The 56,531-nt window shown below is 71.9% G+C and carries 52 protein-coding genes (1 of these 52 only partly in view); 17 read left to right on the plus strand and 35 right to left on the minus strand.

All coding sequences use genetic code 11. The features are described from left to right. The first annotated feature begins 226 nt into the window (after nt 1–226). A complete protein-coding gene (locus tag ACZ4VF_RS24605) occupies nt 227–475 on the plus strand; it encodes an SCO4226 family nickel-binding protein (protein WP_467928545.1) in 249 nt (82 codons plus the stop codon). A 50-nt stretch (nt 476–525) separates the two neighbouring features. Here the strand turns inward: ACZ4VF_RS24605 and ACZ4VF_RS24610 are convergent, their stop codons facing one another. From ACZ4VF_RS24610 to ACZ4VF_RS24625, 4 genes are all read right to left on the minus strand, one after another. After that, complete coding sequence (locus tag ACZ4VF_RS24610) at nt 526–1,371, minus strand: GAF and ANTAR domain-containing protein (RefSeq protein WP_467928546.1); 846 nt, start codon at nt 1,369–1,371, stop codon at nt 526–528. A 224-nt stretch (nt 1,372–1,595) separates the two neighbouring features. Next, nucleotides 1,596–2,858: an MDR family MFS transporter gene (locus ACZ4VF_RS24615; RefSeq protein WP_467928547.1), complete on the minus strand. Its 1,263-nt coding sequence runs from the start codon at nt 2,856–2,858 to the stop codon at nt 1,596–1,598. 77 nt (nt 2,859–2,935) lie between these two features. After that, a complete protein-coding gene (locus ACZ4VF_RS24620) occupies nt 2,936–5,311 on the minus strand; it encodes a stealth family protein (protein WP_467928548.1) in 2,376 nt (791 codons plus the stop codon). Nucleotides 5,312–5,326: 15 nt separating this feature from the next. Next, complete coding sequence (locus tag ACZ4VF_RS24625) at nt 5,327–7,021, minus strand: stealth family protein (RefSeq protein WP_467928549.1); 1,695 nt, start codon at nt 7,019–7,021, stop codon at nt 5,327–5,329. Nucleotides 7,022–7,225: 204 nt separating this feature from the next. On the opposite strand from ACZ4VF_RS24625, the gene ACZ4VF_RS24630 reads away from it, so the two are divergent. After that, nucleotides 7,226–7,987: a phosphoglyceromutase gene (locus ACZ4VF_RS24630; RefSeq protein ID WP_467928551.1), complete on the plus strand. Its 762-nt coding sequence runs from the start codon at nt 7,226–7,228 to the stop codon at nt 7,985–7,987. 130 nt (nt 7,988–8,117) lie between these two features. On the opposite strand, the gene ACZ4VF_RS24635 is transcribed toward ACZ4VF_RS24630, so the two are convergent. Beyond that, nucleotides 8,118–8,669, minus strand: a complete 552-nt coding sequence (locus ACZ4VF_RS24635; RefSeq protein WP_467928552.1) for a flavoprotein — start codon at nt 8,667–8,669, stop codon at nt 8,118–8,120. A 118-nt stretch (nt 8,670–8,787) separates the two neighbouring features. Between ACZ4VF_RS24635 and ACZ4VF_RS24640 the strand changes: the two genes are divergently transcribed. Both ACZ4VF_RS24640 and ACZ4VF_RS24645 read left to right on the plus strand, forming a co-directional pair. Beyond that, nucleotides 8,788–9,972 (plus strand): helix-turn-helix domain-containing protein, encoded by a 1,185-nt coding sequence (locus ACZ4VF_RS24640; protein ID WP_467928553.1) that lies wholly within the window; start codon nt 8,788–8,790, stop codon nt 9,970–9,972. A gap of 425 nt (nt 9,973–10,397) precedes the next feature. After that, nucleotides 10,398–10,784 (plus strand): hypothetical protein, encoded by a 387-nt coding sequence (locus ACZ4VF_RS24645; protein ID WP_467928554.1) that lies wholly within the window; start codon nt 10,398–10,400, stop codon nt 10,782–10,784. Between the two features lie 200 nt (nt 10,785–10,984). Here the strand turns inward: ACZ4VF_RS24645 and ACZ4VF_RS24650 are convergent, their stop codons facing one another. From ACZ4VF_RS24650 to ACZ4VF_RS24675, 6 genes are all read right to left on the minus strand, one after another. Next, the gene (locus ACZ4VF_RS24650; RefSeq protein WP_467928556.1) at nt 10,985–14,233 is read right to left on the minus strand and encodes an NACHT domain-containing protein; all 3,249 of its coding nucleotides are present in this window, start codon (nt 14,231–14,233) and stop codon (nt 10,985–10,987) included. Continuing rightward, nucleotides 14,226–14,585, minus strand: coding sequence for a trypco2 family protein (locus ACZ4VF_RS24655; RefSeq protein WP_467928557.1), 360 nt, complete (start codon nt 14,583–14,585; stop codon nt 14,226–14,228). Before ACZ4VF_RS24655 ends, ACZ4VF_RS24650 begins: the two co-directional genes overlap by 8 nt. Nucleotides 14,586–14,779: 194 nt before the next feature. Further along, nucleotides 14,780–14,992: a hypothetical protein gene (locus ACZ4VF_RS24660; protein WP_467928645.1), complete on the minus strand. Its 213-nt coding sequence runs from the start codon at nt 14,990–14,992 to the stop codon at nt 14,780–14,782. Nucleotides 14,993–15,249: 257 nt separating this feature from the next. Continuing rightward, complete coding sequence (locus ACZ4VF_RS24665) at nt 15,250–15,447, minus strand: hypothetical protein (protein ID WP_467928558.1); 198 nt, start codon at nt 15,445–15,447, stop codon at nt 15,250–15,252. A gap of 174 nt (nt 15,448–15,621) precedes the next feature. Further along, complete coding sequence (locus ACZ4VF_RS24670) at nt 15,622–15,897, minus strand: hypothetical protein (protein WP_467928560.1); 276 nt, start codon at nt 15,895–15,897, stop codon at nt 15,622–15,624. 140 nt (nt 15,898–16,037) lie between these two features. Continuing rightward, nucleotides 16,038–16,454: a hypothetical protein gene (locus ACZ4VF_RS24675; RefSeq protein WP_467928561.1), complete on the minus strand. Its 417-nt coding sequence runs from the start codon at nt 16,452–16,454 to the stop codon at nt 16,038–16,040. A 139-nt stretch (nt 16,455–16,593) separates the two neighbouring features. Between ACZ4VF_RS24675 and ACZ4VF_RS24680 the strand changes: the two genes are divergently transcribed. After that, entirely contained in the window at nt 16,594–18,660 is a 2,067-nt protein-coding gene (locus tag ACZ4VF_RS24680; RefSeq protein ID WP_467928562.1) for an NAD(+) synthase, read from the plus strand. Here the strand turns inward: ACZ4VF_RS24680 and ACZ4VF_RS24685 are convergent. From ACZ4VF_RS24685 to ACZ4VF_RS24695, 3 genes are read right to left on the minus strand one after another with little or no spacing between them, the layout of a single operon-like run. Next, nucleotides 18,657–19,733 (minus strand): hypothetical protein, encoded by a 1,077-nt coding sequence (locus ACZ4VF_RS24685; RefSeq protein ID WP_467928563.1) that lies wholly within the window; start codon nt 19,731–19,733, stop codon nt 18,657–18,659. The two genes, ACZ4VF_RS24680 and ACZ4VF_RS24685, sit on opposite strands and share 4 nt — an antisense overlap. A 43-nt stretch (nt 19,734–19,776) precedes the next feature. Then, nucleotides 19,777–20,487, minus strand: a complete 711-nt coding sequence (locus ACZ4VF_RS24690) for a TIGR03943 family putative permease subunit (RefSeq protein ID WP_467928565.1) — start codon at nt 20,485–20,487, stop codon at nt 19,777–19,779. Then, nucleotides 20,484–21,548, minus strand: coding sequence for a permease (locus ACZ4VF_RS24695; RefSeq protein WP_467928566.1), 1,065 nt, complete (start codon nt 21,546–21,548; stop codon nt 20,484–20,486). Before ACZ4VF_RS24695 ends, ACZ4VF_RS24690 begins: the two co-directional genes overlap by 4 nt. 160 nt (nt 21,549–21,708) lie before the next feature. On the opposite strand from ACZ4VF_RS24695, the gene ACZ4VF_RS24700 reads away from it, so the two are divergent. The 3 genes from ACZ4VF_RS24700 to ACZ4VF_RS24710 all read left to right on the plus strand — a co-directional run bounded on the left by ACZ4VF_RS24700 (nt 21,709) and on the right by ACZ4VF_RS24710 (nt 25,174). Then, nucleotides 21,709–23,568 (plus strand): NAD-binding protein, encoded by a 1,860-nt coding sequence (locus tag ACZ4VF_RS24700; protein ID WP_467928647.1) that lies wholly within the window; start codon nt 21,709–21,711, stop codon nt 23,566–23,568. Between the two features lie 274 nt (nt 23,569–23,842). Then, nucleotides 23,843–24,595, plus strand: a complete 753-nt coding sequence (locus ACZ4VF_RS24705) for a GNAT family N-acetyltransferase (RefSeq protein ID WP_467928567.1) — start codon at nt 23,843–23,845, stop codon at nt 24,593–24,595. Between the two features lie 195 nt (nt 24,596–24,790). Further along, a complete protein-coding gene (locus ACZ4VF_RS24710) occupies nt 24,791–25,174 on the plus strand; it encodes a VOC family protein (RefSeq protein WP_467928569.1) in 384 nt (127 codons plus the stop codon). A 76-nt stretch (nt 25,175–25,250) separates the two neighbouring features. On the opposite strand, the gene ACZ4VF_RS24715 is transcribed toward ACZ4VF_RS24710, so the two are convergent. Further along, nucleotides 25,251–27,068, minus strand: a complete 1,818-nt coding sequence (locus tag ACZ4VF_RS24715; protein ID WP_467928648.1) for a S9 family peptidase — start codon at nt 27,066–27,068, stop codon at nt 25,251–25,253. Nucleotides 27,069–27,152: 84 nt separating this feature from the next. Between ACZ4VF_RS24715 and ACZ4VF_RS24720 the strand changes: the two genes are divergently transcribed. Both ACZ4VF_RS24720 and ACZ4VF_RS24725 read left to right on the plus strand, forming a co-directional pair. Then, a complete protein-coding gene (locus tag ACZ4VF_RS24720; protein WP_467928570.1) occupies nt 27,153–27,992 on the plus strand; it encodes a class I SAM-dependent methyltransferase in 840 nt (279 codons plus the stop codon). A 43-nt stretch (nt 27,993–28,035) separates the two neighbouring features. After that, nucleotides 28,036–28,827 carry an SURF1 family protein gene (locus tag ACZ4VF_RS24725; protein WP_467928571.1) on the plus strand — a complete coding sequence of 264 codons (792 nt, stop codon included), beginning with the start codon at nt 28,036–28,038 and terminating at the stop codon, nt 28,825–28,827. 97 nt (nt 28,828–28,924) lie between these two features. Here ACZ4VF_RS24725 and ACZ4VF_RS24730 read toward each other — a convergent pair whose 3' ends face one another. The 7 genes from ACZ4VF_RS24730 to ACZ4VF_RS24760 all read right to left on the minus strand — a co-directional run bounded on the left by ACZ4VF_RS24730 (nt 28,925) and on the right by ACZ4VF_RS24760 (nt 35,339). Next, nucleotides 28,925–30,001 carry a hypothetical protein gene (locus ACZ4VF_RS24730; protein ID WP_467928573.1) on the minus strand — a complete coding sequence of 359 codons (1,077 nt, stop codon included), beginning with the start codon at nt 29,999–30,001 and terminating at the stop codon, nt 28,925–28,927. Nucleotides 30,002–30,144: 143 nt separating this feature from the next. Continuing rightward, nucleotides 30,145–30,822, minus strand: coding sequence for a SigE family RNA polymerase sigma factor (locus ACZ4VF_RS24735; RefSeq protein ID WP_467928574.1), 678 nt, complete (start codon nt 30,820–30,822; stop codon nt 30,145–30,147). A 327-nt stretch (nt 30,823–31,149) separates the two neighbouring features. Beyond that, the gene (locus tag ACZ4VF_RS24740) at nt 31,150–32,217 is read right to left on the minus strand and encodes an aspartate-semialdehyde dehydrogenase (RefSeq protein WP_467928575.1); all 1,068 of its coding nucleotides are present in this window, start codon (nt 32,215–32,217) and stop codon (nt 31,150–31,152) included. Then, nucleotides 32,217–33,488: an aspartate kinase gene (locus tag ACZ4VF_RS24745; protein ID WP_467928577.1), complete on the minus strand. Its 1,272-nt coding sequence runs from the start codon at nt 33,486–33,488 to the stop codon at nt 32,217–32,219. The genes ACZ4VF_RS24740 and ACZ4VF_RS24745 overlap by 1 nt, the downstream gene beginning before the upstream one ends. A 163-nt stretch (nt 33,489–33,651) precedes the next feature. Beyond that, on the minus strand, nt 33,652–34,314 hold the full coding sequence (locus ACZ4VF_RS24750) for a DUF5063 domain-containing protein (protein WP_467928578.1): 663 nt from the start codon (nt 34,312–34,314) through the stop codon (nt 33,652–33,654). After that, complete coding sequence (recR, locus tag ACZ4VF_RS24755; RefSeq protein ID WP_467901540.1) at nt 34,307–34,906, minus strand: recombination mediator RecR; 600 nt, start codon at nt 34,904–34,906, stop codon at nt 34,307–34,309. The genes ACZ4VF_RS24750 and recR overlap by 8 nt, the downstream gene beginning before the upstream one ends. 73 nt (nt 34,907–34,979) lie before the next feature. Further along, on the minus strand, nt 34,980–35,339 hold the full coding sequence (locus ACZ4VF_RS24760) for a YbaB/EbfC family nucleoid-associated protein (protein ID WP_467928579.1): 360 nt from the start codon (nt 35,337–35,339) through the stop codon (nt 34,980–34,982). A 276-nt stretch (nt 35,340–35,615) separates the two neighbouring features. Between ACZ4VF_RS24760 and ACZ4VF_RS24765 the strand changes: the two genes are divergently transcribed. Beyond that, complete coding sequence (locus tag ACZ4VF_RS24765) at nt 35,616–36,365, plus strand: SLATT domain-containing protein (RefSeq protein WP_467928581.1); 750 nt, start codon at nt 35,616–35,618, stop codon at nt 36,363–36,365. On the opposite strand, the gene ACZ4VF_RS24770 is transcribed toward ACZ4VF_RS24765, so the two are convergent. Continuing rightward, entirely contained in the window at nt 36,366–38,459 is a 2,094-nt protein-coding gene (locus ACZ4VF_RS24770; protein ID WP_467928582.1) for a serine/threonine-protein kinase, read from the minus strand. A gap of 158 nt (nt 38,460–38,617) precedes the next feature. Here ACZ4VF_RS24770 and ACZ4VF_RS24775 point away from each other — a divergent pair, with 158 nt between their 5' ends. The 4 genes from ACZ4VF_RS24775 to ACZ4VF_RS24790 all read left to right on the plus strand — a co-directional run bounded on the left by ACZ4VF_RS24775 (nt 38,618) and on the right by ACZ4VF_RS24790 (nt 41,886). Continuing rightward, the gene (locus tag ACZ4VF_RS24775) at nt 38,618–39,973 is read left to right on the plus strand and encodes an aminotransferase class III-fold pyridoxal phosphate-dependent enzyme (protein ID WP_467928583.1); all 1,356 of its coding nucleotides are present in this window, start codon (nt 38,618–38,620) and stop codon (nt 39,971–39,973) included. Between the two features lie 128 nt (nt 39,974–40,101). Further along, entirely contained in the window at nt 40,102–40,797 is a 696-nt protein-coding gene (locus ACZ4VF_RS24780; RefSeq protein WP_467928585.1) for a GntR family transcriptional regulator, read from the plus strand. A gap of 120 nt (nt 40,798–40,917) precedes the next feature. Next, a complete protein-coding gene (locus ACZ4VF_RS24785) occupies nt 40,918–41,568 on the plus strand; it encodes a hypothetical protein (RefSeq protein ID WP_467928649.1) in 651 nt (216 codons plus the stop codon). A 75-nt stretch (nt 41,569–41,643) separates the two neighbouring features. Continuing rightward, complete coding sequence (locus ACZ4VF_RS24790; RefSeq protein WP_467928586.1) at nt 41,644–41,886, plus strand: hypothetical protein; 243 nt, start codon at nt 41,644–41,646, stop codon at nt 41,884–41,886. Here ACZ4VF_RS24790 and ACZ4VF_RS24795 read toward each other — a convergent pair. Both ACZ4VF_RS24795 and ACZ4VF_RS24800 read right to left on the minus strand, forming a co-directional pair. Further along, on the minus strand, nt 41,881–42,096 hold the full coding sequence (locus tag ACZ4VF_RS24795) for a hypothetical protein (RefSeq protein ID WP_467928587.1): 216 nt from the start codon (nt 42,094–42,096) through the stop codon (nt 41,881–41,883). The genes ACZ4VF_RS24790 and ACZ4VF_RS24795 overlap by 6 nt on opposite strands. A 100-nt stretch (nt 42,097–42,196) precedes the next feature. Continuing rightward, nucleotides 42,197–43,480, minus strand: a complete 1,284-nt coding sequence (locus tag ACZ4VF_RS24800) for an adenylosuccinate synthase (RefSeq protein WP_467928588.1) — start codon at nt 43,478–43,480, stop codon at nt 42,197–42,199. Nucleotides 43,481–43,677: 197 nt separating this feature from the next. On the opposite strand from ACZ4VF_RS24800, the gene ACZ4VF_RS24805 reads away from it, so the two are divergent. Together ACZ4VF_RS24805 and ACZ4VF_RS24810 are read left to right on the plus strand one after the other, a co-directional pair. Further along, nucleotides 43,678–44,526: a diacylglycerol kinase family protein gene (locus tag ACZ4VF_RS24805; RefSeq protein WP_467928590.1), complete on the plus strand. Its 849-nt coding sequence runs from the start codon at nt 43,678–43,680 to the stop codon at nt 44,524–44,526. A gap of 137 nt (nt 44,527–44,663) precedes the next feature. After that, nucleotides 44,664–46,175: an APC family permease gene (locus ACZ4VF_RS24810; RefSeq protein ID WP_467928591.1), complete on the plus strand. Its 1,512-nt coding sequence runs from the start codon at nt 44,664–44,666 to the stop codon at nt 46,173–46,175. 17 nt (nt 46,176–46,192) lie between these two features. On the opposite strand, the gene ACZ4VF_RS24815 is transcribed toward ACZ4VF_RS24810, so the two are convergent. The 10 genes from ACZ4VF_RS24815 to kynU all read right to left on the minus strand — a co-directional run. Further along, nucleotides 46,193–47,413, minus strand: a complete 1,221-nt coding sequence (locus ACZ4VF_RS24815) for a cytochrome P450 (protein WP_467928592.1) — start codon at nt 47,411–47,413, stop codon at nt 46,193–46,195. Nucleotides 47,414–47,482: 69 nt separating this feature from the next. After that, a complete protein-coding gene (locus ACZ4VF_RS24820) occupies nt 47,483–47,950 on the minus strand; it encodes a hypothetical protein (protein ID WP_467928593.1) in 468 nt (155 codons plus the stop codon). Between the two features lie 35 nt (nt 47,951–47,985). Beyond that, nucleotides 47,986–48,651 (minus strand): response regulator, encoded by a 666-nt coding sequence (locus tag ACZ4VF_RS24825; RefSeq protein ID WP_467928595.1) that lies wholly within the window; start codon nt 48,649–48,651, stop codon nt 47,986–47,988. Then, entirely contained in the window at nt 48,648–50,015 is a 1,368-nt protein-coding gene (locus ACZ4VF_RS24830) for a sensor histidine kinase (protein WP_467928596.1), read from the minus strand. Before ACZ4VF_RS24830 ends, ACZ4VF_RS24825 begins: the two co-directional genes overlap by 4 nt. 95 nt (nt 50,016–50,110) lie before the next feature. Further along, the gene (locus ACZ4VF_RS24835) at nt 50,111–50,791 is read right to left on the minus strand and encodes a response regulator (protein ID WP_467928598.1); all 681 of its coding nucleotides are present in this window, start codon (nt 50,789–50,791) and stop codon (nt 50,111–50,113) included. Next, the gene (locus tag ACZ4VF_RS24840) at nt 50,788–52,089 is read right to left on the minus strand and encodes a sensor histidine kinase (RefSeq protein WP_467928599.1); all 1,302 of its coding nucleotides are present in this window, start codon (nt 52,087–52,089) and stop codon (nt 50,788–50,790) included. The genes ACZ4VF_RS24835 and ACZ4VF_RS24840 overlap by 4 nt, the downstream gene beginning before the upstream one ends. A gap of 133 nt (nt 52,090–52,222) precedes the next feature. After that, nucleotides 52,223–53,491, minus strand: coding sequence for an acyltransferase family protein (locus ACZ4VF_RS24845; RefSeq protein WP_467928600.1), 1,269 nt, complete (start codon nt 53,489–53,491; stop codon nt 52,223–52,225). Further along, a complete protein-coding gene (locus ACZ4VF_RS24850) occupies nt 53,484–54,563 on the minus strand; it encodes an alpha/beta hydrolase (RefSeq protein WP_467928602.1) in 1,080 nt (359 codons plus the stop codon). The genes ACZ4VF_RS24845 and ACZ4VF_RS24850 overlap by 8 nt, the downstream gene beginning before the upstream one ends. A 188-nt stretch (nt 54,564–54,751) precedes the next feature. Continuing rightward, nucleotides 54,752–55,657, minus strand: coding sequence for an alpha/beta hydrolase (locus tag ACZ4VF_RS24855; protein WP_467928603.1), 906 nt, complete (start codon nt 55,655–55,657; stop codon nt 54,752–54,754). Between the two features lie 210 nt (nt 55,658–55,867). Further along, nucleotides 55,868–56,531 carry the 3' portion of a kynureninase gene (gene kynU / locus ACZ4VF_RS24860; protein WP_467928605.1) on the minus strand. Its footprint extends 548 nt past the window's final position, so only the last 664 of its 1,212 coding nucleotides appear in the window; the start codon falls outside the window, past its right edge; it ends in the stop codon at nt 55,868–55,870.

Consider the following 56,531-nt stretch of genomic DNA (forward strand, 5'->3'; position numbering starts at 1 on the left):
GCCGCGCTCGACTCGCAGACGTTCACCGTCGGTGGCGACATGCTGCTCCGGCACGCCGAGGTGCACGGCTAGATAGGCCTGCCCCCCCCCCCCCCCACCCCCCCCCCCCACCCCTCCCCCCCCCCCCCCCCCCCCCCCCCCCCCCCCCCCGCGCCGTACCGGATGCCCCTCCCGTCCGCCGGGCGCAGCATGGACGTGAACGGCGTCGAGAGGAGGTGCGGGAGCCATGGCCAAGTTCATGGACGTACACCGCGGCATGCAGGGCATCACGGCCGAGAAGCTGATGGAGGCGCACCAGGCCGACCTCGCCATCGAAGAGGAGGAGTCCGTGCACTTCGAGCACGCCTGGGCGGACCCCGGGACCGGGACCGTCTACTGCCTCTCCGAGGCACCCTCGGCCGAGGCCGTGCAGCGCGTGCACGAACGCGCGGGGCACCGCGCGGACGAGGTGCACGCGGTGTCGCTGGAGGCCTGACCTTTCTGCCCGTTCGGCCGGGACCGGCTGCCGCCGGGCCGAACCGCGGGTCACGGACCGCCGTCGTCGTACGGCCGGGCGGGGCCGCCGCCGTGCGCCTCCGGGCGGAAGCTCAGCCGGCGGGAGAGGACGTCCCGGGACACCTGGCTGACCGTGCGGCCGTCGGCGTACGCGCGGGCCCGCAGCCGGTCCAGGGCCTGCTCCGGGTCGAGGTCGAGCTGCACCATCACCATGCCGACCGCCTGGTGGACCTCGGTGTGGTCGGCCTCCGAGGCCGCCACCCAGGAGGCCGCCTCGTCCTCCGGCTCCTCGCCGCCGGCCGCCCCGCCGGCGCCGCGGACGGCGCTCCGGAAGTTCATCAACGCGAAGGTGACCGCGTCCCGCACCCACAGCGCGACCCGGAGATCGGGCTCCGCCAGCCCGCCCACCCGGTCGCTGTACAGGTCGAGCGTGCCGACGGCGGCTCCACCGACGCCGATCGGCAGCGAGAAGACCGCGCGGACGCCGAGGATCACCGCCTCCTGCGTGAAGATCGGCCAGCGGCGCACGTCGGGGCCGCGGGTGAGGTCGGCCGCGAGGACCGGGGCCCCCAGGTCGAGAGCGGTCTGGCAGGGGGCGTCGCCGACGGTGTACTGCAACTCCGCCAGCCGGGCGGCGACCCGGTCGCTGGCGCACCAGGTCACGCGCACCCCCCTGCCACCGGAGATCGACACGGAGCAACCGGTCACCGGCAGCAGCCGCACGCACGCGGCGCACAGCGCGTGGGGCACCGCCAGCGGGTCGTCGGTGCCGCGCGCGGCGGCGGCCAGCACCTCGCTGACCCGCAGCCGCCCCTCGGCGTCCGACGGCACCCCGCCGCCGGCCCACGTTCCGGGCTCCTCGGGCGGCATCCTCATCACTCCCGCCGCGGCACGCTCTCCGTCGAACGGATCCACCGAGCGGATCCGCCGGTCCGAGGGGCCGGTCCGAGCCACCGGTCCGGCCGGATCCCGGCCTGATCCCCGGACTGCGCAGACCGGGTTCCCAGGACGGCGGAAGTAACTGCGCGTTTCCGCCGCGACGGGGCGGGCCCGCTGCCCGGTGCCGCTGCCCCGCCGTCCCCTCCACGGCGGGGCACCGCCTAGGCGGTACGCGCCCCGGTCTCTTCCCGCTCCCGCACCGCCGGGGCCGGGGTCCGGGCCGGTGGTTCCGCGGGCAGGCGGCGCATGAGGACGCCGTACCCGGCCGCCGCCACCGTGCCCACCGCCGCGCACATGCCCCACAGCCATGGCGCGCCGAGACGGTCGATGACCGCGCCCGACATCAGCGGGGCGACGAGGGCGGCCAGGGACCAGGACAGGGAGTACACACCCTGGTAGCGCCCGCGGCCGTGCACCGGGGAGAGGCGGACGACGAGGCTGGTCTGGGTCGGGGCGTTGACGATCTCGGCGAGGGTCCACACGCACACGGTGAGCATGAAGACCCCGACCGAGCCCGCGAACGCGGTCAGTCCGAAGCCGTAGCCCGCGAGGACCGAGGAGGCGACCAGCAGGGTGCGCGGATCGCGGTGTTCGATGAACCGGGTGACCGGGATCTGCAGCGCGACGATCAGGATGCCGTTGACGGCGATGGCCAGGCCGTAGTCGGCGGGCGAGAACCCGGCGCGGCCCATCGCCACCGGCAGCCCGACCGATCCCTGCTGGAAGACCAGGGCGACGAGGAAGGACAGTCCGACGACGGCCATGTACCGCCCGTCCCGCAGGACCGTGCCGAGGCCGATCCCCGCCTCCGCCTGCCGGGCCGCGGGCGCGGGCCGGGACTCGGGCAGCTTCGCGAAGACGACGGCCGCGCAGGCCAGGGTCATGCCGGCCTCGATGAGGAACCCGGCGCGATAGCTGAACTCGGCGATGAACCCGGCGGCCATGGAGGAGACGGCGAAGCCGAGGTTGAGCGCCCAGTAGTTGAGGGAGAAGGCCCGCACCCGGTCCTCGGGGCGGACGATGTCGGCCATCATCGCCTGGACGGCGGGCCGGGAGGCGTTGGAGGCCATGCCGACGAGGAAGGCGACGGCCGCGATGGCCGCCGGGTCGGTCATGAAGCCGAGCAGGGCGACGGAGGCCGCGGTGGCGGTCTGGGCGACGAGCAGGGTGGGCCGCCTGCCGAGCCGGTCGGCCATCACCCCGCCGCCCAGCGAGGAGACGACCCCGCCGAGGCCGTGCAGGGAGGCGACGAGACCCGCGTACGACGCCGAGTAGCCGCGGTCGAGGGTCAGGTAGAGGGCCATGAAGGTGGCCACGAACGCGCCCAGCCGGTTGACGAGGGTGCTGACCCACAGCCACCAGAACGCGCGGGGCAGCCCGGAGACCGATTCGCTCACGGCTCGTCTCATGCGGGCTGGTGACATCGAGGATCCCCCGGTTGTGTAAGCGGCTCAAGCGGCGAGCACACGTTACAAATGCGGTGCTGGGGGGCGCCACTCAATTAGCGGTTCAACGTCAATCGGGCAGCTGCCGGCCGGCGCCGGGACGCCCTCCGTCCCCCTCGGGCGGGAGCCGGGGACGGGTACGGCGTGGTCCGGGCGGCCCGCTCGAAGCGGCTCGGGAACGGGTACTTCCGTTCCAGGAAGGCCCGGATCGCCTCCTGGGCCGCCGCCCGGTCCGCCGGGGCGGTGTCCACGTCGTTCAGGCAGAAGAAGTCCACGTCCTCGCCCGCCGCGAGCCGCGCCAGCCTCCGGCGCATGTCCGGGGTGCCGAGCTGGACGTACCGGAAGCTGTACTCGGCCGGCACCGCCCGGCCCGTCGCGATCGCCCAGTGGTGGTGGAGCGTGGACGCCGGGGCGACGTCGGTGGTGGACCGGAAACGGGAGTACGACGTCCGCTCCAGCTCCTCGATGCCGAGGCTCTCCATCTCCCGCATCACCGACAGCAGCTGGGGGTGCGGGGTGTGCAGCGACTTGTGGGTGACGTACCTGCCGTGGAAGCGCCGGATCACCTCACGGGCGTTCTTCCCGGCGGAGTTCGGCGCCGGCTCCAGGGGGTGCGGGGCGCCGACCCCGAGCTTGAGCGGGGACAGCGGGATGCGGGCGATGCCGTTGCCGTGGAAGAAGCGCTCGGCGCCGACCGGGCGGTTGATGAAGACGTCGTCGTTGAAGTACAGGTAGTGCTCGGACAGGCCGGGGATGTGGTGCAGCCGGCTCTCGATCGCGTGCGAGTTGAAGACGGGCAGCGCGTCGGCCGGGAGGATGTCCCGGTGGTCGACCACGGTCAGCCCCTCCGCCTCCGGATCCAGCCAGGAGGGCGTCTGCGAGTCGGTCACGAGATAGACGTGCCGGACGAAACCGGCGTACATCTCCAGCGACCGCAGCGCGTACCTCAGCTCGTCATGGCTGGTGTACCGGGAGGCACCGGTCTCACGCGGCGCGATGACGTTGTCGGAGAGCGCCTGGTGCGCCCGCCGCTTCACCGCCATCACCGGATCGTCCCCGTCGACCCAGGTGTACACGGCGTCGACGGGGAAGCACACCTGATCGACACCGGGCTCGGCGAACGCGGGGAAGGTGGGCAGGGGGCGGCGGGCCGGTGCCGCGGGGAAGGGGGCGGGCGGCTGGTGGGCGGACGGCTGCCGGGCCGACGTGGCCGACGGCTGCGGGGCGGGCGTGACCGACGACTGCCCGGACGCTGTGGCCGGCGACTGCCCGGCTGCCGTGGCCGACGACTGCCCGGCTGCCGTGGCCGACGGCTGTGGGGCGGGCGTGACCGACGACTGCCGGACGGGCGGGGCCGACAGCCGTGGGGCGGGCGTGACCGACGACTGCCCGGACGCCGTGGCCGACGGCTGTGGGGCAGGCGTGACCGGCAGCCGTGAGGCGGGCGAGGCCGACGGCTGCCCGGACGCCGTGGCCGACGGCTGTGGGGCAGGCGTGACCGGCAGCCGTGAGGCGGGCGAGGCCGACGGCTGCCCGGACGCCGTGGCCGACGGCTGTGGGGCGGGCGTGACCGGCAGCCGTGAGGCGGGCGAGGCCGACGGCTGTCCGGTTGCCGCCGTCATCCCCGACGACAGGCCCGGCCCCCGCTCAAGCCCGTCGAGGGCATCCGGTACGCACTCCCGCCCCGCCACCGGCTCCCCCGCGCCTCCCCCTGTCGCCTGCCACGCCCCGGTCGGCAGTACCTCCGACACGGCGTTGGGGCGCGGGGCGACCAGGGAGGGACCGAAGTCGTCCTGCAGGCGGGCGCCGGGGACGGTGAGGTGGGCCGGGTCGCGGCCCAGATCGCGGCCGTAGCGCCAGAACTCGACGTCGCAGCCCGTCTCCAGGCCGCCGAGCACCTGCCCGCCCGGCCCCAGCCTGACCAGGCCGACCCGTAGCACCGGCGCTCCGCGCAGCGCCCGCGGCAGCCTGCCGTCGGCCCACAGCACCGCGCTCGTCACCGCGCCGTCGGCGTCCACCGCACCGACGTACGCGGCGCTGCGCGCGAAGTGCCGCCGGGCCCCGGTGAGCACCGCGGCACGGTACGACTCCTCCACCCCGACCACCGGCCGCGGCACCCCGGGCCCCTGTTCGCCGGGGACCAGGAAGTACGGCACACCGGCCGTCTCCAGCAGGGCGCACACCTGCTCCAGGTCCACGGCGGCGGCCTGCGCCGCGGTGTAGCCGGTGACCGTGTCCCCGTACAGCCGCAGCGGTCCGCACGCGACCCGGCGCAGCCCCGGCACGGCGGCGCGCAGCCGGCGGCGGGCCGGCGCCGCGCGCAGCGCCCACAGGCGGGCCGACAGCCACAGCCGCAGGCGCGTCAGCAGGTCCCGGACGGCCCGCAGGCCCGGCGCCGGCGACGCGAGACGGTGACGGAGGTCGATGGCCATGGCTGCCGCCGCCCGTCAGCTCTGCTTCTCGAAAGGGCTGGGGAAGGGGAAGTAGTTCTCCAGGAACTGGTGCATCCGCACGCTGACCTGCTCCCGCTCCTCCGGCGGCACGTCGACGTCGTTGAGGCAGAAGAAGTCGAAGCGGCGGTTGCGGCGCAGGTCGGCCAGGCGCCGGTCGGCGTCGGGCCGGCTGATGTTCACGTAGCGGAAGCTGAACTTGCCGGGCACGCCACGGCCGGTCATCAGCGCGTACTGGTAGAGCAGCGGTGCCGTCATGGCGATGTCGGCCGGCGAGCGGAAGCGGGACGCGGTGGTGCGGGCGATGTCCAGCGGGAACAGCTCCTCCAGCGCGCGGAGCGCCCCGCGCTGCTGCGGCAGCGGGGTGTGCATGAAGTTGTTCGTGGTCATCCGCCCGAACTTCTCCAGCAGCAGCCGCCGTACGTTCTTGCTGGCGGAGTTGGTCGCGGTCTCCTCGGCGTGCGGCTTGCCGACGCCGATCTTCAGCGGGGAGACCGGTATTTTCATCAGCCCGCTGCCGAAGAAGAAGTGCTCCGGGGTGACGCGGCGGCCGACGAAGACGTCGTCGTTGAAGTACAGGTAGTGCTCGGACAGGCCGGGGATGTGGTGCAGCCGCGTCTCGATGGCGTGCGAGTTGAAGACGGGGAGGACGTCCTCCGGGAAGATGTCGCGGTGGTCGACGACCGTGATCCCGGGGGCGGTGTCGTCCAGCCAGTGCGGCTTCTGGCCGTCGGTCACGATGTAGATGTGCCGGACGAAGTCGGCGTACATCGCGAGGGAGCGCAGCGAGTACTTCAGCTCGTCGTGGCTGGTGTAGCGGGAGGCGTTGGTCTCCTTGTCCAGGATCTCGGCGATGCCGTCGTCCTGGTAGCGGGCCCGCTTGGCCCGCATCGCCGGCTCCTCGCCGTCGACCCAGGTGTAGACGACGTCGACGGGGAAGGTCACCTGGTTGACGGTGGGCAGGGTGAGTGGGACGAAGCTGGGGACCTCCCGCTCGCCGACCCGGACGCCGACCGGCTTCTGCTCACCGGCGGGCAGCACATCGGTGATCCCGTTGTTACGGGGCGCGACGAGGGACTCGGCGAAGACGTCGGCGGAGGCCTGCGGCTGCACCTTGGCCAGCCGCCGGGGCCCGTCGGCGGAGGCGAGCAGCTCGCCGCCGTCCTCCCAGAACTCCACGTCACAGGCCAGCTCGGGGCCGGCGAGGAGCTGGCCGGCGGGGCCGAGGTGGTTCTCGCCGACGCGCAGCACGGGGGCGGTGCGCAGCGCCGCGGGCAGGACGCCGTCCAGGAACAGGGCGGGGTGCTTGAGCTGCCCGCCGGGCAGCGGCCGGCCGATGAACACGGCCGTGCCCGCCTGCCGCGCCTCCAGTGCGTCGAGGAATCGTTCCCGGTCGACGGCATTCACACCGAGCGTGTAACGCGTGCGGGAGGACACGAGGAAATAGGAAATGCCTTCCTGTTCCAGCGCGCCGACAACAAGATCCAAATTCGAGGCGGCGGCCTCCGCGGCGGTGAACCGGTCCACCACCCGGCCGTAGAACTGCTGCCCGCGCACCGCCACCGGGCGGAGCACCGGATCCGTGACCGCCGCCTTGCGGCGGCGCCGCATGGTACGCAGCTGCCACACGCGCTCGGCGGCCTTCCGCTCGACTCGCGGTCGCATCCGCCGCGCAAAGGAACGCACGGTCACGTTCTGTGCTCCTTTTCCTGGCCCTCTACCTTCCTGGCGATAAACAGACACGAGAATGTGGCGAATGGTTGTACGAGAGTTAACCGCGCCTTGGTGAGACGGTGAGCACACCCCCGTGAACGCTCCGTGCTCCTCCCTTGGCCGGGCGTGCTACGGCGCCCGCGCGCGTCCCGCCCCCGACCCCCCTTAGGTAGGCTCGACGCCATGGCCGACGCACCGTACAAGCTGATCCTCCTCCGCCACGGCGAGAGCGAGTGGAACGCGAAGAACCTGTTCACCGGCTGGGTGGACGTCAACCTGAACGAGAAGGGCGAGAAGGAGGCGGTCCGCGGTGGCGAGCTCCTGAAGGACGCCGATCTCCTGCCCGACGTGGTCCACACGTCCCTCCAGAAGCGCGCGATCCGCACGGCCCAGCTGGCCCTGGAGGCCGCGGACCGCCACTGGATCCCCGTCCACCGCTCCTGGCGCCTGAACGAGCGCCACTACGGCGCCCTCCAGGGCAAGGACAAGGCGGCGACGCTGGCCGAGTTCGGCGAGGAGCAGTTCATGCTCTGGCGCCGCTCGTACGACACCCCGCCCCCGCCGCTGTCGGACGACTCCGAGTTCTCCCAGGCGAACGACGCCCGCTACGCCTCCATCCCGCCGGAGCTGCGCCCGCGCACGGAGTGCCTCAAGGACGTCGTCATCCGGATGCTCCCCTACTGGTACGACGCGATCGTCCCCGACCTGCTGACCGGCCGCACGGTCCTGGTCGCCGCCCACGGCAACAGCCTGCGCGCCCTCGTCAAGCACCTCGACGGCATCTCCGACGCCGACATCGCGGGCCTGAACATCCCGACGGGCATCCCCCTCTACTACGAGCTGGACGCCGACTTCAAGCCGGTCACCCCCGGCGGCAAGTACCTCGACCCGGAGGCGGCGGCCGCCGCGATCGAGGCAGTCAAGAACCAGGGTAAGAAGAAGTAAGCGCCCAGGGCTGAGCCCTCTGCCCGCGGCTTTTGCGCAGGCAGGGGGCTCTTCTCTTGCCGCGGGCCCTCTCTGGGCCGTCATGGCCGGATCACCGCGGACGCACCCGGATGCCGGCGGCGGTCCTCGGCTACCGCGCTGCGACGCTTTGCTCGACAGCGCCGAGGAGCAGGTGCCACGGGTACTCCCCCGGCTTGCCCTGCCCCGGCTGGTTCGGGACGAAGCCACCGTCACCGTAGAGAACCCGTACCCCCATCTCGCGCAGTTCCGCGACGCTCCGCTCGAACTGCCGGTGCCGCGCGTAGGCGGCGTTCACGCAGGGCATCGCCACCGTCGGGATGCCCTTGCCGATGCCCTCGGCGACGACACCGACCACGAACTCTCGCGTGATGCCGAGGGCCCACGCGTTGACCGTGTTGAAGGTCGCCGGAGCCACCGCGATCACATCCGCCTTGGGCCACACGTCCGGCTCCCCCGGCAGCTTGTACGCGCTGCGTACGGGGTGCCCGGTGAGCCGCTCCAACTCAACCCTCCGCGGCTCCAGCCAGCGAGCCGCCGTCGAGGTCAGCCCGAGACACACGTCGAAGCCGCGGCCCTGCGCGTCCGCGATGACCGTCGCCGTGTCGAACACCGGCGGAGCGGCGGAGCCGAAGAGGTAGAGGACAGGGCGCGTCGTCGTCATGCATGTATCCGATCACACTCAACGGCCGCCTCGCGGGGGTGAGTAGACGCCGCAAAGGCATATAGCCGTACGACCACCCGGGTACGGTTCCCAGCGGGTGCTCAGAACGGAGACCGGCATGCCGACACGGGGCGAAGACCACGCGGGTGCACGCATCAAGGAACAACGCAGACTGGCCAGGCTCACCCAGCGGCAGTTCGCCGAGCGACTCCCCTATTCGTACAGCTACCTGAACCAGGTCGAGTGTGGAGCGCGCCCGGCCACCGCCGCCTTCGTCGCCGCTTGTGCAAAAGCCCTCAGCATCGACGTCACGGTCCTGACCGGGCAGCCGTATGTGACCGAACTGCAGCGCGACCGTCTCGCCGAACTGGTCCGGCCGATCCGGGAATCCCTCGACCTCTACGACCTCGGCCCCCATCCGGACCTGACCAGCCGACCGGCGCAGCAGCTCATCGCCGGAGCCCATCACCTCTGCGCCGAAGTGCGGGCGACCCACTTGCGCAACGCGGCCCGCGACCTGCCGGGGCTCATCACCGAGCTGACCCACACGGCGTGGTCGACGCCCTCCACCGAGCTGTGGCGGGCGCTCGCATCGGCGTACCGCACAGCACACGACATCAGCGTGAAGCTCGGCTATTACGACCTGTCCGCCGTCGCCCTGGACCGCATGAACTGGGCAGCTCTCCGCGCCTCCGACCCCTGCCTGGCGGCCGTACGGCAGTACATGCGGGCCCTGGTCTACTTCCGTGAGGGTGAGTACCGGATCGGACAACGCCTCGTCGCCGCCGGTCACGACGTGATCGCAGAGGCCGGTGACTCACGGGAAGCCCTGGTAGTCACCGGCCAACTGCACCTGGGCGGCTCCGTCATCGCCGCCCGCGCCGAGGAGGGGCCGGCGGTCGAGCAGCACATCACCGAGGCCCACCGGATCGCAGAGCGCGTCGGCGATGCCTCCGATGTCCACTGGCTCAGCTTCGGCCCGACCAATGTCGCCCTGCACAGGGTGTCCGCCGCCGTCGAGATGTGCCAGTACGACGACGCCCTGAAGCAGGCCCGGAACCTCAAACTTCCTCCCGGGCTCCCCACTTCCCGCCGGGCCCACTTCCTGATCGACCAGGCCCGAGCCGAGATGGAGACCGGGCACACCGACGCCGCTTTGAGGTCACTCGTGGAAGCCCGCCGCGTCGACCCCGAACAGACCCGCTACCACCCCGCCGCCCGGGAGGCGATCACCGGTCTGGTCCACCAGTCCCGCCGCACCCCGGAGACACTCCACCACATGGCGGCCTGGCTCGGCCTCTAGACGTGCTCTCCACGCTCACAATCTGTGAGCGTTGGTGGTCCCGCAGTTTGTCACGCTTCAGTCACCCGTCGTCACGGTCACGCGAAGACGACGAGGCGAGATGCGCCCCGGCGGTCGCGCGAACGGCCCCGGGGCCGGCCAACGCTGCGAAGGAGCGTCGACATGACGAACGCTACCCGCCCGCCCCAGGATGACCCGCCGACCACCAAGATGACCATCAGGGTGTACCGGGTGAACCGCCATGGAGCCATCATCCAGGAGTGCGGCACGGTGAGCGTGTCACCCCTCGAAGGCCCGCCCCCGTTCACCTCCGCCTTCCCGTCCTGCAAGTGCCCGGACTGCCGAGTCGAAGGGACGGCTGCTCGGTGACTCGGACGGCGCAGAGCGACACCCCCACTCTTCCTGACACCACGCAACGGCCGCACGTGTCACAGGCGTTGGCACGGCACGGCTACTGGTGCGAGTGCTGGACCGAGGACCTGACCGAGCAGCGGGGGCCGTCGCTGCTGGCATCGTTCGACGCGTACTCGGCACCTCAGGCAGACCGTTGGGTAGCGGTCGCACTCCGCACCATCTCACCAGCCCTGGACGCGGACGCGTCCGAAGAGGCGTGGGAGTGGCTGTACGAGGGCCGCGTCGAGACTCGACGAGCCTTGCTACGGGCCGAACCGTGCACGGTGTCGGTTACCCACGCGACGACACGCATCACCTGGACCATCCGGCCGGTGCTCTTCCTGTCATTCGCGGACCGCCGGGCGGCCGAACTACCCGCGTGTGCACACGACTTTGAGCTCCGGCCGCCGACAGACTGAGTTGCAACTTTCTCCACTGGTTCAAGGCGGCTCGCTCCGCTCCCCGCGCGCAGGCCCGGCCCCCGGCCGGGCCTGCGCTCCTGTCTCCGCCCCACTCCAGCCCGGCCGGCGCCCGTGCCGCGCTGCGAAGCAATCAGCCACCTGGCATTCAAGAGAATGTACGCAGTGGCTGGGGTGGTCGGCTTGACCCGCTCCGCCGTCTAGAAGTCGTCGTCCGATCGGGTTCGTGGAGACTTCACTTTGACATCGGGCAAAACTTCGCCAAGCTTCTCTCGGAATTCTTTACTCCAGCGCCCCGAAAGATAGCGAAGTCTAGGGAACACTTCTGCAACTCTTCGCACCAGCGGTTCGGCAGTTCGACTTGGCATCAATTCCAGGTCCAGCGTGACTATATTTTTGAAGGTATGGCCACACTGGAGGAATACTTCGAGCCCTTGAGGATCCAATCGCAGTCGACACAGTTCAGGATGTGAGTAAATCTCACTCCACTCAATGAAAATTTCACTCTTCGAGTCAACCCAGCGGATAGACAACGCCTCAAGCCCTCGCAGGCCACAGAGACCACGGAGACCAGTCGAGTCAACTGCCTCGCTGTAAAGAGCCAATGACTTCAGATTTCCGCTCTTAGGGAGCACTGAAAGATCACCTTGGGAAATAGGCTGAAGGATATTGAGGTGGACAAGGCCATCCAGGGCGTTCAGGCCTTGCAGGTCTGGAAGACCCGCCATATCATTCACGCTCAAACGCTTCAGAAACCGGAATTCCTTCAGCGGCGAAAGATCGCGGACCTGAGGACACCTAGCTAGGTACAGAGCTTTGATGCGGGAAAGCGGAATGCTCCCAAGCCTATCTATCTGGTTGTTATCGTGCAGCCCTAGCTCTGTCGGCCCATCACCAGCAATCGCGCTAGCGATACGATCGGTAGTGCAACTTCCTCGGAGAATCACACGTTCACGCCCACCGACCTCTTTCAGAAATTCTAGCTGGTCAATCGAGTCGAGCCAGAACATCATATCTTTCGGCAGATAGGCAACCACTTCTCTGCCATATTGGCGAACATCAAAGTTACGCCAAGCGTTGAGCAAGGCCTCTTGGATGCTATGGTCCGGATATTCTCGATACTGCGCAAGAACCGGCATGGCTGCGTCAGAGGGGATTGCAGCAGCCGTATTGACCACTGCGCGAGCCTGTGTCTCAGTAATTGCCTCTGGACCAGGTAGGAGATCAAGGACCATAGGCCCGGCTAATGCCAGCGATTCAGAAGATTGGTGATCGTCGGGTGGTATCAGTGTGGCAGCACGTTCCTCGACCTGCCGGCGAACACCGACGTCGAGCTCGGTCGCGTGCTCTAGACAAGCCATAGCTAGCAAGTGGAGGCGGGTACGATGCGTTTTTACCCGATCGCCACGCTTCAGTAGCTTGTGCAGAATCCGGGCTCTTTCCGCGGGATACGCATGAGCTACTGCCATACGTATTACGTCTTCCCACTGATCATGATGGGCATTGCGGACCATCAAATCGAAGTCGCGTTCTTCTACAGCGGCCTTGGCCCCTAAGTAATCCTGAAAAGTCCTATGAATGAAATCCATAACTCCTGGAACCGGTTCACGAATAATCCCGCTGCGTAGCAGCATGTAGTCGTACACCTGGTCAGGCGTCCCGAGATCAGCGACTGAAGGGATGGCAGGAAATGCCGCGTTAATTAGATCGATCGCGTCGGATCGATCCATTTCCACTTGACCGTTCTTAATTAGCCAATAGGCCAACTTTTGCAGCAACTGGATTTGTGGCTCTTCAGAGATACGGACGTCGAGGTCACGCTCACGATCGCGGCGTGCAAGCAGCATAGAAAGGGCGGCGTCGTATAGCTGTTTTCGTCCTTCGGGAAGGTACCCTCTGCGGTCGCGATGCAAAGCGCAGATCAGTCCGCACATGAGCGGATTTGTGGCTAGGCGCCCAAGGTCCTGTTTCGCTCGAACGGTTGTCAGCAGGGCGGACTTGTATGTCTTGAGGCGGTGTACTTCCTCTTCGTCCTGACACATTGATATGGCTGCAGCATGCCAGCGTTCAATGAAGGCTGCAACATCGCTGCGCCCCATAGCGCTCAAACTGAGTTCGACAAAGCCTTCGGTCGCTAGCCAGTCGTCCGTTACGGCAGAAGGGCGAGAGGTTACTAGCCACATGTTTTGCGGGAACGCCGACATGAGATCGCGGAGCCACTCTCGAACCCGTTCACGATCACGCTCGGAAATTTCGTCAATGCCGTCCACCAACAGGAGACCGCGCTTATGTGACAGAATGCTTTCTGTCCATCCCTTGGGCTGGATTCCAGCAAGGGGATTACGGACCGCCGCTAAAAAATCACTTGGCCCGGGAAGTCTTCCGAATCGAATCAGCGTTCTCAAAGGCAACACTATGGGAACGCGGTTATATAGATGGCGAAGGTTTTCCTCGAGTTGCTGTTTGGCTGCAGAGACAGCCAACCACTGTACTAACGTCGTTTTGCCAGATCCGGCAACACCGCGTAGAAGCACATGATGGTGGCCGGCCAAAGCTTGATCGGCAGGTTTTACCTGGCTCGATTTTTGAGTCGCCAGGGCATCCGTTTTGCCATGTCTAGGTTCCTCAGTGACCACCGTCTCAAGGCTTAGATACGCAGCATCAAGTGGCCATTCGGCATTCGAGCGATCCGAAAGATTGATACCGAAAATAGTCAACGTGCCATATTTAGAGACGATATATTCACGATATCGTTGCTCAAATATCGAAGATTCCGAATTGCACTTATCACTCGACTCAAAAAGTCGAATCTGCACGCCTTCTCTATCCAGGCATTTTCTGAATTCCAAATCTGCTTCCAGTACGCCGACCGAGGTTACCTCAAGGCGACCGTGCTGCCACCCCGAAGGATCGTGCGCCACGACCCCGATTACCGTGTCTTGCGTAAATACAGCTGCACCGGAAAAACCAGCCCACGGGGAACTGCCGTCCGCAGTTTTAACTGGAGGGTGATAGGAGCTGTCCAGAACATATCGTGCGCTCAGCATCTTGGCACCGGGTTTCAGCGTGCCGATGAATTGCTCCGTATCTAACTCATCCCTGTTGTCACGCTGCACGCTGGGGTAGCCAATAGCTTGACAGTTCATTATAGGCTCTAGTGAGTCGCGGACGATGGTGAAGGACACTGACTCGAGAATAGCTCCGTGATTGAATGAGCCCTCATGCGGTGCAAGTAGTGCGGCGTCGCATCGTTCATCGTGACGCAACCACACGACTCTGCAGAGAATTTGCGCTGGCTGGCCGGGAAAGATGACGCGCACATCATCAATATCTTTCAATACGTGAGCTGCAGTCAGAACCAAACCAGAGGAAATAGCATAACCGCTTCCTTGCCGACCAGCAGAGAAGACTGCAGCGATTCGACTACGTTCCAGGGCTTGTTTACTCATTTGACGCACCTCCGCTTGCACCGAAACGGTCGGTACGCCCCTCCTGGTCATTTGAGATGTCCCAGCCTCGACCAGTAAGTGCGTTCCTTGGCTTCAGAGTGAAAGCTACCCGCTGGGTGTGTGTCGCACCGTGGCCGCGCTCCGCCGACGCATCGACGACCCAGGCCTTCACACCGCCCTTGGCGCGAGTGTCTCGCCGAAGCTCAACAGTGAACTCCATCTGCATCTCTCCGAGCTCAAAACGCAAGGGGGAGCCGGTGCTTCGCTGCGTTGCGGCAAGGATGTCATCACGGATCGCGGAGATAGCATCTGCGAGACCGATCTCGTCAAAGGGTGCGTCCACGCTGGACACGGTACGGTCTGTAAGTCGCCCGGCGCCATGGGTTCTTGATTTTTGGGCGTGTAACGAGAAGTCAGTGCAGGTGATCGAGCGCAGGAGCCGAGGGCTCCGCTCTCAGCCAGGTTGCTTCTCATTTTCACAGCTCGCGCGCGAGCGCCCCGCGGCGCGTGGCCGTGGGGCGCCCTGGGGGTTCGGACCGGTGGGGCTCAGTCGACCTTCTGTCCGTCGTACGTACCGCCCTTGCAGTAGTTGCCCGCCTCGTTGATCGCGGGCGTTCCGCCGCCCTGCTTGCACTGGGAAGGCGTGACGTAGGAGGGGGCGGCCTGCGGGGCGGCGATGGCCGTCGCGGCGCCTGTGAGGCCGAGTCCGGCGAGGGCTGCCGTGGCGATGGCGGCGGCGAGGGTTCGTCGAATGCGTATGTGCTTCCCTTTCACGGATTGCCTCGGTTGGGGCACTAGCCAGCCTGATCTTCACCCATGTGGGGGGCACGTCTTGTTCCGCCATTCGGGTGATAGTGCCGTCTGGTGCGGGGGCGGTGACGCGCCCCGTCGGACGGAGCCGTGAGCCGCTTGACCGGCGGAAACGGCCGCCCGGCGGTGGGCCGGGTGCCGTCGTTCCGTGCCCGCTCCAGCCGGGTGCGGAGGTCGGAGCGGTTGACACGCCGGGCGCGGGCCGGTCAGGTGATCGGCGGTGTGGTGCCGTCGGGCAGCGCGCAGGCCTCGCCGGCGTAGGGGCGGGAAACGATGTGTCCGCCGGCGGCCGTGCAGTCGTCTCTGGAGATGGTCGGAGACGAGGCGGCCCCGGCGCCGACGGCGCTCACGCCGGCAAGGGTCGCCGTGGCCAGGATCAGGCCCAGGATTCTTCGCAGGCGCATGACGTCCTCCTCCTCTCAGGCGCCCTCGCTCGGCCTTCGGGAAGGACACGTCTCCAGACGACGGCGCCCTCTTCTTCAGCATGGGCGCAGCGCACGAGGCCCGCGAGGCAGGCGGGGGGCGAGGAGGGAGACGGGCCGCACCCGGCTCCGGCCGGTGCCGGCCCGCGTGGTGCTCTAACGCGGTTCGTGGGCCGCCGCCCGGCACGCACCGGTCGCGGCGCCGCTCGCCACCCCGGCCCCGGTCAGCCCGGTCACGCAGCCCTGCAGGTCTCCGACCACGCCGCGGCCACAGGCCGCTGTGACCGAGTCGGAGGCGGTGGCGCCGGCCAGTTGGGCCATCTGCGTACAGGCGGGGATGTCCGCCCGGGCCGCCGGAGCGGCGAGGACCGCACCACCCAGGGTGAGGGTCAGGCCGGTGAGGGCACCGGCGACACGGGTCGACGTGCGCATGGGACGCACCTGCCTTCCAGGTTGGCCGCGCGGTCGTGTTCCCGGCGGGCCGGATCCGCCCCTCCCTCCAGCGTCGCACCCTCTCCGGCGCCCGTCCTGGGCACCCGGGATGGCGTGACACCCGGGTACCGGCGTCCGGCTCAGCGGCCGACCTCCCGCGTCGTCAGCGCGATCATGCCGGAGACCGCGGCCGTCGCGGCCAGGGTGCCGGTCATGACCAGGGCCACGCCGATCGCGAAGAGGCCGCTGGAGTCGTCCGACCAGTCGTAGGAGGCCGCGGCGGTCAGGCCCGCCGTGGTGCCGAGGACCGCGCTCGCGGTGTGGCGCCGGTACGCGGTCCAGCACACCGGCACCAGCAGGGTCAGGACCAGCCCGATCACCTGCCAGGCCTCGTAGGGTCCGGTCGTCGAGCCGTCCGGCCGCACGTCGGGCCGCTGGTCCCAGCCCAGCCAGGCGGCCCACGCCAGCGGGGCGGCCAGGGCCGGCGCCAGGGCCGTGAGGAGCGGCGAGAGGGCCGGCAGGATTCGGAGAGCGGGTTTCGGGAGACCTGTACGCATGTCTCCAGGCTCCTGCCACGGGCCGCCGGCGGACAGGGCGGACGTACTCAGGTCCCGTCCGAGTACCTCCTCAGGGCCGGGATCTAGGCTTTCTCCCGGAGGAGATTCGCTCGTCAGCTCGCCCGTGAGTCGTTGAAACATGAAGGAACTCCCGTTGAACTTCTGGTCGCTCTATCAGCACGGCTTCGCGCGCGTCGCCGCGTGCACGGGCCACACCGTCATCGCCGACCCGCACGCCAACGCGGAAGCGGTCCTGCGCCAGGCCCGCCGGTGCGCGGACGAGGGCGTCGCCGTCGCCGTCTACCCCGAGCTGGGGCTCACCGGCTACTCCATCGAGGACCTGCTGCTCCAGGACGCCCTGCTGGACCGGGTCGAGGAGGCGCTGGAGACGGTCGTGGCCGGGTCGGCGGAGCTGCTGCCCGTGCTGGTCGTCGGCGCCCCGCTGCGCCACCGCCACCGGATCTACAACTGCGCGGTGGTCGTCCACCGCGGCCGGGTGCTCGGTGTCGTACCGAAGTCGTACCCGCCGAACTACCGCGAGTTCTACGAGCGCCGGCAGATCGCCGACGGGCACGACGAGCGGGGCGGGACCATCCGGGTCGCGGGCTCCGACGTGCCGTTCGGGGTGGACCTGCTGTTCGCCGCGGCGGACGTACCCGGGCTCGTGCTGCACACGGAGATCTGCGAGGACATGTGGGTGCCGGTGCCGCCGAGCGCGGAGGCGGCCCTCGCCGGGGCGACCGTGCTGGTCAACCTCTCCGGCAGCCCGATCACCGTCGGCCGGGCCGAGGACCGCAGGCTGCTGTGCCGCTCGGCGTCCTCCCGCTGCCTCGCCGCCTACGTCTACGCGGCGGCCGGGCTGGGCGAGTCCACCACGGACCTGTCCTGGGACGGGCAGACCATGATCTACGAGAACGGGGTGCTGCTGGCCGAGACCGACCGGTTCGCGCTCGGCGACCAGTACGCGGTCGCCGACGTCGACCTCGACCTGCTGCGGCAGGAACGGCACCGGATGGGGACGTTCGACGACAACCGGCTGGCCCACGCCGGGCGGACCGGGGACTTCCGGACGGTCTCCTTCGAACTGGACCCGCCGCTCACCGACCTCGGCCTGCGCCGGCGCGTCGAACGCTTCCCGTTCGTGCCCGCCGACCCGGAACGGCTCGCCCTGGACTGCTACGAGGCCTACAACATCCAGGTCGCCGGTCTCCAGCAGCGACTGGCGGCGATCGGCGGACCCAAGGTGGTCATCGGCGTCTCCGGCGGCCTCGACTCCACGCACGCGCTGATCGTCGCCGCCCGGGCGATGGACCGCGCGGGCCGGCCGCGCAGCGACATCCTGGCCTTCACCCTGCCCGGCTTCGCCACCAGCGACCACACCAAGGACAACGCGCACAAGCTGATGCGGGCGCTCGGGGTCACCGCCGCGGAACTGGACATCACGCCCACCGCGCGGCTGATGCTCCAGGAGATCGGCCACCCCTTCGCCTCCGGCGAGCCGGTGTACGACGTCACGTTCGAGAACGTCCAGGCGGGCCTGCGCACCGACTACCTGTTCCGGCTGGCCAACCAGCGCGGTGGCATCGTCCTCGGCACCGGCGACCTGTCCGAGCTGGCGCTGGGCTGGTCGACGTACGGCGTCGGCGACCAGATGAGCCACTACAACGTGAACTCCGGCGTGCCGAAGACGTTCATCCAGCACCTGATCCGCTGGGTCGTCACCAGCGGACAGTTCGACGACGAGACCGGCAAGATCCTCACCGCGATCCTGGACACCGAGATCAGCCCGGAGCTGGTGCCGGGCGAGGAGATGCAGTCCACCGAGTCGAAGATCGGCCCGTACGCGCTGCACGACTTCACCCTCTTCCAGGTGCTGCGCTACGGCTTCCGGCCCTCGAAGATCGCCTTCCTGGCCTGGCACGCCTGGCACGACCCGGACGCCGGCGCCTGGCCGCCCGGCTTCCCGGAGGCCAAGCGCGGCGCGTACGACCTCGCGGAGATCCGGCACTGGCTGGAGGTGTTCTGCCGCCGCTTCTTCGCCTTCTCCCAGTTCAAGCGCTCGGCCATGCCGAACGGCCCGAAGGTCTCGGCGGGCGGCTCCCTCTCCCCGCGCGGCGACTGGCGGGCCCCGTCGGACGGCAACGCGGAGGCCTGGCTGCGGGACCTGGCCCGCTTCGACTTCGACGCGGCGGGCGCCGGCCGCTAGCGGCGTCCCGGCCCCGGCCGGTTCCCCGCCTCCTCCAGCGCGCCCAGCACCCGGGTCAGGTCGTCGGGGGCGGCGGTGAGACGGACCGGGGTGCCGGCGTCGTCCAGTTCGGCGATGTGCCAGTCGCGCGGCACGGTGTCGCCCTCCGTGCCACGGGCACGGCGTACGGCCTTGACGGTGAGCCGTTCCACCGGGATGCGCCGGGCCGCGAACCGGCCCGGGCCCGGGTGCGGGACGACCGCCGGCTCGCCGCCGCCGAGGACGACGTGGGTGCCGAAGCCGTACGGGTTGTAGTCGGTGTCCTCCAGGAAGCGGGCGGAGACGAACACGTCGCCCTCCTCCGGGAGCCGGCGCGCGGCCGGAAGCAGGGGGTCGCGGACGCGGGTGGCGTGCCACGCCCAGGCGAACAGGGCGACGGTCGCGGCCGCACCGGCGGCCAGCCAGGTCACGGACCCGGGGGAGCCGAGCAGGCTCACGGGGTGCCGGTAGCAGAGCGGCAGGAGCCACGCACCGGTGCCGGCCAGCGCGACCCCGTACGGCAGCGCGGACGGCGGCACCTCGTCGGCGGGCCGCCGGCGCCCGCGCAGCCGTAGCAGCACCTGCGCGGCGGGAAAGCCCGCGGCCAGGGCGAGCCCGGCCGCGGCGACGGCCACGCTGCCGCCCGTGGTCACGTGCTCGCGCCACACGTACCGCTCGCCGGTGACCTCCATGACCTCACCGCGCCAGACGGTCAGCTCCACCCGGTCGCCCTTCTCGAACGCCCCGGCGGCCTCGGACGACACCCCCAGTCGCGTCATCGGCCGCCCGTCCGTGAAGTACAGCCGGCTCCGCTGCCTGGGCCGGCGGGCCTCGGTCCGGGCGATGACGGCCGGGACGGTCCGCCGGCAGTCGTACGCCGGCGCACCGGTGCGCGCACCGGCCGCCGGGCACGGCCGCGCCGCCCGCCACGCCCTCTCGTACGCGGTGGCGTCCGGTACGAACGACCCGGCCAGCGCGGCCCCCGCGACCAGCAGCACGAGTACCCACATCCGGCCGGCCACCGCCCAACCGGCCCTGCCCCCCGCAGACTTCATACGGTGATTGTGGCCGACATCCGGCCGCGGACCCCCCGCGTGGTCAGGTGTTCCATGTCTCGTCGTACGGGTCGCGCGGCGTCGGCACCGGTCGCGCCGAGGTGACCCTCAGGTACGGCACCGGGCCGTCGTTGACCGGGTCGCGGGCCAGACGGGAGGTGTACGTGCCCGTCACCTCCAGCCACGCGTCCGGGCGCAGGACCGGCGGGAGTACGCCGGTCAGCGCGATCTTCACCGGCCGGGCGTCCGCCGCGCAGCAGTTGAGGGCCATCCGGACCAGGTAGGCGGTGCCGGACCGGTCCAGGGCGAGGAAGCCGGTGACCCGGACCTTCCGTCCGTGCAGGGAGCGGCCGTGGCCGTAGGCCGCGCGGGACGCGTAGTCGACGACGGAGAGCGGCACGGGGTCGCCGGCGGGCAGGGGGCCGTAGGCGTACGGCTTCTGCAGTGCCGTACCGGAGCGCAGGGCGCTGTAGGAGCCGAGGGCCGGCGGGGCGATCAGGATGAGGGCGAGGAGGGGGAGCAGCAGGAGCCAGGCGACGCGGGGTTCGGGGTGCTCGTGAGACTCCGGTCGCCGGTCGCGGCGGCGCTCGTACCAGGCCGTCGCCAGCGCCGCCGCGATCAGGACCACGCCCGAGGCCAGCAGCAGCGGGCGCAGCCCCGCCTTGACGTACCGCAGGTACAGGTCGGTGGCGCCCGCGTGCAGCAGGGCCGCGCCGAGCAGGAACAGGACGGCCGCCTGGGCAGGGCGGTTCACAGCAGCACCGTCCCGGTCAGTACGGCACCCGTGACGGCCAGCGCGAAGGTGGCGGGCGCGAAGCGGAACGCGAAGGTACGGCCGAAGGTGCCGGCCTGCATCGCGAACAGCTTGAGGTCGATCATCGGGCCCACCACCAGGAACACCAGCTTGGCCGTCGGGGAGAACTGGGTCAGGGAGGCCGCGACGAACGCGTCCGCCTCCGAGCAGATCGACAGCAGGACGGCGAGGACGGCGAGGGCCGGCACCGAGAGCAGGGGCGTGGCGGCGGCCGTGCTCAGCCACTCCGCCGGGACCGCCGCCTTCAGCGTCGCCGCGGCCGCCGCGCCGAGCACCAGGAAACCGCCGGCGTGCATGACGTCGTGCCGGACCGCCCCCCAGAACGCCTCCCCCTTGCCCGCGCCCTCGTGCGCGCCGTGGGCCGGCGGACGCAGCCAGTCCGTGCGGCCCAGCCGCTGCCACAGCCAGCCCATCGCGCAGGCCACCAGCAGGCTGGCCAGGAACCGGGCCAGGACCATCTCCGGGTGCCCCGGGAAGGCGACGGCGGTGGCCGTCAGCACCACCGGGTTGACCGCGGGCGCGGACAGGAGGAAGGCGAGGGCGGCGGCGGGCGGCACACCCCGGCGCACCAGGGCGCCCGCCACCGGCACCGACGCGCACTCGCAGCCCGGCAGCACCGCGCCCGCGATACCGGCCACGGGCACGGCCAGCGCGGGCCGGCGGGGCAGGGCGCGCGCGAAGAAGGACGCCGGCACGAACACCGCGATCGCCGCCGACAGCAGCACGCCGAGCACCAGGAAGGGCAGCGCCTGGACGGTGACCGCCACGAACACCGTCGTCCAGCTCTGCATCACCGGGCTGCCGAGCAGCCCGCGGAGGGGGGACTGGGCGAGGACGGCCAGCAGCAGGACGAGGACGAGGACCAGGGGGGAGGTGAGCCGCGGGCCCGCGCGGTGGGGGTCGGGCGGGGGGCCGGCCGGTGGGGGCCCGGAACGGGCGTCCGCCGGCGGTCCGGGGTGCCCTGTGTCCGTGCCCGGTGGGACGTCTTCGGTGATGGCCACGGGTCGTTACCTCCGGCTGCTGCTCTCCCTCCCCTCCTCTACGCGCGCACCCCGCACGGGCGTTCAGGCCGTTGCTGGAACCATGCATCTCCTTGGGGCACTCTTTCCCCTTGTGGCGAGCGTTCCGTACCAAGGGGGGCCGGGGACCCGGCCGCCGCACATGGTCGTGTGCGGCGACGACGGACTCGCGCACCGGCTGGCCGCCGAGTTGCGCGGGGTCTACGGCGAACAGGTCACCCTCGTCGTACCGCCGAACGAACGCACCGCCCGGCCCCCCGTGGTCGGCCGCGCCCGGGCCGCGTCGGCGGCGCTGTTCGACCGTGTGGTCAGCGCCGCCGTGGGCACCGTGGGCCGGACCGGCGGAACCGGGCAGCCACCAGGCACGCCGGGCGGCCAACGGCTTGACGGTGAGGGCGTGCTGGAGGCCGCCGAGCTGACGGAGGCGGTGCTCGCCGAGGCCGGGGTGGCCCGGGCCGCGGCGCTGGCCCTCGTGTACGACGACGACGAGACCAACATCCGCGCCGCGCTGACCGCCCGCCGGCTCAACCCGCGACTACGGCTCGTCCTCCGGCTCTACAACCGGCGATTGGGCCAGCATATCGAGGAACTCCTCGACCAGGCCGCCGCACTGGCCGCCGGGGACGACGAGGGCGGCGGCGTCGCGGACACCGGCGGCGAGGCCTCCACGACCGTGCTGTCCGACGCCGACACGGCCGCACCCGCCCTGGCAGCCACCGCCGTCGCCGGCACCGGCCGGGTCGTACAGGCCGAGGGACTGCTGCTGCGGGCCGTGGAACGACCGCTGCCCGGGGCCACACCCGATGCGGACACGGGCGCGGGCCCGGGTGCGGGCGCGAGTGCCGGACTGTGCACCCTGGCCCTGCTCTCGGGCGGCGGCGACCCGGGCGGCCTCGGGGAGCAACCGCGGCTGCTGCCCGACGACGAGGAGGTACGGCAGGCCGCCGGCCGGCACGCCGTGGTGCTGGAACACGTCTCCTCCGGCACCGGTACGGAATCCGCCGCCCCCACCCGCCGCCTGACCGGCGTCATGCCGCTCGCCTCCCTCTTCTCCCGTCGGCTGCGCTGGTCCCTGGCCGGGCTGGTCGGCTGCGTGGTCGGTCTCGCCGTGGCCCTGTGGCTGGTCACCGGCATCCACCCGCTGCGCGCCTTCTACATCACCCTGCTCGACCTGTTCGCGATCGACGACCCGGCGCTCAAGGAACCCCTCGGCCGGCAGCTCCTCCAACTCCTCTCCGCGCTGGTCGGGTTGCTCCTGCTCCCGATCCTGCTGGCCGCGGCCCTGGAGGCGCTCGGCACCTTCCGCACCGCCTCCGCCCTGCGCCGGCCGCCCCGGGGCCTGAACGGGCACGTGGTCCTGCTCGGACTCGGCAAGATCGGCACCCGGGTGCTGACCCGGCTGCGGGAGCTGAACATCCCCGTGGTCTGCGTCGAGTCCGACCCGGAGGCCCGCGGTCTCGCCACCGCCCGCCGGCTGCGGGTGCCGGTCGTCCTGGGGGACGTGACCCAGGAGGGTGTCCTGGAAGCCGCCCAGATCCACCGGGCCCAGGCCCTGCTCGCGGTGACGAGTTCCGACACCACCAATCTGGAGGCCGTCCTCTACGCGCGCACCGTCCGCCCCGACCTCCGCGTGGTCCTGCGCCTCTACGACGACGACTTCGCCACCGCCGTCTACCGGACCCTGCGCACCGCGTACCCCCACGCCCTGACCCGCAGCCGCAGCGTCACCCACCTCGCCGCCCCCGCGTTCGCCGGGGCGATGCTGGGCCGGCAGGTGCTGGGCGCCGTCGCCGTGGAGCGGAGGGTGCTGCTGTTCGCCGCGATCGACGTCGACGGCCACCCGCAGCTGGAGGGCCGGACCGTACGGGACGCCTTCCGGGCCGGTTCCTGGCGGGTACTGGCGCTGCTCGGCCGCACCGACACGGCCTCCGGCCACGTTCTGGGGAAGGGGGACCGGGTGGTGGTCGCCGCGACGCGCAGAGGGCTGGCGGAACTGCGCTGACCCGGCCGGGAAAACGCCTTGCCGGACCGGGCCGGTCATGGAAAAGTGACCGTGCTCTGCGACCTGGCAGAGGAACTCACGGTGAGGAACGACGGCCCATGATCGCGGCGCCCCGAAGCGGCCGCCGTCGGCGCTGAGCGCAGCGCAGGCATTCCGCCCCCGTACGGCGGCCCCACGATGCGGTGCCCGACGCACCGCCCCCCTCTCCTGCCCCGGAACCCGTGGGGTTCGCACCAGGGGCGTCTTCCGAAGACTTCGTGAGGTCACACCCACCATGGACATGCAGGTCCAGAGCTTTGCCGTCGCCAACCTCCGCCGCCGGCCCGTCGTCGCCGAGATCGCCGGTTTCGTCGCCGGCTTCTCCCCCGACACCGACAGCCCCTACCTCAACTACGCGACCCCGCTGCCCGGCACCGAGCCGACCGAGCGGGACGTCACCGCGCTGGTCGGGGCCTTCCGGGAGCGCGGGCTGCTGCCCCGGCTGGAGTTCGCACCGGAGGCCGCGCCCGCCGTGGCGCCGGCCCTGCGGGCGTCGGGCTTTCAGACCGAGGCGGTGCACGAGTACCTCGTGTGCACCCCCGACCGCCTGACGGTCCCCCAACCCGGCCCGACCGTGGAGGTCCCGGCGACCGACCAGGAGTACGCCGCGCTGGACGCGGCGCTCGCCGAGGCGTTCGGCGGTGTCTTCGCCTCCTCGGCGGAAGGCGCGGCCCGGTTGCGGCGCACCCAGGACGGCGGCGGGGCGGTGCGTTTCGTGCGTGCCCCGGAGGGCGGCTGCGCCGGTGGAGCCTCCTGTTCCGCGCCGGCCGAGGACACCGCCGAACTGTCCGGCGTCGGCACCCGCCCGGCCCACCGCGGCCACGGCATCGCCGCGGCGGTGACGGCATCGGTGACCGCGGCGATGTTCGCCCAAGGGGTCGGCTCGGTCTGGCTGGAGTACTCCGGCGAGGGCTCCCGCCGCGTGTACGAACGCGTCGGCTACCTCCCCCGGGGCACGCGCCTGTACGTGTCGCTGCCGCGTCGCTGATCCCGGACACCCCCTGGGCTCCTCAGGGGCCCAGGGGCGAGAAGCGCAGGATCCTGCTGGACGTCGTGCGGCCAGGTCTCGCCCCCACGCAGCGGTGTCCGCGGCCACGTGGCCGGGGCGCTGTCACACTCCCCCGTCCCCGCGCGTCAGCCGTGGTGATCCGTGAAAACGGGTGAGCGACGTGAGGAGAGCGGGATGTTGAAGAAGCTGATGTACGTGACGGTCTACGTGAGCGACCAGGACCGGGCTCTTGCGTTCTACACGGAGGGACTCGGGCTGCAGAAGCGGATCGACCACACGGGGCCTGACGGCCGGTTCCTGACCGTCGCGGCGGGGGACGACTCGGTCGAGATCGTCCTGTGGCCCGTGGGGCCGGGGCAGGGGACGGCGGCCGGGCCGGCGGATGTCGTGCCCGGGCCGGTGTTCCTGGAGTCCGACGATCTGGTCGAGGAGTTCAAGGTGCTGCGGTCGCGTGGCGTCGAGTTCGACCAGCCCGAGCCGGTCCCCTACCCCTTCGGCCTTCGCGTGACGGCGATCGACCCCGACGGCAACCGGATCGAGCTGCGTCAGCGGGGCTGAGGCCGGGGCGGCGACAGCCGACCACCGGGCGGCGTACCGCCGGAGCCGTCGCGGGGTCCGGCGGTACGGCGGCTGCTCAGCCGGCGGCCAGGTGACGGGCCGCGAAGTCCAGTTCCAGCCGCACCTGCTTGATCCGTTCGTCCACCACCAGGGAGCCGTGCCCCGCGTCGTACCGGTACACCTCGTGGACCGCGCCGCGGGATTCCAGCCGCTTGACGTAGTTGTCGATCTGGCGGATCGGGCAGCGGGGGTCGTTGACGCCGGCCGAGATGTAGACGGGCGCCTTGACCTGGTCGACGTAGGTGAGCGGGGAGGATGCCGCGAAGCGGTCCGGGACCTCCTCGGGGGTGCCGCCCAGCAGGGTGCGGTCCATGGCCTTCAGGGCCTCCATCTCGTCGTGGTACGCGGTGACGTAGTCCGCGACCGGGACGACCGCGAGGCCCAGCGCCCAGGCGTCCGGCTGGGTGCCGAGGCCCAGCAGGGTGAGGTAGCCGCCCCAGGAGGCCCCGGTCAGGACGAGACACGCGGGGTCGGCGAGGCCGGAGGTGATCGCCCACTCGCGGACGGCCGCCACGTCCTCCAGCTCGATCAGGCCGACCCGGTGCTTGAGGGCGTCGGTCCAGGCGCGGCCGTATCCGGTGGAGCCGCGGTAGTTGACGCGGACGACCGCGTACCCGTGGTCGACCCAGGCGGCCGGGCCCGCCGCGAAGGAGTCGCTGTCGTGCCAGGTCGGGCCGCCGTGCAGATCGAAGACGGTCGGCAGCGGGCCCGTCGCACCGGCCGGCTTCTGGACCAGCGCGTGGATGCGGCCGCCGGGGCCCTCCACCCACACGTCCTCCACGGGCACCGACGGCGGGCACGCCATACCGGGCGGGTCCAGCACGACCGCGCCGGTCGTGGAGCGCACCGCCGGGGGCTCGGCGGCCGACGACCACAGGTACTCCACGCTGCCGTCGGGGCGGGCCGTGGCCCCGGAGACCGTGCCGGGCGGGGTGGGGATGCGGGTCAGCTCACGGGCCGTCAGGTCGTACCGGAACAGCTCGCTGCGGGCCTCGAAGCCGTGGGCGATGAGCAGGGCCGAGCCGTCCGGATACCACTCGGCGCTGACGTCACCCGGCAGGTCCAGCGCCAGGTCCGTCTCCTCGCCCGTCGCCACGTCCCACACCAGGGGCTCCCAGCGGCCCCGGCGCTGGTGGCCGATGAGCAGCCGGGTGTCGCCGTCGACCGGGGCGAAGCCCAGCACCTCCAGACCCAGCTCCTCGGTACCGCCCTTGGTGTCGTCCAGCTCGGCGACGGCCGTGCCGTCCGGGCGGAGCACCCGCAGCGCGGCGTGCATGGCGTCGCCGTGCTCCGTGTGCTCGACGGCGATCAGGGAACCGTCGTACGACAGGTCGCCGACGCCCGCGGACTCGCGGTGCCGGTAGATCTCCACCGGGTCCGCGCCCTCGCGGGCCACGTGGATCGTCGTACCGTCGTCGTCCGTGGAGCGGCCGACGACCGCCGTCCGGCCGTCGCGGGACAGGGCCAGGCCGGCCGGGTAGGACGGGGGGAGACCGGGCACGGCCGGCTCGTCCGGACCGCCCGCGAAGGGCTGGCGGCGCCAGACGCCGAACTCGTCGCCGTCCTTGTCGTCGAACCACCAGATCCAGGCGCCGTCCGGGGAGAGCACACCGTCCGTCGTACCGTTCGGCCGGTGCGTCGCCTGGCGCTGCTCGCCCGTCGCCCTGTCCCAGGCGTACAGCTCGTACGTCCCCGTCGCGTTCGACACGAACAGGGAGTGGTCCGGCGCGTCCTCCGCCCAGTCGGGCAGGGAGACGCGCGGTGCGCGGAACCGCTTCTCCCAGTCCGGCATGTCCGGTGTGTGCTGTGTGTTCGGCGTACCGCTCTCACTCATGGCCCCAGTCATGCGCCCCATATTGCCTGGCCGCGCCGACAATTGGGTGGCGGGTGTGCCCAGCCTGTGGATAACTTCCGGCCCATGAGCGTTTCCGTCACCTCCGTACCCGTTCCCGAAGGCTGGCGCGAGGACAACCGGGCCAAGTGGGACGAGCGGGTCCCCCTCCACGTCGCGGGCTCCTTCTACGACCTCGACGGCTTCCGCACCCGCCGGGACGACCTGCGGGACTTCGAGACGTCCGAGGTCGGGGACGTCACCGGGAAGTCGCTGCTGCACCTGCAGTGCCACATCGGCACCGACACCCTCTCCTGGGCCCACCACGGCGCCGCCCGCGTCGTGGGCCTGGACTTCTCGGCACCGGCGGTGGAGGCGGCCCGCGCCCTCGCGGCCGACCTCGGCTACGGCCCCGACCGGGCGGCGTTCGTCACCAGCGACGTCTACGACGCGCCCGCCGCCGTACCCGAGCCGTCGTACGACATCGTGTACACCGGGCTCGGCGCCCTGTGCTGGCTGCCGGACCTCCGGCGCTGGGCCGAGACGGCCGCCTCGCTGGTCGCGCCCGGCGGCTTCCTCTACCTCGCCGAGTTCCACCCGCTCACCGACTCCCTGGACGACGAGACCGGCACCCGGATCGTGCGCGACTACTTCAACCGGGACGCGCAGGTCTACGAGGAGCCGGGCACGTACGCCGACCTGGACGCCGCCACCGTCCACAACCGCAGCGTGGAGTGGCAGCACACCCTCGGGGACGTGGTCTCCGCGGTCGCCGCGACGGGGCTGCGCCTGGAGTTCCTGCACGAGCACGACGTCTCGCTCTTCCCGCGCTTCGGGAACTTCGAGGTGCGCGACGGCTACCACCGCTTCCCCGCGGACCATCCGCGCATCCCGCTGATCTACTCGCTGAGGGCCCGGAAAGACTGACCCGCGGCCGGATCGGCCCGCCGGGCGCCGTACCGTGGAGGGCGTGTACCGCTTCCTGCTGACACCCCGCTGGTGGGGCATCAACGTCTTCGTGCTGCTCGCCATCCCGTTCTGCGTCTTCATGGGGTCGTGGCAGCTGAGCCGGTTCGAGGACCGGGTCCAGGACCACCGCACCGTGACCGAGCGGGTCGAGTCCGGCCGCACCGGGGCCGCGCGTCCGCTCGACTCGACGCTGCCCGTCGACAAGAGCACGGCGGGGCGGCGGGTCACGGCGAGCGGGCGGTACGGGAAGCAGCTGCTGGTGCCCGGGCGGGAGCTGGACGGCAAACGCGGCTTCTACGTCCTGACCCTGCTGCGCACCGACTCCGGGAAGGCACTGCCCGTCGTGCGCGGGTGGCTGCCGGGGACGGCGGACGCGGCCGAGGCGCCCGCGCCGCCCGCCGGCCGGGTCACCGTCACCGGCGCCCTGCAGGCGTCCGAGACGCCCGGGGACAACGGGGTGAGCGCACAGGGCGGCCTGCCGGCCGGGCAGACCGCCGCGATCAGCTCGGCGTCGCTGGTGAACCTGGTGCCGTACCGCCTCTACGACGCCTGGGTCACCCTGGACAAGGGGGACGCCGGGATGAAGGCCGTGCCGGCCGGCGCGCCGGGCGGCACGGGGCTGGACCTGAAGGCGTTCCAGAACCTCGGTTACACCGGCGAGTGGTTCGTGTTCGCCGGGTTCACGGTGTTCATGTGGTTCCGGCTGCTGCGCCGGGAGATCGAGTTCCAGCGGGACGCCGCGCTGGGGCTCGTGCCGGAGGAGCCGGAGCAGACACCGGTGGCGAGCGTCTGAGCCGGCTTTCCCGCGCCCCCGCGGGAGGGGGCGCGGGGAACCGCGCGGCCGGCCACGGAACCGCGCCCGGGAACGCGCCGCGCCCCCGGGCGGAGCCTCACGCCCCCGCCAGCACCCCGGTGTAGTAGACCGTCCCGGCGCACGCCCCGGTCACCACCGCCGTCGCCGAGGGTGATCCGCCCTGTGCCGTGTGGGTGACCGCGATGCTGCCGTCGGCGGTGCCGTCCTCGGTGGCGAGCTGGGTGGTGGTGCCCGCCGAGCCGCCGGTGTCGGTGGTGCTGCCGGTGACGCTCGCGTCCTGGCTGGGGGTGGGGTCCGGTGACGGGTCGGTCGGCTCGGTGCCGCCGTTGCCGGTGCCGCCGCCGGTGGGGCAGGTCTCGGACGGGACGAAGGCGAACTTCTCCTCGTACGCCGCGCCGGGCTGCAGGACCAGCGAGGCGACTTCGAGGGACGGGTCGGGCAGGGAGGCCGCCGCGTCCCCGGCCGCGTGCCGCAGGGTCACGATCTTCGCCGGGTCGGCGGCGCCCTGGGCGGTCGGCGTGACGCTGCCGGCGCCGGTGACGGTGCAGGCGGTGCCGGAGGTGTTGGTGACGCGGAAGACGCCGTAGACGGCACCCGCGGAGTCGGGCGGGTTCACCGCGGCGGTGGCGGAGCCCAGCTGGGCCGCCATGCACAGCGGGGTGCCCTGCGCCGGCGGGGCGGCGGGGCCGTTGCCGCTGGTGGAGCTGCCGCCCTTGCTGCCCTTCTCGGTCTTCTCGTCGTCCTTGCCGGGCTCCTTGCCCGGTTTCACCGTCGTACTGCCGGTGTCCTTCTTGCCGCCCTTGTCGCCGCCCTTGTCCTTGCCCTGGCCGGTGCCGCCCTGGGCCTGGGAGGTCTGGCCGGCCATGGCGGTGTTCGGGTCGGAGCCGCCGGCGTGGGAGACGTGGACGAGGGCCGGGATCGCGGTGCCGATGAACAGGGCCGCCGCCGCCATGCCGACCACGGCCTGCCGCTTGCGGGCGCGGCGCGCGGGGACGGCCCGGCGCAGGTGGTCCAGGGTGCCGGTGCGCGGCTCGATGTCGTCGACCGCCGTGTGCAGCAGCCGGCGCAGGGTCTGTTCGTCAGAGTCGAGGTCGTCCAGGGCGTGGACTCCGTCGAGCCTCTCGGGGCCCTTGCCTTCGGGGCCGTGGTTCACAGTTCCGTTCCCAGCGTGCGATGGCGTGTGCTGTTGCCCGGCGCGCCCTGTCGGCTCGTGCCAGGCGTAGGGCTCGTGACGTTCGTGGGAGTGCCGCTCGTGGGAGTGACCGTCATGGGAATCGCCCCCTTCTGCGTGGTCGGTCATGCCGGTGTCTCCATGGCCACCCGCAGCGCGGCGATGCCCCGCGACCCGTACGCCTTCACCGAGCCGAGGGAGATGCCGAGCGTCTCGGCGACCTGGGCCTCGGTCATGTCCGCGAAGTAGCGCAGCACGAGCACCTCGCGCTGGCGGCGCTGCAGGCCCTTCATCGCCTTGATGAGGTCGCGGCGCTCCAGCTGGTCGTAGGCGCCCTCCTCCGCGCTGGCCATGTCGGGCATCGGCTTGGAGAGCAGCTTCAGGCCGAGGATGCGCCGGCGCAGCGTGGAGCGGGAGAGGTTGACGACCGTCTGCCGCAGGTAGGCGAGGGTCTTCTCGGGGTCGCGGACGCGTTTGCGGGCCGAGTGGACGCGTATGAAGGCCTCCTGGACGACGTCCTCGCAGGAGGCGGTGTCGTCGAGGAGGAGCGCGGCGAGGCCGAGCAGCGAGCGGTAGTGCGCCCGGTAGGTCTCGGTGAGGTGGTCGACGGTCGTCCCGGCGGCCTCGGTCGCCACGGCGCCCGCGGACTCCTCGGCGCCGTCGCGCTGACTGGGTATGCGGGCGGGCCGCGCTGCGGGCATGGGCGCGATCACCGGCATGCCGCCGGGCGCGCGCCGGGGCGCGGGGCGGGGCCGCAGGGCCGTGCCGCCGCGGGCCACACTGAGTTCGAGTACCTCTGCCACGCCAGTTGGACACGTTTCCCCCCTCGGGGGTTGTACGTGCCGGGCGTCACATGTGCGACAACCGACGGTGCTTCATATGCCGTCATGCGTCCCGCTCTTCCGTTATGTCCCATTTGAACGGGCGTCCCCACGCCCCGATCACGGCGTCCCCACGCCAGGATCATCACGTCCCCAGGCCACGCAAGGGTGACCGCAAAGACGCTCCCCGCCTCCGTACGGTTGCGGAAGGCGGGGAGCAAAATCCTCTGCTGCCGGGAGGAACGGTTCAAGTGGATTGGACCATGCTTCCGGCCACAGCGCTTACACAGATCCTACAAAGTTCAACCGCTACGCGGGGGCGGACGTCTCCGCCGCGATCAGCTCGGCGATCTGCGCGCAGTTCAGCGCGGCGCCCTTGCGCAGGTTGTCGCCGCAGACGAACAGCTCCAGCGCGGTCGGATCGTCCAGGGCCCGCCGTACCCGGCCCACCCAGGTCGGATCGGTGCCCACCACGTCGGCGGGGGTGGGGAACTCGCCGGCGGCCGGATCGTCGCAGAGCACCACGCCCGGCGCCGTGGCGAGGATCTCCCGGGCGCCGTCGACACCGACCTCCCGCTGGAAGCGGGCGTGGACGGTCAGCGAGTGCGTGGTGACCACCGGCACCCGGACACAGGTCACGGCGACCGGCAGCCTCGGCAGGCCGAGGATCTTCCGGGACTCGTCGCGGACCTTCATCTCCTGCGAGGACCAGCCGTCCTCCCGGAGCGACCCGGCCCACGGCACGACGTTGAGCGCGACCGGCTCCGGGAACGGCCCGGTGTCCTCCCCGACGGCCCGCCGCACGTCCCCGGGCTTGGTGCCCAGCTCGGTGCCGGCCACGAGGGACAGCTGGGCCCTGAGCGTGTCCACGCCGGCCCGTCCGGCACCGCTCACCGCCTGGTACGACGACACCACCAGCTCTCGCAGCCCGAACTCGGCGTGCAGCGCGCCCAGGGCGACGATCATCGTCAGGGTGGTGCAGTCGGGGCTCGCCACGATGCCGCGGGGACGGGACCGCACCGTGTGCGGATTGATCTCGGGCACGACGAGCGGCACGTCCGGGTCCATCCGGAAGACACCGGAGGTGTCCACGACGACCGCGCCGCGCTCGGCGGCGACCGGCGCCCACGCGGCGGCGACCTCGTCGGGGACGTCGAACAGCGCGATGTCGACCCCGTCGAAGGCGTCCTCCGTCAGGGCCGTCACCTCGACCTCCGCTCCGCGCACGGCCAGCTTGCGGCCGGCCGAGCGCGGGGAGGCGATCAGGCGGATCTCGCCCCAGACGTCCGCCCGCTGGGACAGGATCTGGAGCATGACCGTGCCGACGGTCCCGGTCGCTCCCACGACCGCGAGCGTCGGCTTCCCGGTCGGTGCCATCAGCGGCCCGTGCCTCCGTAGACGACGGCCTCGTCGGAGTCGGAGTCCAGCCCGAAGGCGGTGTGCACGGCGCGGACGGCCTCCGGCACGTCGTCGGCACGCGTGACCACCGAGATGCGGATCTCGGAGGTCGAGATCAGCTCGATGTTCACACCGGCGTCGCTGAGCGCCTCGAAGAACGCGGCGGTCACCCCGGGGTTGGTCTTCATGCCGGCGCCGACCAGGGAGATCTTGCCGATCTGGTCGTCGTAGCGCAGCGAGTCGAAGCCGATGCCGGAGCGGTTCTTCTCCAGCGCGTCGATGGCCTTGCGGCCCTCGGTCTTCGGCAGCGTGAAGGAGATGTCCGTCAGCCCCGTGGACGCGGCGGACACGTTCTGCACGACCATGTCGATGTTGATCTCGGCATCGGCGATGGTCCGGAAGATCGCGGCGGCCTCACCCGGCTTGTCCGGCACACCGACGACCGTGATCTTGGCCTCGGAGGTGTCGTGCGCGACACCGGAGATGATGGCCTGCTCCACCTTCTTGTCCCCAATCGGCTCACTGCTGACCCACGTGCCCTGAAGTCCGCTGAAGGACGACCGGACGTGGATCGGGATGTTGTAGCGGCGGGCGTACTCCACACAGCGGTGGAGCAGAACCTTGGAGCCGGAGGCCGCGAGCTCCAGCATGTCCTCGAAGGAGATCCAGTCGATCTTCCGCGCCTTCTTCACCACGCGCGGGTCGGCGGTGAACACGCCGTCGACGTCGGTGTAGATCTCGCAGACCTCGGCGTCGAGCGCGGCGGCGAGCGCCACGGCCGTCGTGTCGGACCCACCCCGGCCCAGCGTGGTGATGTCCTTCTTGTCCTGCGAGACGCCCTGGAAACCGGCGACGATGGCGATGTTGCCCTCGTCCAGCGCCGTCCTGATCCGGCCCGGCGTGACGTCGATGATCCGGGCTTTGTTGTGGACCGAGTCGGTGATGACGCCTGCCTGGCTGCCGGTGAAGGACTGCGCCTCGTGACCCAGGTTTTTGATCGCCATCGCCAGCAGGGCCATGGAGATCCGCTCTCCGGCGGTCAGCAGCATGTCGAATTCCCGCCCCGCAGGCATCGGAGACACCTGCTCGGCGAGATCGATCAGCTCGTCCGTCGTGTCGCCCATCGCGGAAACGACGACGACAACCTGGTTGCCGTTCTTCTTCGCTTCCACGATCCGCTTGGCGACGCGCTTGATGCCTTCGGCATCGGCTACGGAGGAGCCTCCGTACTTCTGCACGACAAGGCCCACGTGCGCTCCTCGCTCGGTTCGTTTGTGTCGGCTCAGTCTATCGAGCGTCCGAATACCACCACCGTGCTCCCGCATGGTGAGACATCGTCCGCTCGGACACGAACCCTGCCCAGCGATCGGCGCCGCACTCCGAACGTGCCCCGGGTCACAGCGGCCGGCCCGGCTACTTCCCCGGCCGGATCCCCAGCGGAGCGCCGATCTCCTGCGCCATCACCCGGCCCGCCTCGAACTCCAGGGTCTCGTCGCCCAGGGCCGGCTGGTCGGTGTCGAGACCGTCCAGTTCCTCCAGGGGCTGGTTGAGGCGGACGTGGATGAGGACGGACTGGAGGGCGCGCAGCACCGCGGAGGCCGTCGGGCCCCAGTTGGAGAAGTAGGAGAACTGCCACCACCACAGGGCCTCGCTGGTGCGGCCCGCACGGTAGTGGGCCATGCCGTGTCGGAGGTCGGTGATGATGTCGGCGAGGTCGTCGGAGATCCGGGCCGGCACCGGCGCCGTGCGGGGCTCGTACGGGTCGAAGACCTCGGAGTACACGTCGATCGGGTCCAGGAGCCGGGCGAAGTTCTCGCGCAGCTCGTCCACGTCGGGCTCGGGGCCCGGGTCGGGCTCGTAGCGCTCCTCCGGGACGATGTCCTCGTGGGCGCCCAGCCGGCCGCCGGCCAGCAGGAGCTGGGAGACCTCGAGGAGGAGGAAGGGGACGGCCGATTCGGGCTCGTCGCCCCTCGCCACCTCCGTGACGGCCACCAGGAAACTCTCGACCTGGTCCGCGATCTGGACCACGAAGTCGTCCGGGTCCTGCGCCGAGGCGTGCAGTGTGGCGTCAGACATCTAGCAGTCGTCTCCCCTCGAAGGCGCGGCCGAGGGTGACCTCGTCCGCGTACTCCAGGTCGCCACCCACCGGGAGGCCGCTGGCCAGGCGGGTGACCTTGAGGCCCATGGGCTTGATCATGCGGGCGAGGTACGTCGCCGTGGCCTCGCCTTCCAGATTCGGATCCGTGGCCAGGATCAGCTCCGTGACCGTCCCGTCGGCCAACCGCGCGAGAAGTTCTCGTATACGCAGGTCGTCGGGGCCCACACCCTCGATCGGACTGATCGCGCCGCCGAGTACGTGGTAGCGGCCCCGGAACTCACGGGTCCGCTCGATCGCCACGACGTCCTTCGGTTCCTCCACCACACAGATGACGGCAGGATCGCGGCGCGGGTCGCGGCAGATGCCGCACAGCTCCTCCTGCGCGACGTTGCCGCACGTCGCGCAGAAGCGGACCTTCGCCTTCACCTCCAGGAGGGCCTGTGCGAGCCGCTTCACGTCGGCCGGCTCGGCCTGCAGGATGTGGAAGGCGATCCGCTGCGCGCTCTTGGGACCGACGCCGGGCAGCCGCCCCAGCTCGTCGATGAGGTCCTGGACCACGCCTTCGTACAACGGACTGCCTTTCCTGGAGACCTTTCGGTACGTACGGTAGTCGGCTCCCGCCTCCGCTCGGAAGGCGGAGGCGTCAGAACGGCAGGCCCGGGATGCCGCTGCCGCCGCCCAGCCCCTGGGCCAGCGGGCCGAGCTTCTGCTGCTGGAGCGCCTGCGCGTTCTCGTTGGCCGCCTGCACGGCCGCCACCACCAGGTCGGCGAGGGTCTCGGCCGTCTCCTCGGCGGACGCGGCCTCGGGGTCCACCGCCTTCGGGTCGATCTTCAGGGCGCGCAGCTCACCGGCGCCGGTCACGGTGGCCTTCACCAGACCGCCGCCCGCCTGCCCGTCGACCTCCGTGTTCGCCAGTTCCTCCTGCGCCCGCTGCAGGTCCTGCTGCATCTTCTGGGCCTGCTGGAGCAACTGCTGCATGTTGGGCTGGCCACCGGGGATCACGATCAGCTCCTCGCCGTCTCCGTCGTCGTCTCCGACGCTTCGTCCGCGTCGACGTTTTTTCTCGTCGTGAACGAGCCTACGTGGTCCACGCGGCCACTGCCCCGCCACTCTTTCGAGTGAGAACAGCGACCGGCCTATACCTGATCAAGGCCTTCTTCCGGGCGGAAAAGGCGAGAAACCTCCCTCTTCGCCACCCATTGGGCGGTAGGAAGGGGGCCGCGCGTCGGCATGGTATGTCACGCAACGTGACATGTTGTGATCAGTTGGGAGTGCCGGGTGGGTCAGCCGGAGATGCAGCCCGAGGGTCCGCCTCAGGACGGGCGGGGCGAGGGGGCGGCCGGGCTGCGGCCGGGCGATCTGACCGGGCGGGCCTTCCCGCCCGGCGACTGGGCGGAGCCCGCCGAACGGCTGGACGACCTGTACCGGTGGGTGGAGCGCCGGGCGCTGGAGACGTCGGCCTGGTACCTGCGGGAGCGGATCTGGAAGCGGCGCGGCGCGCGCGTACTGCGGGCGGGGGCCGCGGCCGGGGCGGTGGCCGGGGCGGCGCTGCCCCTGCTGGACCTGACCGGGGTGGCGGGCGGGGTGGCGCCCTGGGGCTGTCTGGCGCTGTTGCAGGCGGTCGCCTGCGTCGGCATCGACCGGTTCTTCGGCGTCACCTCCGGCTGGATGAGGGACGTCGCCACCGCCCAGGCGGTGCAGCGGCGGCTGCAGGCGTTCCAGTTCGACTGGGCGTCCGAGAGCGTGCGGGAGGTGCTGGGACCGGCCGAGGGCACGGCGAGCGAGGCGGCCGAGCGGTGCCTGTCCGTACTGCGGCGCTTCTCCGAGGACATCACCGAACTGGTGCGCACCGAGACGACCGACTGGATGGTGGAGTTCCGCACCGGTTCCGCGCCCCTGGGCATCCAGACGGCGGTGGCGGCGGTACCGCGGCAGGACGTGGGGGCGTCGGGGGGCCGGCTCCCCCTGCCCCCGGCGAACGGCTCCCGTCCGAACATGCCCCGGCAGCGGCCACCGGAGCCGCGGTGACTACTCCTTGCTGTAGGTGAGGCTCTCCCCACCACTCGCCTTGGCCCGCTTCAGCCGCCCGTCCGGCAGCAGCGTGACCTCGGTGGCCTCGCCGGGGCTGCAGGAGGAGGCCGGTTCACCGGTGGTGACGGTGGACGGCCCGATCTCCAGCGGACCGGCACCGCCGGGCTCCGCGGTCAGCTCCGCCTCGAAGACGCAGTGGTACGTCCCTCCGCCCTCGGTGGGTCCGTCCGCGACCAGCGTCAGCACGGTGTCGCCCACCTCGCCCTGCCGGATGGTCAGTTCACGGGTGTTGGAGCCGCTCGCGTTGTCGATGGTCGTCCGCCAGGTGCCCAGGTAGGCGTCCGGCACCGCCCCGGCGGTGGAGGCGGAGGAGGACGGGGACGGGTCGGCCCGCGTGGGCGACTCCGAGCCGGCCGGGGAGCCGGAGGTGGCGGTGGGCGCCGGGCCGACCGTGCCGTTCCCCTTGTCGTCGGTCCCGGGGCCGTTCTTCATCAGCGCGTACACCGTGCCGCCCGCGCCCAGCGCCACGACCAGCGCGATCACGACGAGCAGCGCGGTGGACCGCCCGTTGCGCCGCTCCGGCTCCGCCGGGACGCCGACGGCCGGCGGCCCGTACGGTGGGGTGGAGCCGAGCCCGCCGGCGTAGGGGTGGTACGACGGCTGCCCCGCGCCCCAGTTCCCCGGCTGCTGCGGATAGCCGTAGGCGGCGGCCGGGGCCGCCTGGGGATGCTGCTGCGGCACCCCGTAGGACGGAGCCCCGAAGCCGGCGGGCGCCTGCGGGACGCCGGGCGCGTGGGGGCCGGACGCGTGCGGCACACCGGGCGGTGCGCTCGGCGGTGCGCTCGGCGGCGGGGGAGCCTGGGCGGAGACGACGGTGGGCAGGCGGTCGACGGGTCCGCCCGGGCCGCCGTCGGAGACGGGCGCGTGCTCCGGCGACCCGGCGGCACCACCGGCACCACCGGCACCCGCACCGTAAGCCCCGGCGACTCCATGGGCCCCCGCACCCCCGGCCACCCCGGCGGCCCCGAACGCGCCGGCGGCCGGCGGAGCCCCAGCGGCCCGCACCGCCCGGGCCGCCCCGCCACCGGCAGCGTCCACGGCAGCCGGTGACTGCGTCGCGGCCCCGCCCGGGCCGCCCTCCGGGTTCTCCACCTCCAGCAGCTGCACGGCGTGCCGTCCCAGCTGCGCGACCAGCGAGCTCGGCAGCCAGGGGTCCCGGGACCGGCCCCCGGTCACGGTGTCCTCCACCCCGGTCCGCTCCAGGATCGCGTCCAGCGAGGGGCGGGCCTCGGGATCCTTGCGCAGGCAGTCCCGGACCAGGTCGGCGATGCCCTCCGGTACCCCGGTCAGATCCGGCTCCTCCTGGGCGATCCGGAACATCAGCGCGTGCGCCCCGCTGTCGGCGTTCCCGAACGGCAGGGCCCCGGTCGCCGCGTAGGCCAGCACCGAGCCGAGGCAGAACACGTCGCACGCCGGGGTGATCCGGTCCCCGCGCACCTGCTCGGGCGCCATGAAGCCGGGCGACCCGACGAGCGACCCGGTCCGGGTCAGCCCCTCCCCGCCGGCGGTCGCCGTCTCCAGGGCCCGCGCTATGCCGAAGTCGATCACGCGCGGCCCGTCGATGGTCACCAGCACGTTGGACGGCTTGAGGTCCCGGTGCACGATCCCGGTCGCGTGGATGTCCTTCAGCGCGTGCGCGAGCCCCGCCGCCAGGATCCGTACCGACCGCTCGGGCAGCGCCCCGTGGTCATGCCCGACGACCTGCTGGAGGCTCGGCCCGGCCACGTACCCGGTCGCCACCCACGGCACGGCCGCCTCGGTGTCCGCGTCCAGCACGGGCGCGGTCCAGTACCCCCCGACCCGCCGCGCGGCCTGCACCTCCTGCCGGAACCGGGCCCGGAACTCCTCCTGGGCGGCCAGCTCCTCCCGGACCAGCTTCACGGCGACGGTCCGTCCCCGGTCCGAACGGGCCAGGTACACCTGCCCCATCCCGCCCGCGCCGAGCCGCGCCAGCAGCCGGTAGCCCCCGATCTTCCCCCAGCCTTCGGCCGGGGGTGCCCCCAGCGGATCCTCCGGCCCCAGCTTCTCCATCCCCGCGCCGCCTTCCCCCCGTAGGTGTGCAACGACCGAGAATAGTGCGGTCGTACGACGGCGACGCTCCCCCGTCGACAACCTGTCGCGGATTCGGGCCGTCCACGGAACAGGACGCCGATAGGCCTTCCGCATGGCGGACATTTACGCTCACCGGCATGACCCCTCAGCCCAGCCCCGAAGCCGGCACCGCGGTGAAGGCCGCGGACCGCGCGCACGTCTTCCACTCCTGGTCCGCCCAGGACCTCATCGACCCCCTCGCCGTCGCCGGCGCCGAGGGGTCGTACTTCTGGGACTACGACGGCACGCGGTATCTGGACTTCACCAGCGGACTCGTCTTCACCAACATCGGCTACCAGCACCCCAGGGTCGTCGCGGCGATCCAGGAGCAGGCGGCGAAGCTGACCACCTTCGCGCCCGCCTTCGCCGTCGAGGCCCGCTCGGAGGCGGCCCGGCTGATCGCCGAGCGCACCCCCGGCGACCTGGACAAGATCTTCTTCACGAACGGCGGAGCGGACGCCGTCGAGCACGCGGTGCGCATGGCCCGGCTGCACACGGGCCGCCCCAAGGTCCTCTCGGCGTACCGCTCGTACCACGGCGGCACCCAGCAGGCCATCAACATCACCGGCGACCCGCGCCGCTGGGCCAACGACTCCGGCTCGAACGGCGTCGTCCGCTTCTGGGCGCCGTTCCTGTACCGCTCCCGCTTCTACGCCGAGACCGAGGAGCAGGAGTGCGCCCGGGCGCTGGAGCACCTGGAGACGACGATCGCGTTCGAGGGACCGGGGACGATCGCCGCGATCATCCTGGAGACCGTCCCGGGCACCGCCGGGATCATGGTCCCGCCGCCCGGCTACCTGGCCGGCGTGCGCGAGCTGTGCGACAAGTACGGCATCGTCTTCGTCCTGGACGAGGTCATGGCCGGCTTCGGCCGGACCGGCGAGTGGTTCGCGGCCGACCTGTTCGGCGTCGTACCCGACCTCATGACCTTCGCCAAGGGCGTGAACTCGGGCTACGTCCCGCTCGGCGGTGTGGCCCTCTCGCAGAAGATCGCCGAGACCTTCGGCAAGCGCCCCTACCCCGGCGGCCTCACCTACTCCGGGCACCCGCTGGCCTGCGCGGCCGCCGTCGCCACGATCAACGTGATGGCGGAGGAGGGCGTGGTCGAGAACGCCAAGCGCCTCGGTGAGACCGTCGTCGGGCCCGGCCTCGCCGAGCTGGCCGAGCGGCACCCGAGCGTCGGCGAGGTCCGCGGTGTCGGCATGTTCTGGGCGCTGGAGCTGGTGCGGGACCGGGAGACGCGCGAGCCGCTGGTGCCGTACAACGCGACCGGCGAGGCGAACGCCCCCATGGCCGCGTTCACCGCCGCCGCCAAGCGGAACGGCCTGTGGCCCTTCGTGAACATGAACCGCACCCACGTCGTGCCGCCGTGCAACGCGACCGAGGCCGAGCTGAAGACGGGCCTGGCCGCGCTCGACGCCGCCCTGAGCGCCGCCGACGAACACACGGTGTGACCGTACCGCGCCTGCCGCCGGGCTGATTCGAACGCGTAAGGTGACGTGCTCGTAAGCAGAAGGGGACGCGTGTCGACCGCGCGTCCGTACGAGTACGTCACCCGGACGTGTGAGGAGAGGCACGGAGCATGCCCGGCAACGGCCCCGTGACGCGCAGCACCCTGCGCCAGCAGATCGCGGACGCGCTCCGTGACGAGGTGCTGGCGGGACGGCTGCGCCCGGGCCGGGCGTTCACCGTGAAGGAGATCGCCGACCAGTACGGCGTCTCCGCCACCCCCGTCCGTGAGGCGCTGGTCGACCTGTCCGCGCAGGGCATCCTGGAGGCCGACCAGCACCGCGGGTTCCGGGTGCCCGAGTATTCGCTCACCGACTACCGGAACATGATCGAGGCCCGCAGCCTGGTCACCGACGGCATGTTCCAGGCCCTCACCACCGGCCACCCCGCCTTCCGCACCCCGCCCGAGGACCCCCGCACGGCGGCGGCCCTGACGACCGTGCGGCGCCGCGGCGAGGAGGCCCAGCGGGCCGCGACCGCCGGCGACCTCACGGTCCTGATCGGATACGACCTGCGTTTCTGGCGCGAACTGAGCGCCCTCTTCGGCAACCCCTACCTCGGCGACTTCCTGCACCGGCTGCGCGTGCAGTCCTGGGTCTGCGCCGTGCAGCACCTGCTCCGCCTGCCCGACCCGCGTGGCCGGCTCTGGGCGGGGCACACGGACCTGGTGGACGCGCTCGCCCGGCGCGAGGCGGGGACGGCCCGCGCGATCGTCGCCGCCGCCAACTCCCACTCGCTCGCCCTGCTGGAAGACCTGACCGAGGGGTAAGTGACCGAGTACGGCCGTCGTACCGGCACGAGGGGAGCCGCCCCCGGGCCGTACCGACTACCCTTCCCTGACCACCTGCCGCCGGGCGTGACCACGCGCCTGCCGTACGAGGAGCCCTCTTTGGCCTGTGACCTGTGGCTGGTACCGCTCGTGGACGTGTTGTGCCACACCCCGGACAACCCCTTCGCCGAGGAACTCGCGCAGTACAACAAGGCTCTGGCCGAGGCCGGCCTGCCGCCCGTCCCGGTGTACCAGTACATGCCGGGCCTGTCCGGTGACGTCGCCCCGGTCGCCGGTTTCGACTACGACGCCCTGCACTTCCTGCGCCGGGCCTACCTGCTCCAGGTCTGCGGCCTGCCGGTCACTCCCGTGGACGAACTGGGCGGGGACTACGAGCAGTTGCTGGAGATGTTCGAGTCGACGGCCCAGCAGTCGCACCTGGTCTGGCACTACGACCACGCGGGCGCCTACGTCCCCGTGGACTTCCCGCACCCGCTCTCGAACGACGAACTCCTCGCGGGCGGCGGCCCGCTGGGCTCCGCCCAGACCCTGCTGCGCGAACTGCAGTACGTCGCCCCGACGATCGGCATCGACCCGGCCAACCCCCCGGCGCCGCCCGCCCCGCCGACCGCCCCGACGGAGCTGGAGGAACCGGCCGTCCCGGCGCCCTACGACCCCAGCCCCTTCGCCCGCGAACGCCACGTCTGGCTCGGCCTGCACGCGGCGGCGACCCGCTCGCTGGCCCAGGGCTCGATGATCGTCTTCAGCTGACCCTCGGCACGTACGGGACGGCGAGCGGAGCGGACGAGCCCCCTCGTCCACTTCGAGAAGGACTCCGAGGACGGCGTGGTCATCCGCTGCGCCTTCGGTGAGGACCCCGCGACGACGACGCTGCTCCTGACCGTGAACACCTGCACACGGACGGCCCAGCCGGACGACGGCGAGCTCGACCACACCTTCCTCAAGGCGTCCCGGAGGATCAACGCCGTGTACGACGAGCGGGCACGGTGGCCGGAACGAGGGATGAGCGCGAGCTGGAGCCGGAACGGCGCGGACTCCGCGACCCCGAGCAGCGGCACGAGGCTATGAGGGCCGGCCGATGAGGCGGACGACCGGGGGCCACAGCACTCCGGCCGCAAGCAGCAGGGAAGGGCCGAGGTGCACCGGGCACACGAGCAGGGGCGGCCTGTTGTGGCGGGCCACCTCGAAGACCGCGGGGTCGGTGCAGTCCGTGCCGTCGGCCTGACGCCCCTCGCCACCGTACGGGCCCCGGCATCGTGCGGGCCGGTGGACGCCCATGCGTCCATTGTCCACCGGTCATGACGACGGAAACCGCCCACCGGTGACGCCCGGGGAGGGCGTCACCGGCAGGCGGTTTCCACGCGGTACCCGGCGGTGTCTAGAGGAACGAGTTGATCTCGATCGTCTCGTCGCGGCCCGGGCCCACGCCGATCGCGGAGATCGGGGCGCCGGACATCTCCTCCAGGGCCTTGACGTACGCCTGGGCGTTCTTCGGCAGGTCGGAGAAGGTCTTCGCCTTGCTGATGTCCTCGCTCCAGCCCGGCAGCATCTCGTAGACCGGCTTCGCGTGGTGGAAGTCGGTCTGCGAGTAGGGCAGCTCCTCGACGCGCTTGCCGTCGATCTCGTACGCCACGCAGACGGGGATCTGCTCCCAGCCGGTGAGGACGTCGAGCTTGGTGAGGAAGAAGTCGGTCAGGCCGTTCACGCGGGTGGCGTAGCGGGCGATGACCGCGTCGAACCAGCCGCAGCGGCGGTCGCGGCCGGTGGTGACGCCCCTCTCGCCGCCGATGCGGCGCAGCGCCTCGCCGTCCTCGTCGAACAGCTCCGTCGGGAAGGGGCCGGCGCCGACGCGGGTCGTGTACGCCTTCAGGATGCCGATGACGCGGCTGATCTTCGTCGGCCCCACGCCCGCACCGGTACAGGCGCCGCCCGCGGTCGGGTTCGAGGAGGTGACGAAGGGGTACGTGCCGTGGTCGATGTCGAGCAGCGTGCCCTGGCCGCCCTCGAAGAGCACGACCTTGTCGTCCTCCAGGGCCTGGTTCAGGACCAGCACGGTGTCGGCGACGTACGGCTTGATCTGCTCGGCGTAGCCCAGCAGCTCCTCGACCACCTGCTCGGCGGCGATGGCACGCCGGTTGTAGAGCTTGGTGAGGATCTGGTTCTTGACGTCGAGAGCGGCTTCCACCTTCTGCTGGAGGATCGACTCGTCGTACAGGTCCTGGACCCGGATGCCCACGCGGTTGATCTTGTCGGCGTAGGTCGGGCCGATGCCGCGGCCGGTCGTGCCGATCTTGCGCTTGCCGAGGAAGCGTTCCGTCACCTTGTCGACGGTCACGTTGTACGGCGTGATGACGTGCGCGTTACCACTGATCAGGAGCTTGGACGTGTCGACGCCACGCTCGTTCAGACCGCTCAGCTCGGAGAGCAGGACCGACGGGTCGACGACGACGCCGTTGCCGATGACCGGGACACACGAAGGCGAGAGGATCCCGGAAGGGAGGAGGTGGAGGGCGTACTTCTGGTCGCCCACGACTACCGTGTGGCCGGCGTTGTTGCCGCCCTGGTAACGCACCACGTAGTCGACGGATCCGCCGAGCAGGTCCGTCGCCTTTCCCTTGCCTTCGTCACCCCACTGAGCACCGAGCAGCACAAGTGCGGGCACGCGCGTACACCCCTTCCGGGCGGGGCATGTCCAAGGTCGGGGGCGTGGGCGTAAGGTTCACCGCCGCGTACCACCGCGACCGCCGTTGGTCGCACAACCGTCGGACCGGATGCCCCGGAATAGACGAAGCCCCTGGCGCAATAGCGCAAGGGGCTCTTGCACAAAGATGCTACCCGAGGAAGCGAGGCAGGACCGAGGTGGCGACTTTCGCGACGTCCGATCAGCTGCTGGTGATCATCGATCCGGCCGCACGGCAGACGGACGGCGAGTCCGTACGCATCGCGAAAGACGTGCTCAGCGCGGGTGCGGCGGCCAAGGTGTGCCTGCCGGAGGACCCGGAGGAGTTCGCCCGCGCGCTGGGCCGGAGGGGGTCCCGCCGGCCGGTCGTGATCGGGGACGACCGGGCGCTGGTGCGGGCCGTCACGCTGCTCCACCGGCGGCGGGAGCTGACCGGGTGCGCGCTGTCGGTGGTGCCGGTCGGGGTCAGTGCGCTCGCCGAGTCGCTCGGGGTGCCCGGTGGGACGGTGGCGGCGGCACGGGCGGTGCTGGAGGGCGCCGAGCGTCGGATGGACCTGCTGGTCGACGACAGCGACGGGGTGGTGCTGGGCGCGCTCGGCATTCCGCCGGCACCGGTGCGGGCGGCCGGGGGGAGCGAGCCGGTGCCGGTCGCCCCGGGCGGGCCGTGGTACCGCTCGCTGGTGCGCACCCTCGCCACCCGGCCGGCCCGGCCCACCCGGCTGTCGGCCGTGCCCGCCCCGGGGACCCGGCTGCGGGTGGAGGTCGACGGGCGGACCGTGGTGGACCTGGACCAGCCGGTGGAGGCGGTGTCGGTGGCGCCGGGCCGGGGCGGGGTGGCCTCGGTGGAGGTGCGGCCGCTGTCGGTGGGGGCGGAGGCGACCCCGCTGCTGGACTCCGGCCGCACGGTGACCGTCATCGGCGAGGCCTTCCGCTACCGGGCGGACGCGGCGGTCACCGGCCCGGTACGGCGGCGGACGTGGCGGGTGGCGGAGGGCGCCTGGAGGCTCACCCTGCCCGCCGTCCGCTGACCGTCACCGCCCGACCCGACGCCACCTAAAGGTCTGGTGACACATATTTAACCGTGCCGACCCCTTCCCGGGCGTGTCCTTCGTCCACCATCCTGCTCCATCAGGATCCATGGACTGGACAGGGAAGGGGCCACCCGATGGCAGTGGACGAGGGTGTCGCACCGGCGACGGGCGCGGCGGACGGCGAAACGCTTCACCGGCTGAAACCCAACGCCGTAGGGCTGCTCGGGGTGGTCTTCATGGCCGTCGCCACCGCCGCGCCGATCACCGCGATGACCGGCAACGTGCCCTTCATGGTGTCGTCGGGCAACGGGGTCGGGGCGCCCGCGAGCTATCTCGTGGCAATGGTAGTCCTGGCAATCTTTTCCGTCGGCTTCACCTCGATGGCCCGGCACATCACCTCGACCGGCGCCTTCTACGGCTTCATCTCCTACGGACTCGGCCGCACCGTCGGACTGGCCTCCGGACTGCTCGCCACCTTCGCGTACGTCGTCTTCGAACCCGCGCTGATCGGGATCTTCTCCACCTTCGCCACGACCACACTGGGGGACCAGACGGGACTGCACGTCCCCTGGTGGGCCTTCGCCGTGCTGATGCTCGCCGTCAACGCCTCCGGCACCTGGTTCGGGGTCAGCGTCGCCGAGAAACTGCTGGTGGTACTGCTGGCGACGGAGGTGACCGTCCTCGCGGCCATGGCGGTGTCCGTCGCCCTGCACGGAGGCGGACCGCACGGCTTCACCTTCGCCCCGGTCGACCCCGTCAACGCCTTCGAGGGGACGTCGGCCGGCCTCGGTCTCTTCTTCGCCTTCTGGTCCTGGGTCGGCTTCGAGTCCACGGCGATGTACGGCGAGGAGTCCCGGGACCCGAAGAAGATCATCCCCAAGGCCACGATGGTCAGCGTGCTCGGCGTCGGCGTCTTCTACGTCCTCGTCTCCTGGATGGCCATCACCGGCAACGGCGAGGCGGAGGCCGTACGGGCCGCCTCCTCCGCCAACCCGCTCGCGCTGTTCTTCGACCCCACCGAGCGCTACGTCGGCCACTGGGCGGTCGACGTCATGCAGTGGCTCATGATCACCGGCTCGCTCGCCTGCGGCATGGCGTTCCACAACTGCGCCGCCCGCTACCTGTACGCCCTGGGCCGGGAGGGCGTCCTGCCCTCGCTGCGGGACAGCATCGGGCGCACCCACGCCCGGCACGGCTCCCCGCACATCGCCGGACTGGTGCAGACCGCCGTCAGCGCGATCCTGGTCGGCGCCTTCTGGGCGGCGGGCAAGGACCCGTACACCGGTACGTACGTCCTGCTCGCCATCCTCGGCACCATGGCGATCCTCGTCGTGCAGGCCGTGTGCTCCTTCGCGGTGCTGGCCTACTTCCGCTCCCACCACCCCGAGAGCCGGCACTGGTTCCGCACCTTCACCGCACCGCTCGTCGGAGGCGTCGCGATGCTCGCCGTCGTCGTGCTGCTGGTCTCCCACATGGGCGTGGCGGCCGGGCCGGAGTCCGGCTCGCTGGTGCTGAAGGCGACCCCGTGGCTGGTGGCCCTGGTCGCGGCGACCGGCCTCGGCTACGCCCGGTACCTCAAGCGGCGCTCGCCCGAGCGGTACGCGCTGCTCGGGCGGACGGTGCTGGAGGAGACCAGGGAGCGGTGACGCCCGCGCCCTCCCGCTCAGCCCACCTCCACGCGCAGCCCCGACAGTCCCCGGATCACGAAGTTCGGCTTCCGTTGCGGCTCCTCCGCCAGGGTCAGGGCCGGGGCCTGCCGGAGGAGGGCCGTCATGGAGGCCGCCAGCTCGATACGGGCCAGCGGCGCGCCGATGCAGTAGTGGATGCCCGCGCTGAAGGAGATGTGCGGGTTGTCCCCGCGGGCGAGGTCCAGGCGGCCGGGGTCGGTGAAGACCGCCGGGTCGTGGTTGGCGGAACCGAAGAGCATGGCGATCTCCGACCCCCTGGGGATCGTCGTGCCGTCGATCTCGATGTCGTCCAGGACCCAGCGTTCGAAGAGCTGGAGCGGGGTGTCGTAGCGCATCAGCTCCTCGACCGCGGAGGGCACCAGGGAGTGGTCGGCGCGCAGGGCCGCCAGCTGGTCCGGGTTGCGGAACAGCGCCCACCAGCCGTTCACGGTGGCGTTGACGGTCGCCTCGTGACCGGCGTTGAGGAGCAGCACCGCCGTGGAGATCATCTCCTGCTCGGTGAGGCGGTCCCCTCGGTCGTGGGCCGCGATCAGGCCGGAGACCAGGTCGTCGCCGGGGTCCTTGCGGCGGGCCGCGATCAGCTCCCGCAGGTACGCGGAGAACTCCACCGACGCGCGCACCGCCTTCGCGGCCGTCTCCTGCGACGGATTGAGCTCGTACATCCCGCAGATGTCCGCCGACCAGGGGCGCAGCCGCCCCCGGTCCGCCTCCGGGATGCCCAGCATCTCGGCGATCACCGCCACCGGCAGCGGCTCCGCCACGTCGGTCAGCAGATCACCGCCGCCGTCGCGGACCAGACCGGCCACCAGCTCGTCCGCCAGCCCCTCGACGTACGGCTTCAGCCGCTCCACCGTTCGCGGGGTGAACGCCTTCGACACCAGGCGCCGGATCCGGGTGTGGTCCGGCGGCTCCAGGTCGAGCATCCCGTGGTCGTTGAGGGTGTGGAACGGCTCGTGCTCCGGCGGGGGCGGGGTACGGCCGAACTCCTCGTGGGCGAACCGGTGCTGGTACGTCCGCCCCAGCCGGCGGTCCCTCAGCAGTGCCGAGACGTCCGCGTGGTGCGGGACCAGCCACTGGTCGGTCGGTTCGTACCGGATCACCCGGCCGCGTGCCCGCAGCTCCGCGTAGGCCGGGTAGGGGTCGGCGACGAACGCCGGGTCCCAGGGATCGAACGCGAGGTCGGTGGGGCCTGCCATGCGGGGACGCTAGCGCGGCGGGCGGCGTCTGGCCAGGGGACCGCCCGCGCGACCCGGGCCCCGCCGGGTTCAGACGACGGGCTCCGTGGTGACCAGGACGTAGTCGTAGTACAGCGGGTCACCCTCCTCGTCCACCGGGTACTCGTGGCTGCTCCGGTTCGCGAGGATCACCTTCAGCCCGGGCAGGGCGTCGAAGCCGAGGTCGTTCTCCTCGATGGTGTGGCCCCGTGCCGCCAGCTGCTCGAAGAGGTCCTCACTCGGCGTGCGGAAGACGTCGAGCCCGTCGAGCAGCACCCGGACGCCGGCGTCCTCCTTCCGGAAACGGACCAGCTCCACCCCGCTCAGCGCGCCTCCGCCAAAGCCGAGCACGATGTCCGTCTCGGAGTCGTCGTGCGTGAGGACGATCTGCCCCGGCTCCTCGTCGGCGGCGACGGTCCGGAACACCCCCCACTCCTCCGCCGCGGCGCGCGCTTCCCCGACCGGCATGCCGAACCTGAACGGCCCGGCGCCGGCGTGCGGCCGGATCTCGACATCCATCCGTACTCCTTTCCCGAGCAGGACCTGACGGCCGCTCAGCTCGGCGTCACCAGGCGGGCCTCGTACGCGAACACCGCCGCCTGGGTGCGGTCGCGCAGGCCCAGTTTCACCAGGACGCGGCTCACATGGGTCTTGATCGTCGACTCCGCCACCACCAGGCGGCCGGCTATCTCGGCGTTCGACAGGCCCTGGGCTATCAGGATCAGCACCTCCGTCTCGCGTTCCGTCAGCTCCCCGTAGGCCGCCTGGGCCGCCGGCATCAGGCGGGGGGTGTCCGCCAGGCGGGAGAACTCCGTGATCAGGCGCCGGGTGACCGAGGGGGCGAGGAGGGCCTCGCCCGCCGCCACCACCCGTACGCCGTCGGCCAGCTGGCGCGCCGAGGCGTCCTTCAGCAGGAAGCCGGAGGCTCCCGCGCGCAGCGCCTGGTACACGTACTCGTCCAGGTCGAACGTGGTCAGCACCAGCACCTTCGCCGTCTCGTCCGCGGCGACGATCTCCCGGGTCGCCTCGATGCCGTTCAGCTCGGGCATGCGGATGTCCATCAGGACCACGTCCGGGGCGAGTTCCCGGACCCGGTCCACCGCCTCCCGGCCGTTGACCGCCTCGCCGACGACCTCGATGCCCGGCATCGCGTTCAGCAGCACCGAGAATCCCTCGCGGACCATCATCTGGTCGTCCGCGATCAGTACGCGGATCGTCATGCCCCGCCCTCGATCGCAGCGGTCGCCGCCGTCACCGGCAGGAACACCGTCACCTCGTACCCTCCCTCGGCCGTGGGGGCCGCCGTCATCTCGCCGTTCAGCATCGAGACGCGCTCCCGCATGCCGGTGATGCCGTGTCCGGCGCCGGGAGAGGGCTTCAGCAGGCCCGGAGCCGGGGGCGGGCCGTTGACGATGCGGACACCGAGGCCGCCGAGGACGTAGCCGATCTCCACGCGGGCGCTCGCGCCGGGCGCGTGGCGCAGGGTGTTGCTCAGCGCCTCCTGCACGATCCGGTACGCCGACAGCTCCACCCCCTGCGGCAGCTCGCGCACCGCGCCGGTCACCGCCTTCTCCACCGGCAGTCCGGCCTCGCGCACGTTGGCGAGCAGGCCGTCCAGGTCGGCGAGGGTGGGCTGCGGGGCGTCCGGGGCCTCGTAGTTCTCCGCGCGGACCACGCCGAGGACCCGGCGCAGCTCGGTCAGCGCCGCCACCGCGTTCTCCCGGATGGTGGCGAACGCCTTCTCCAGCTCCGGCGGCGGGTTCTCCACGCGGTAGGGCGCGGCCTCCGCCTGGATGGCGACCACCGACATGTGGTGGGCGACCACGTCGTGCAGCTCACGGGCGATCGTGGTGCGCTCCTCCAGGAGCGTGCGCCGCGAACGCTCGTGCTCGGTCACCGTCTGCTGGGCGGTCACCTCCTCATCGGCCTGCCGGCGTATGTGCCGGACCGTGACGACCAGCAGGACCAGCGCGGACACCACCAGCATGGCGGACGTGTCGGTCTCGTAGGGCGCGTAGCCGAAGGCGGTCTGCGCCCAGAAGCCGTACAGCGCGGTCAGCAGCCACATCCAGGCCGCCGTACGCGGGCGGGTGCGGATCGCCACGACCGTGAGCACCAGCAGGTGGGAGACGAGGCTGCCCGGCAACCAGGGCCAGCTGCCCCAGGTGCTGCCGACGACCGAGCTGGCCGCCGTCGCCGCGAGCGACAGCCAGAACGCGCCGACCGGACGCACCAGGGTCAGCAGCACCGGGGCCAGGGCGAGCAGCCCGCACAGCACCGCCGGTACGCCGGCGTCGGCACCCCCCACGCCGGTGGCCAGCGCCACGACTCCGCCGGCCGCCACCACCGCGTGCGGGGTCCAGACCGCGTAGGACCGCAGCCGGCCGAGGTGGCGGGTGAGGGGGCCGTCCACCGCCATGCGGGGCAACGGCCGGTAGGCGAAGGCCTGGTGGAACAGGTCCTGCCGCAGCCCGCGCAGTGCGTCCGCCGCCGCGCGGAACTCGGGGCTGCGCGGCTTGTACGGCTCGAACGCGCCGTCCGGCGTGTCCGGGGGCGTCGGGTGCGTCTGGGTGGTTTCGCTCACGTGGGAAACGGTAGGCGCCGACCGGGGGCGCGGTCGTCCCCTTGGAGAAGGGTCCTGGGACGTCCCTCTCAGGTACTACGGCTCGGCCGCGCAGGTCAGCGTCCTCCGGGGCGGACCACGCCCGACTCGTAGGCGAACACCGCCGCCTGGGTGCGGTCGCGCAGCCCCAGCTTCACCAGGATCCGGCCCACGTGGGTCTTCACGGTCTGCTCGGCCACGACCAGCCGCTCGGCGATCTCCGCGTTCGACAGGCCCTGCGCGATCAGCGCCAGCACCTCCGTCTCCCGCTCGGTGAGGCCGGCCACCCGCCGCTTGAGCGGGCCGCGGCCGCCGCCGTCCAGACGGGAGAACTCGGCGATGAGCCGGCGGGTGATGCCGGGGGCCAGCAGGGCGTCGCCCGCGGCCACCACCCGCACCGCCTCGGCCAGCTGGTCCGCGGAGGCGTCCTTGAGGAGGAAGCCGGAGGCCCCGGCCCGCAGCGCGTCGTACACGTACTCGTCCAGGTCGAACGTGGTCAGCACCAGCACCTTGACGGCGGGGTGGTCCCCGGTGATCCGGCCGGTCGCCTCGATGCCGCCCAGCTCGGGCATCCGGATGTCCATCAGCACGACGTCCGGGGCCAGTTCGGCGGTCCGGGCGATCGCGTCCCGGCCGTCCACCGCCTGCCCGACCACCTCGATGTCCGGCTGGGTGTCGAGCAGCACGGTGAAACCCTGCCGCACCATCTGCTGGTCGTCGGCGATGAGTACCCGGATGCTGCCGGAACCGCTCGTCATGGGCTCTGTTCTCCTGTCGGGGGCTGGTCGGACGGGTGCGGGGCGGTGTCCCCGGGGAGGTGGGCCGTGACGCTGAACCCGCCGCCCGGGGTGCGCTCCGCGCGGACACGGCCGCCGAGCATCGCCGCGCGCTCACGCATGCCGAGCAGCCCGTGTCCGGCGCCCGGGGAGGGCGGGACCGGGTGCTGCGGAGCCGAGTTGGTCACCACCAGGCGCAGGCCCTTCGGGAGGTGCCCGACCTCGACGTGCACCCGGGATCCCGGCGCGTGCCGCAGGGCGTTGCTCAACGCCTCCTGGATGATCCGGTACGCCGACAGCTCCACCCCCGGAGCGTACGGCCGGACCTCGCCGACGACCTCCGCGGTCACGTCCAGCCCGGCCGCGCGGGTGTTCTCGATCAGCCCGTCGAGCCGGGCGAGCGTGGGCTGGGGGGCGTCCGGGGCGGCGCCGGTGCCGGGAGCGCCGAGACCGTAGGGGTCCTCGGGGTTCTCGGAGCGCAGCACACCGAGCACCCGGCGCAGCTCGGTGAGCGCCTCCAGCGCGTTGCCGCGGATGCCGGCGAGGTTCTCCAGCAGCTCCTCGGAGGGGTCCTTGACGAGATGGGGGGCCACCTGGGCCTGGATGGAGATCACCGACATGTGGTGGGCGACCACGTCGTGCAGCTCGCGGGCGATCCGGTTGCGCTCCTCCAGCAGGGTGCGGCGGGCCCGCTCCTCCGCGGTGATCGTCGTCTGCTGGACCAGTTCGCTGCGGGCCTCCTGACGGCTGCGCAGGGTGCCGCCGACGGCGGTGGCGACGGCGAACAGGGCCACGGCGACCGCGCCGGTGCCGGAGTAGTGCCCCACGGCCGTACCGGCGCGCAGGACGAAGGTGACGGCCGTGGTCACGGCGAGCACGGTGAGGGTGCCGCGGAGGCGGACCCGCAGGGCGAGCAGCAGCAGCACGGCCGTGTGGCCCAGCAGTGTCGGTGTCGACCACGGCCAGTTGGGGCCGGGGGCCGGGACCGACTCCAGGTGCGGGCGGGCGAGGAGGGCGGTGACGGTGGCGGCGGCCAGCGACAGCGCCCAGGCCGGAACGGGACGCCGGACGGCCAGGACCATGGCGGCGGCCTGGAGCGAGGTGGCGAGGAGGGCGGTGGAGTACTCCAGGTCGTACGACTCGGAGACGTCGACGCCGCCGGCGAGGGCGATGGCGAGGGCCGTCCAGCCGATGAGGAGGTAGACGAGCAGGCGGGCCCAGCGGTACTTGGAGAAGGGCGGCGCGTGGCGGGCGGGGGCCTCGCCCAGCCACCTGCGCACGCGCCCCCGGCCGGAGGCGGCGCCGTCGGACGGGAGGTGACCGGTCCCGGCCGGAACGCGGTGGGGAGAAGGGGCGGGAGCGGGGGTGGGGGTGGAGGTGGGGCTCGGGTCCGCGGGTGTCACAGGGTGAACATTAGGCATGGTGAGGGGATTTCGTCGGCGGGAGGTGGCGGTGGACCACCGGGGAGGGGCGGTCGCGGGGTCGGCGCGGACCCTGCTCGTGGTGGCGGAAGGCCGCCCGGCACAGGGTCAGCGCCAGGGCGAACACCGGGAGCCAGGCCAGGCGGTACGCCACCCAGGCCGGTGAGTCGGGTGCGGTGTGCAGGCCGGGCAGGCGGCCGGCCGCGAGACCCGTGGCGGTGGTGGCCATCATGGCCGTCTGGTGCCAGAGGAAGATCGTCATCGCCGAGAGGTTGACGAGGGCGACCGCCGCCCAGGCGAGCGGGCGGGCCATCGCGCGCCGCAGCCGGTCGCGCAGCAGGAGCGCCAGTCCGCACTGGGCCAGACCGAACGTGACGGCCGCCAGGGTCGGGGGGTTCAGGTTGGAGACCGCGCTGCCGGGGACGCCGACCATGGACGCCGGGTAGCCCACCCACCCGACGAGGACCGCGGTGGCCGCCGTACCGCCGAGGAGGAGCGCCCACGCCGAGCGCCGGCTGCGCACCTCGCCCCGGGCCCAGGCCGCGCCCAGGGTGTAGGGGACCAGCCAGCCGGCGGCCACATTGGTCCAGCCGAGCCAGGACGGGCCGAGGTGCAGGCCGAAACGGAGCACGTCCACGTGCAGGACGACGGCGAGCGGCCAGAGCGGGCTGAGGCGGGCGACGAGCGGGGTGGCGGCCGTCAGCGCGGCGAGGACCAGCAGGAACCACAGGGGGGACAGCGCCAGTTTGCACAGGGTGTGGACGGTCGTCAGGGGTGTGCCGGTGAGCAGCAGGGCCGTGCCGGCCACCGCCCACAGGGCGAGGAGGGCGGCGACCGGACGGAACAGACGGGTGAGGCGGGCGCCCAGCCATCCGCCGTAGGACTCGCCCCGGCTCCGGGCCGTGGCCAGGCCGCGGGCCGCGACATGGCCGCCGACCAGGAAGAACACGGCCAGGGTCTGGAAGAGCCAGGAGACCGGGGCCAGCCGGGGCATGTGCTGCAACGGGCTCGCCGTGTGCAGTCCGCCGTCCTCCGCGACCAGGGCGGTGACCAGCCAGTGGCCGAGGACGACACCGAGGATCGCGACGGCCCGCAGGGCGTCGACGGCGCGGTCCCGGGAGGCGGGGGTGGCGGCGTCCACGCGGTGTACGGCGTGACGGAGCGCGAGCAGGGCGCGGTGCGGGGCGTGGGTGCCGGCGGCGGTGCGCGGGACACGGGCGGGGACGTGCGGGGCGCGCCGGCGGAGGGACGGCTCAGCCACGGGTTACCTCCCGGGAGCGGTCGAGGGTGATCCGGGCGAGGTTGGCCAAGGAGGCCGAGCCCGGGGCGAAGTAGCCGCTGTGGTCGGCGTCGGCCGCGTCGAAGACCCGGGCGCCGAAGGCGGTGGAGACGGGGTCGGTACCGAAGCCGACGGTGGTGCCGAAGAGGCCGGCACGGACGTGCGGGACGTCCGCCACCCAGTCGTCGCTCCCGCGGGCCGCCCAGACGCGGGCGCGGGTGCGCAGGGCGGCGACGGAGTCCGCGCCGGTGCCGGGACTGCCGACGAGGGCCATGTCGTCCGCGTCCAGACCAGGGGCGGCTCGGCCGCAGACCACCGAGCCGTAGGAGTGGCAGAGCACGGAGAGGTGCGTTCCGGCGGGGGCCAGGGTGCGCAGCCGGCGTACGAGGGCCCGCAGGCGGGGGGCGGCCTCGTCGGCGCGGGTCGTGGTGGTCACCGTGGTGCTCACCGTGGCCGGGGTCGCGTAGCCGAGCCAGGCGACGACGGCGACGCGCGGGGCGGGGCCGGGGCGGCGGGTGAGGTGCGTGTACAGGGCCGCGGCCGCCCGGTGGAAGCGGGCGTAGGTGTCGAGGGTGGTGTCCGAGCCGGGGACCAGGACCGCGACGTGCTCGGCGTGGGTCAGGTCGCCGAGGACCTCGGTGGCCTGGCCGATGCCCCGGCCGTCGAAGGCGAGGAGGTGGCGGGACGGGGCGGCGAGGGAGCGGTCCGCCGCCGCGCGGTGCGCGTCGCCGTGGACGGCGGCCATCCGGGCGGCCTCGGTGGCGTTCCTCCGGTTCGCCTCGTACGCGGAGGGGAGGGTGGACGGGGTGAGGGGGGCGGAGAGGAGCGCGGGGCGCGGGGCGGGGATCCGCGGGAGCGCCGCGCCGGCGAGGGGGACGACTATGGCGGCGGTGACGAGGGCGGAGAGGAGCGCCCGGCGCAGCCGGGCGGTCCGGGCGCGGGGGTGGGGCGGTCCGGGAGAGGGCGCCGGTGCTCGGCGCGCCGTCGTACCGGTGCGCGGGGGGAGCGACGCCGAGCGGTGTCGGGTCGTACCGGTTCGCTGGGCGTGCCCCATGGTCGGCTTCCTTTCCGTTGCCCGGCCATCGGGCGTGACGGAGAAGGAAGTTACGCAGCGGGGGCCCTCGTCGGCGTCCCGCCAGGGAGCTGTTCCGGCGGGTAGCTCTCAGGTATTACGGGTATCACCGGGCCGGCCCCGGAGGAGCCGCACGAGCCGGACGAACTGCAGCAGCCGGACCATCCCGCTCACCAGGCCAGTTGGGCGATCTCCTCCGCCACCACCGCACACGCGTCGGCGGCCGGATCGATCAGCGGGAAGTGGCCCACGTCCTCCAGCAGGGTCAGCCCGACCATCTCCCCCGCCTTCGCGGCCGCCTCCGCGTACGACTCGGCCACCTGCTGCGGCACCTCCAGGTCGGCGCGGCCCTGGACGAGGGTCGTCGCGATGCCCGTCGGCAGCAGCAGCGCCGGGTCCGCGTACGGGCGGCGCTCGGCGAAACGGTCCTGCCCGCCCAGCAGTTGCAGCGACGCGTGCCCGCAGACCTCGAGCTTCTCCGCCACCTCGAAGTCCGCGATCGGTGCGAGCGCGACGACCCCGCGCAGCGGCGCCGGTCCGTCCGTGCGCCAGGGGGCGTCCGCGGGGAGGACATGGCGGGCCGCCGCCCACAGGGCCAGGTGGCCGCCCGCCGAGTGGCCGGCCAGGACCGTACGACGGGGATCCGCCTGCGGCAGCACCTCGCCGGCCAGGGCCGGAAGGGCGTCCAGCGCCGCCGCGACGTCGTCGAGGGTGTCGGGCCAGCGACCGGCCGGCGGCGTGCCCCCGGACTCCCCCGCCGCCGTGGCACCTGCGGCACCCTCGGCACCACCCCGTCTGTACTCCACGTTCGCCACCGCGAACCCCCTGCGGGCCAGGTAGTCCGCGAAGGGCGTGATGTGACGGCGGTCGTAGCGGGCGCGCCAGGCGCCGCCGTGGAGGACCACCACCAGCGGGGCGGGCGACGTGGTCTGCGGGCCGGGGCGGGGGGCGTAGAAGTCGATCACCTGGTCGGGGTGGTCACCGTAGGCGGCCGTGACGTCGGGGTCGACCGGGGGGTGCGAGAAGGCCGACTCCTCTTCGGCGGCGGCGCGGGCTGCTGCGGCGTCGTCCGGCATGCTCCAACCTCTCAGGGAAGAAACGGGTTTGGCGGACCAGGTGGGAAATCGGCCGTTGGCCGGGACGGTATCAGGCCGGTGACGTGCGGGGACACGGGGATGTCACGCACGGTGAGGGCCGAACGGCTCTACGGGCCGGGACGCCCGGGGCCCCGCACCGCCCGGGCACGGGCCCCGCACCGCCCGGCACGGGGCCCCGCGTCCTCGGTGCTAGGCCAGCTCCTCCCCCAGCACCCGAGCCGCCCGCTCCACGTCCCCGAAGCCCACGTACAGCGGGGTGAAGCCGAAGCGGAGGACGTCGGGGTGGCGGAAGTCGCCCACCACGCCCCGGGCGATCAGGCGCTTCATCACCTCGCCCGCGTCCGCGCAGCGCAGCGCGATCTGGCTGCCCCGCTCCGCGTGCCGCTCCGGTGTCACGCACTCCACCCGGCCGGGCTCGGTGTACTCGGCCACGCACCGCAGGAAGAAGTCCGTCAGCGCGAGGGACTTGGCCCGTACGGCGGTGAGGGACACGCCGTCCCACACGTCGAGGGCGGCGTCCAGAGCCAGCAGGGAGAGGATGTCCGGCGTGCCGACCCGGCCGCGCACCGCGCCCGCCGCCGGGGTGTAGGCCGGGCTCATGCCGAAGGGCTCGGCGTGCGAGTTCCAGCCGGGCAGCGGGGAGTCGAAGCGGTCCTGCAGCTCACGGCGCACGTACAGGTACGCCGGTGAACCCGGGCCGCCGTTCAGGTACTTGTAGGTGCAGCCGACCGCGAGGTCCACGCCGTGCTCGTCCAGGCCGACCGGCAGGGCGCCCGCGCTGTGGCACAGGTCCCAGACCGCGAGGGCGCCGGCCGCGTGGACCGCCGCGGTGAGACCGGGGAGGTCGTGCAGC

Source organism: Streptomyces sp. NPDC029151 (genome assembly GCF_055564315.1).

Coding starts and splice junctions, on each gene's coding strand:
- ACZ4VF_RS24605 (WP_467928545.1), top strand. CDS start 227: ATGGCCAAGTTCATGGACGTACACCGCGGCATGCAGGGCATCACGGCC.
- ACZ4VF_RS24610 (WP_467928546.1), bottom strand. CDS start 1,371: ATGAGGATGCCGCCCGAGGAGCCCGGAACGTGGGCCGGCGGCGGGGTG.
- ACZ4VF_RS24615 (WP_467928547.1), bottom strand. CDS start 2,858: ATGTCACCAGCCCGCATGAGACGAGCCGTGAGCGAATCGGTCTCCGGG.
- ACZ4VF_RS24620 (WP_467928548.1), bottom strand. CDS start 5,311: ATGGCCATCGACCTCCGTCACCGTCTCGCGTCGCCGGCGCCGGGCCTG.
- ACZ4VF_RS24630 (WP_467928551.1), top strand. CDS start 7,226: ATGGCCGACGCACCGTACAAGCTGATCCTCCTCCGCCACGGCGAGAGC.
- ACZ4VF_RS24635 (WP_467928552.1), bottom strand. CDS start 8,669: ATGACGACGACGCGCCCTGTCCTCTACCTCTTCGGCTCCGCCGCTCCG.
- ACZ4VF_RS24640 (WP_467928553.1), top strand. CDS start 8,788: ATGCCGACACGGGGCGAAGACCACGCGGGTGCACGCATCAAGGAACAA.
- ACZ4VF_RS24650 (WP_467928556.1), bottom strand. CDS start 14,233: ATGAGTAAACAAGCCCTGGAACGTAGTCGAATCGCTGCAGTCTTCTCT.
- ACZ4VF_RS24665 (WP_467928558.1), bottom strand. CDS start 15,447: ATGCGCCTGCGAAGAATCCTGGGCCTGATCCTGGCCACGGCGACCCTT.
- ACZ4VF_RS24670 (WP_467928560.1), bottom strand. CDS start 15,897: ATGCGCACGTCGACCCGTGTCGCCGGTGCCCTCACCGGCCTGACCCTC.
- ACZ4VF_RS24675 (WP_467928561.1), bottom strand. CDS start 16,454: ATGCGTACAGGTCTCCCGAAACCCGCTCTCCGAATCCTGCCGGCCCTC.
- ACZ4VF_RS24680 (WP_467928562.1), top strand. CDS start 16,594: ATGAAGGAACTCCCGTTGAACTTCTGGTCGCTCTATCAGCACGGCTTC.
- ACZ4VF_RS24685 (WP_467928563.1), bottom strand. CDS start 19,733: ATGAAGTCTGCGGGGGGCAGGGCCGGTTGGGCGGTGGCCGGCCGGATG.
- ACZ4VF_RS24700 (WP_467928647.1), top strand. CDS start 21,709: ATGGTCGTGTGCGGCGACGACGGACTCGCGCACCGGCTGGCCGCCGAG.
- ACZ4VF_RS24705 (WP_467928567.1), top strand. CDS start 23,843: ATGGACATGCAGGTCCAGAGCTTTGCCGTCGCCAACCTCCGCCGCCGG.
- ACZ4VF_RS24710 (WP_467928569.1), top strand. CDS start 24,791: ATGTTGAAGAAGCTGATGTACGTGACGGTCTACGTGAGCGACCAGGAC.
- ACZ4VF_RS24715 (WP_467928648.1), bottom strand. CDS start 27,068: ATGAGTGAGAGCGGTACGCCGAACACACAGCACACACCGGACATGCCG.
- ACZ4VF_RS24720 (WP_467928570.1), top strand. CDS start 27,153: ATGAGCGTTTCCGTCACCTCCGTACCCGTTCCCGAAGGCTGGCGCGAG.
- ACZ4VF_RS24740 (WP_467928575.1), bottom strand. CDS start 32,217: ATGGCACCGACCGGGAAGCCGACGCTCGCGGTCGTGGGAGCGACCGGG.
- ACZ4VF_RS24750 (WP_467928578.1), bottom strand. CDS start 34,314: ATGTCTGACGCCACACTGCACGCCTCGGCGCAGGACCCGGACGACTTC.
- ACZ4VF_RS24770 (WP_467928582.1), bottom strand. CDS start 38,459: ATGGAGAAGCTGGGGCCGGAGGATCCGCTGGGGGCACCCCCGGCCGAA.
- ACZ4VF_RS24775 (WP_467928583.1), top strand. CDS start 38,618: ATGACCCCTCAGCCCAGCCCCGAAGCCGGCACCGCGGTGAAGGCCGCG.
- ACZ4VF_RS24780 (WP_467928585.1), top strand. CDS start 40,102: ATGCCCGGCAACGGCCCCGTGACGCGCAGCACCCTGCGCCAGCAGATC.
- ACZ4VF_RS24795 (WP_467928587.1), bottom strand. CDS start 42,096: ATGGGCGTCCACCGGCCCGCACGATGCCGGGGCCCGTACGGTGGCGAG.
- ACZ4VF_RS24810 (WP_467928591.1), top strand. CDS start 44,664: ATGGCAGTGGACGAGGGTGTCGCACCGGCGACGGGCGCGGCGGACGGC.
- ACZ4VF_RS24815 (WP_467928592.1), bottom strand. CDS start 47,413: ATGGCAGGCCCCACCGACCTCGCGTTCGATCCCTGGGACCCGGCGTTC.
- ACZ4VF_RS24820 (WP_467928593.1), bottom strand. CDS start 47,950: ATGGATGTCGAGATCCGGCCGCACGCCGGCGCCGGGCCGTTCAGGTTC.
- ACZ4VF_RS24825 (WP_467928595.1), bottom strand. CDS start 48,651: ATGACGATCCGCGTACTGATCGCGGACGACCAGATGATGGTCCGCGAG.
- ACZ4VF_RS24835 (WP_467928598.1), bottom strand. CDS start 50,791: ATGACGAGCGGTTCCGGCAGCATCCGGGTACTCATCGCCGACGACCAG.
- ACZ4VF_RS24850 (WP_467928602.1), bottom strand. CDS start 54,563: ATGGGGCACGCCCAGCGAACCGGTACGACCCGACACCGCTCGGCGTCG.
- ACZ4VF_RS24855 (WP_467928603.1), bottom strand. CDS start 55,657: ATGCCGGACGACGCCGCAGCAGCCCGCGCCGCCGCCGAAGAGGAGTCG.